At 33.8% G+C, this 45300-nt stretch carries 47 protein-coding genes and 1 pseudogene; 31 read left to right on the forward strand and 17 right to left on the reverse strand.

Annotation, left to right across the window (positions count from 1 at the left end; all coding sequences use genetic code 11):
• Positions 1-1039: 1039 nt before the first annotated feature.
• The 4 genes from AC2YJL_RS26635 to AC2YJL_RS26650 all read left to right on the forward strand — a co-directional run bounded on the left by AC2YJL_RS26635 (position 1040) and on the right by AC2YJL_RS26650 (position 3801).
• Complete coding sequence (locus tag AC2YJL_RS26635; RefSeq protein ID WP_230933850.1) at positions 1040-2380, forward strand: FAD-binding oxidoreductase; 1341 nt, start codon at positions 1040-1042, stop codon at positions 2378-2380.
• A gap of 439 nt (positions 2381-2819) precedes the next feature.
• Positions 2820-3113 (forward strand): hypothetical protein, encoded by a 294-nt coding sequence (locus tag AC2YJL_RS26640; protein WP_230933851.1) that lies wholly within the window; start codon positions 2820-2822, stop codon positions 3111-3113.
• Positions 3114-3157: 44 nt separating this feature from the next.
• A complete protein-coding gene (locus tag AC2YJL_RS26645; RefSeq protein WP_230933852.1) occupies positions 3158-3400 on the forward strand; it encodes a hypothetical protein in 243 nt (80 codons plus the stop codon).
• Positions 3401-3612: 212 nt separating this feature from the next.
• On the forward strand, positions 3613-3801 hold the full coding sequence (locus AC2YJL_RS26650) for a hypothetical protein (RefSeq protein ID WP_088568086.1): 189 nt from the start codon (positions 3613-3615) through the stop codon (positions 3799-3801).
• 293 nt (positions 3802-4094) lie between these two features.
• Here AC2YJL_RS26650 and AC2YJL_RS26655 read toward each other — a convergent pair.
• Together AC2YJL_RS26655 and AC2YJL_RS26660 are read right to left on the reverse strand one after the other, a co-directional pair.
• Positions 4095-4232, reverse strand: a pseudogene (locus tag AC2YJL_RS26655) (HepT-like ribonuclease domain-containing protein); the annotation flags it as partial.
• Positions 4174-4437, reverse strand: a complete 264-nt coding sequence (locus AC2YJL_RS26660) for a nucleotidyltransferase domain-containing protein (RefSeq protein WP_369361863.1) — start codon at positions 4435-4437, stop codon at positions 4174-4176. The pseudogene AC2YJL_RS26655 and the gene AC2YJL_RS26660, both read right to left, overlap by 59 nt.
• Positions 4438-4788: 351 nt before the next feature.
• On the opposite strand from AC2YJL_RS26660, the gene AC2YJL_RS26665 reads away from it, so the two are divergent.
• From AC2YJL_RS26665 to AC2YJL_RS26700, 8 genes are all read left to right on the forward strand, one after another.
• Positions 4789-5970: an Alp7A family actin-like protein gene (locus tag AC2YJL_RS26665; RefSeq protein WP_230933853.1), complete on the forward strand. Its 1182-nt coding sequence runs from the start codon at positions 4789-4791 to the stop codon at positions 5968-5970.
• 17 nt (positions 5971-5987) lie between these two features.
• Positions 5988-6362 carry a hypothetical protein gene (locus tag AC2YJL_RS26670; protein ID WP_230933854.1) on the forward strand — a complete coding sequence of 125 codons (375 nt, stop codon included), beginning with the start codon at positions 5988-5990 and terminating at the stop codon, positions 6360-6362.
• Between the two features lie 231 nt (positions 6363-6593).
• Positions 6594-7841 carry a S8 family peptidase gene (locus tag AC2YJL_RS26675; RefSeq protein ID WP_230933855.1) on the forward strand — a complete coding sequence of 416 codons (1248 nt, stop codon included), beginning with the start codon at positions 6594-6596 and terminating at the stop codon, positions 7839-7841.
• A gap of 208 nt (positions 7842-8049) precedes the next feature.
• Positions 8050-8730, forward strand: coding sequence for a DUF1796 family putative cysteine peptidase (locus tag AC2YJL_RS26680; RefSeq protein WP_230933856.1), 681 nt, complete (start codon positions 8050-8052; stop codon positions 8728-8730).
• A gap of 148 nt (positions 8731-8878) precedes the next feature.
• Positions 8879-9574 carry a DUF1796 family putative cysteine peptidase gene (locus AC2YJL_RS26685; RefSeq protein ID WP_060747060.1) on the forward strand — a complete coding sequence of 232 codons (696 nt, stop codon included), beginning with the start codon at positions 8879-8881 and terminating at the stop codon, positions 9572-9574.
• 403 nt (positions 9575-9977) lie between these two features.
• Positions 9978-11069 (forward strand): non-hydrolyzing UDP-N-acetylglucosamine 2-epimerase, encoded by a 1092-nt coding sequence (gene wecB / locus AC2YJL_RS26690; protein ID WP_230933857.1) that lies wholly within the window; start codon positions 9978-9980, stop codon positions 11067-11069.
• Positions 11062-12048 (forward strand): polysaccharide biosynthesis protein, encoded by a 987-nt coding sequence (locus AC2YJL_RS26695; RefSeq protein ID WP_048022242.1) that lies wholly within the window; start codon positions 11062-11064, stop codon positions 12046-12048. Before wecB ends, AC2YJL_RS26695 begins: the two co-directional genes overlap by 8 nt.
• Positions 12049-12873 (forward strand): dTDP-4-dehydrorhamnose reductase family protein, encoded by an 825-nt coding sequence (locus AC2YJL_RS26700; RefSeq protein ID WP_088568094.1) that lies wholly within the window; start codon positions 12049-12051, stop codon positions 12871-12873.
• 205 nt (positions 12874-13078) lie between these two features.
• On the opposite strand, the gene AC2YJL_RS26705 is transcribed toward AC2YJL_RS26700, so the two are convergent.
• From AC2YJL_RS26705 to AC2YJL_RS26720, 4 genes are all read right to left on the reverse strand, one after another.
• The gene (locus AC2YJL_RS26705) at positions 13079-13267 is read right to left on the reverse strand and encodes an SPOR domain-containing protein (RefSeq protein WP_230933858.1); all 189 of its coding nucleotides are present in this window, start codon (positions 13265-13267) and stop codon (positions 13079-13081) included.
• Between the two features lie 353 nt (positions 13268-13620).
• A complete protein-coding gene (locus AC2YJL_RS26710) occupies positions 13621-14244 on the reverse strand; it encodes a DUF1796 family putative cysteine peptidase (RefSeq protein WP_060747056.1) in 624 nt (207 codons plus the stop codon).
• A gap of 140 nt (positions 14245-14384) precedes the next feature.
• A complete protein-coding gene (locus tag AC2YJL_RS26715; protein ID WP_230933859.1) occupies positions 14385-15302 on the reverse strand; it encodes an NAD-dependent epimerase/dehydratase family protein in 918 nt (305 codons plus the stop codon).
• A 122-nt stretch (positions 15303-15424) separates the two neighbouring features.
• Positions 15425-16645 (reverse strand): glycosyltransferase family 4 protein, encoded by a 1221-nt coding sequence (locus AC2YJL_RS26720; RefSeq protein WP_230933860.1) that lies wholly within the window; start codon positions 16643-16645, stop codon positions 15425-15427.
• Between the two features lie 222 nt (positions 16646-16867).
• On the opposite strand from AC2YJL_RS26720, the gene AC2YJL_RS26725 reads away from it, so the two are divergent.
• The 3 genes from AC2YJL_RS26725 (at position 16868) to AC2YJL_RS26735 (ending at position 20610) form a co-directional block, all read left to right on the forward strand.
• Positions 16868-17758 (forward strand): NAD-dependent epimerase/dehydratase family protein, encoded by an 891-nt coding sequence (locus AC2YJL_RS26725; RefSeq protein ID WP_230933861.1) that lies wholly within the window; start codon positions 16868-16870, stop codon positions 17756-17758.
• Between the two features lie 277 nt (positions 17759-18035).
• The gene (locus tag AC2YJL_RS26730) at positions 18036-18761 is read left to right on the forward strand and encodes a glycosyltransferase (RefSeq protein WP_060747052.1); all 726 of its coding nucleotides are present in this window, start codon (positions 18036-18038) and stop codon (positions 18759-18761) included.
• Between the two features lie 604 nt (positions 18762-19365).
• Positions 19366-20610, forward strand: a complete 1245-nt coding sequence (locus AC2YJL_RS26735) for a glycosyltransferase family 4 protein (protein WP_230933862.1) — start codon at positions 19366-19368, stop codon at positions 20608-20610.
• Between the two features lie 34 nt (positions 20611-20644).
• Here the strand turns inward: AC2YJL_RS26735 and AC2YJL_RS26740 are convergent, their stop codons facing one another.
• Positions 20645-21727, reverse strand: a complete 1083-nt coding sequence (locus AC2YJL_RS26740; protein ID WP_230933863.1) for a glycosyltransferase family 4 protein — start codon at positions 21725-21727, stop codon at positions 20645-20647.
• Positions 21728-21882: 155 nt separating this feature from the next.
• Between AC2YJL_RS26740 and AC2YJL_RS26745 the strand changes: the two genes are divergently transcribed.
• The 3 genes from AC2YJL_RS26745 to AC2YJL_RS26755 all read left to right on the forward strand — a co-directional run bounded on the left by AC2YJL_RS26745 (position 21883) and on the right by AC2YJL_RS26755 (position 23504).
• Positions 21883-22599: a glycosyltransferase family 2 protein gene (locus AC2YJL_RS26745; RefSeq protein ID WP_230933864.1), complete on the forward strand. Its 717-nt coding sequence runs from the start codon at positions 21883-21885 to the stop codon at positions 22597-22599.
• A gap of 146 nt (positions 22600-22745) precedes the next feature.
• A complete protein-coding gene (locus tag AC2YJL_RS26750) occupies positions 22746-23270 on the forward strand; it encodes a DUF2642 domain-containing protein (protein ID WP_230933865.1) in 525 nt (174 codons plus the stop codon).
• Positions 23271-23285: 15 nt separating this feature from the next.
• The gene (locus tag AC2YJL_RS26755) at positions 23286-23504 is read left to right on the forward strand and encodes a hypothetical protein (RefSeq protein WP_014462120.1); all 219 of its coding nucleotides are present in this window, start codon (positions 23286-23288) and stop codon (positions 23502-23504) included.
• Position 23505: 1 nt separating this feature from the next.
• On the opposite strand, the gene AC2YJL_RS26760 is transcribed toward AC2YJL_RS26755, so the two are convergent.
• The gene (locus AC2YJL_RS26760; RefSeq protein WP_230933866.1) at positions 23506-24789 is read right to left on the reverse strand and encodes a glycosyltransferase family 2 protein; all 1284 of its coding nucleotides are present in this window, start codon (positions 24787-24789) and stop codon (positions 23506-23508) included.
• A gap of 276 nt (positions 24790-25065) precedes the next feature.
• Here AC2YJL_RS26760 and AC2YJL_RS26765 point away from each other — a divergent pair, with 276 nt between their 5' ends.
• The gene (locus AC2YJL_RS26765; RefSeq protein WP_230933867.1) at positions 25066-25500 is read left to right on the forward strand and encodes a hypothetical protein; all 435 of its coding nucleotides are present in this window, start codon (positions 25066-25068) and stop codon (positions 25498-25500) included.
• A gap of 206 nt (positions 25501-25706) precedes the next feature.
• On the opposite strand, the gene AC2YJL_RS26770 is transcribed toward AC2YJL_RS26765, so the two are convergent.
• From AC2YJL_RS26770 to AC2YJL_RS26780, 3 genes are all read right to left on the reverse strand, one after another.
• Positions 25707-26135, reverse strand: coding sequence for a spore coat protein (locus tag AC2YJL_RS26770; protein WP_230933868.1), 429 nt, complete (start codon positions 26133-26135; stop codon positions 25707-25709).
• A 25-nt stretch (positions 26136-26160) separates the two neighbouring features.
• Complete coding sequence (locus AC2YJL_RS26775; RefSeq protein ID WP_251569168.1) at positions 26161-26721, reverse strand: spore coat protein; 561 nt, start codon at positions 26719-26721, stop codon at positions 26161-26163.
• Positions 26722-26859: 138 nt separating this feature from the next.
• Complete coding sequence (locus AC2YJL_RS26780) at positions 26860-27075, reverse strand: spore coat protein (protein ID WP_230933870.1); 216 nt, start codon at positions 27073-27075, stop codon at positions 26860-26862.
• A gap of 294 nt (positions 27076-27369) precedes the next feature.
• Here AC2YJL_RS26780 and AC2YJL_RS26785 point away from each other — a divergent pair, with 294 nt between their 5' ends.
• Positions 27370-28191: a YncE family protein gene (locus AC2YJL_RS26785; RefSeq protein ID WP_230933871.1), complete on the forward strand. Its 822-nt coding sequence runs from the start codon at positions 27370-27372 to the stop codon at positions 28189-28191.
• Between the two features lie 143 nt (positions 28192-28334).
• On the opposite strand, the gene AC2YJL_RS26790 is transcribed toward AC2YJL_RS26785, so the two are convergent.
• Positions 28335-28880 carry a protein kinase family protein gene (locus AC2YJL_RS26790; RefSeq protein ID WP_088568291.1) on the reverse strand — a complete coding sequence of 182 codons (546 nt, stop codon included), beginning with the start codon at positions 28878-28880 and terminating at the stop codon, positions 28335-28337.
• A gap of 369 nt (positions 28881-29249) precedes the next feature.
• Between AC2YJL_RS26790 and AC2YJL_RS26795 the strand changes: the two genes are divergently transcribed.
• From AC2YJL_RS26795 to AC2YJL_RS26820, 6 genes are all read left to right on the forward strand, one after another.
• Positions 29250-29399, forward strand: a complete 150-nt coding sequence (locus AC2YJL_RS26795; protein ID WP_230933872.1) for a hypothetical protein — start codon at positions 29250-29252, stop codon at positions 29397-29399.
• Between the two features lie 242 nt (positions 29400-29641).
• Entirely contained in the window at positions 29642-30298 is a 657-nt protein-coding gene (locus AC2YJL_RS26800; protein WP_088568282.1) for a PIG-L deacetylase family protein, read from the forward strand.
• A complete protein-coding gene (locus AC2YJL_RS26805; RefSeq protein WP_230933873.1) occupies positions 30295-31599 on the forward strand; it encodes a glycosyltransferase family 4 protein in 1305 nt (434 codons plus the stop codon). The genes AC2YJL_RS26800 and AC2YJL_RS26805 overlap by 4 nt, the downstream gene beginning before the upstream one ends.
• 3 nt (positions 31600-31602) lie before the next feature.
• Positions 31603-32778: a carboxylate--amine ligase gene (locus tag AC2YJL_RS26810; RefSeq protein WP_230933874.1), complete on the forward strand. Its 1176-nt coding sequence runs from the start codon at positions 31603-31605 to the stop codon at positions 32776-32778.
• A 5-nt stretch (positions 32779-32783) separates the two neighbouring features.
• The gene (locus AC2YJL_RS26815; protein ID WP_230933875.1) at positions 32784-33839 is read left to right on the forward strand and encodes an ecdysteroid 22-kinase family protein; all 1056 of its coding nucleotides are present in this window, start codon (positions 32784-32786) and stop codon (positions 33837-33839) included.
• Positions 33840-33993: 154 nt separating this feature from the next.
• Entirely contained in the window at positions 33994-34476 is a 483-nt protein-coding gene (locus tag AC2YJL_RS26820; RefSeq protein ID WP_230933876.1) for a hypothetical protein, read from the forward strand.
• A 193-nt stretch (positions 34477-34669) separates the two neighbouring features.
• Here the strand turns inward: AC2YJL_RS26820 and AC2YJL_RS26825 are convergent, their stop codons facing one another.
• Both AC2YJL_RS26825 and AC2YJL_RS26830 read right to left on the reverse strand, forming a co-directional pair.
• The gene (locus AC2YJL_RS26825; RefSeq protein WP_217599629.1) at positions 34670-35164 is read right to left on the reverse strand and encodes an exosporium protein D; all 495 of its coding nucleotides are present in this window, start codon (positions 35162-35164) and stop codon (positions 34670-34672) included.
• Between the two features lie 364 nt (positions 35165-35528).
• Entirely contained in the window at positions 35529-36005 is a 477-nt protein-coding gene (locus tag AC2YJL_RS26830) for a hypothetical protein (protein ID WP_088568287.1), read from the reverse strand.
• Positions 36006-36777: 772 nt separating this feature from the next.
• Here AC2YJL_RS26830 and AC2YJL_RS26835 point away from each other — a divergent pair.
• Positions 36778-37140 (forward strand): hypothetical protein, encoded by a 363-nt coding sequence (locus tag AC2YJL_RS26835; protein WP_407818417.1) that lies wholly within the window; start codon positions 36778-36780, stop codon positions 37138-37140.
• A complete protein-coding gene (locus AC2YJL_RS26840; protein ID WP_251569169.1) occupies positions 37140-37418 on the forward strand; it encodes a DUF4183 domain-containing protein in 279 nt (92 codons plus the stop codon). Before AC2YJL_RS26835 ends, AC2YJL_RS26840 begins: the two co-directional genes overlap by 1 nt.
• Before the next feature lie 72 nt (positions 37419-37490).
• Here the strand turns inward: AC2YJL_RS26840 and AC2YJL_RS26845 are convergent, their stop codons facing one another.
• The gene (locus AC2YJL_RS26845; RefSeq protein ID WP_050691684.1) at positions 37491-37775 is read right to left on the reverse strand and encodes a DUF4183 domain-containing protein; all 285 of its coding nucleotides are present in this window, start codon (positions 37773-37775) and stop codon (positions 37491-37493) included.
• 314 nt (positions 37776-38089) lie between these two features.
• On the opposite strand from AC2YJL_RS26845, the gene AC2YJL_RS26850 reads away from it, so the two are divergent.
• The 3 genes from AC2YJL_RS26850 (at position 38090) to AC2YJL_RS26860 (ending at position 39994) form a co-directional block, all read left to right on the forward strand.
• Positions 38090-38494: a DUF4183 domain-containing protein gene (locus tag AC2YJL_RS26850; RefSeq protein WP_050691685.1), complete on the forward strand. Its 405-nt coding sequence runs from the start codon at positions 38090-38092 to the stop codon at positions 38492-38494.
• 202 nt (positions 38495-38696) lie between these two features.
• A complete protein-coding gene (locus AC2YJL_RS26855; protein ID WP_060747330.1) occupies positions 38697-39398 on the forward strand; it encodes a DUF1796 family putative cysteine peptidase in 702 nt (233 codons plus the stop codon).
• A 107-nt stretch (positions 39399-39505) separates the two neighbouring features.
• Positions 39506-39994: a spore coat protein gene (locus AC2YJL_RS26860; protein ID WP_060747331.1), complete on the forward strand. Its 489-nt coding sequence runs from the start codon at positions 39506-39508 to the stop codon at positions 39992-39994.
• Between the two features lie 421 nt (positions 39995-40415).
• On the opposite strand, the gene AC2YJL_RS26865 is transcribed toward AC2YJL_RS26860, so the two are convergent.
• Complete coding sequence (locus tag AC2YJL_RS26865; RefSeq protein WP_230933877.1) at positions 40416-40943, reverse strand: P-loop NTPase family protein; 528 nt, start codon at positions 40941-40943, stop codon at positions 40416-40418.
• A gap of 152 nt (positions 40944-41095) precedes the next feature.
• The coding region (locus AC2YJL_RS26870) for an Ig-like domain-containing protein (RefSeq protein ID WP_487375077.1) at positions 41096-45300 on the reverse strand (4205 nt) is incomplete at its 5' end.

Raw genomic sequence — 45300 nt, forward strand, 5'->3', positions numbered from 1 at the left:
TTTTAAAAAATAAAAATTAACGTTGACGTTTGTCGCTTTGTTCAGTTTTCAAAGTTCAACCGTCGCTTTTAAGCGACTTTGCTATCTTATCAAGTTATCAACGTAATGTCAACAACTTTTTTATCATCATCAACATCGTCTCTTTTAACGACGCTTTATTATTATAATCTCATTTAATTCAAAAATCAATAGTTTTTTGTTTTTTTCAAAAATATTCTCTAACAAACAAATCTAATTCGGTACAATACTTGTCTTAATGAAAGTTATATTTGGATTATACAGTTTAGAATATAACTTAAAATCAGCACTTTAATGGAATAGTGTTCCATCGTTTAACCGAACTAACGAAAATACCCCGCCCTATCGGCATAATATATGATAAAACAAGAAAGAAGCAAAAAGATTAATCTTTTTGCTCTGAGTGAATTACCCTATATAAAACGCAAGCAATTAGTATTTAGAAGTAAAAGGTATATTAGGTATGCAATTCGGGATTTTAGGCATACAATGCGGAACATCAGGTATACATCTTGGTATATTAGGCACACAACTTGGCACTTTAGGTATACAATGTGGAACATCAGGTATACATCTTGGTATCATTTTTGTCCCTCTTTTCAATATTCATTTACATATTATATGTATAAACCTAAGGACAAGCTTGTACGCTTGTCTAATATATAGAAATTTTTTCAACCTCAATATATTAACGCAGATAGAAATAAACTGAGTGTAATTTCCTAAATTCTATAATCTTTAGTTACCGTAATAGATTCTATATAAAATGAAAAACATTAGAATCATTCATTTGAACAATTTTTATTATGTATAAATATGTAAGGTCTCCCTTTATCTTGACCATAACCTTTCTAATTAACAAGAGTTTCTTTTCTAAAATATATTACAAACAATACCTTTATCTATCCTCATTAATAACCTTGTCATATATTTTTGAGTTACTAGATAACTCACCCAAGAGTTTGTCCGGTTTTTACATATATTAATATCGGAAATCTAATGTTCATTAGGAGTGAAGTATATGTCAACACATTTAACCGGACGAGTCATCTTCAAAGGAGACCCTGGCTATAAGGAAGCAATTAAGAATTGGAACCCTTATGTTGATGTCTGTCCCCTTGTTTTTGTTTTTGCACAAAATTCATACGATGTCAGCAATGCTATTAAATGGGCCCAAGAAAATAAAGTGCCTTTGCGTGTCAGAAGTGGGCGCCATGCTTTAGATAAGAACCTTTCAGTAGTAAATGGAGGAATTGTTATTGATGTAAGTGACATGAATAAAGTTTGCCTTGATAAAAAAAGTGAGATTGCAACAGTTCAAACGGGAATTCATGTGGGTCCACTTGTAAAGATGTTAGCTCGAGAAGGTTTTATGGCTCCTTTTGGAGATAGCCCCACCGTTGGAATTGGAGGAATTACGATGGGGGGAGGATTTGGAGTACTTTCACGATCAATCGGTCTTATAAGCGATAACCTTCTTGCACTGGAAACTGTAGATGCAAAAGGCAAGATTCTTCAAGCAAATCAATCTTCCAATGAGGACTTATTTTGGGCTTCCAGAGGTGGAGGCGGCGGAAACTTTGGATATAATACCGAATACACGTTTAAAGTTCATCGTGCCCCTAAAACTGCAACCGTCTTTAATATTATTTGGCCATGGGATCAATTAGAAACGGTATTTAAAGCTTGGCAAAAATGGGCACCGTTTGTAGACGAACGGTTAGGGTGCCTACTTGAGATTTACAGCAAAGTAAATGGTTTGTGTCATGCAGAAGGAATTTTCCTCGGTTCAAAAAAAGAGCTGATTAAATTGTTAAAGCCTTTACTAAATGCTGGAACCCCAGCACAAACAGTTATAGAAACATTATGCTATCCAGATGCTATAGACTTCTTAGACCCTGACGAGCCAATCCCTGGTAGATCCGATCAGAATGTTAAATTCTCCTCTGCTTGGGGACTTGATCTATGGTCGGAAGAGCCTATTTCAATTATGAAGAAGTTTTTAGAAGAAGCTACTGGCACAGAAGCCAACTTCTTTTTTATAAATTGGGGTGGTGCTCTAAGCAGAGTACCAAGTAATGAAACAGCCTTCTTTTGGCGCCGTCCATTGTTTTATACAGAATGGACGGCTAGTTGGGAAAATAAATCACAAGAAGCTTCCAATCTTGCATCAGTTGAAAAAGTACGTCAGCTCATGAAATCATATGTAAAAGGTTCGTATGTTAATGTCCCAGACCAAAATATTGAAAAGTTCGGAAAAGCATACTACGGCTCAAACTTCGCAAGACTTCGAGAAATAAAAGCAAAATACGATCCTGATAATTTATTCCATTTCCCACAAAGTATTCCACCCTTTTGTTGATCACTAAAAATCAATTAGATATCCATTCTTATAACTGAACGTTTTATATAACTTGGTTAGTATAGAAGAACTATTACTGCTTTTGCTGTTAATAGTTCTTCCTATATTCAAATTATATGTGATATATAAAGCTGGTTAATACTACGGCTCCTATATCGTACATAAAAACTTTTGTATCTTAAAAAGAAACCAGCTTTACTGTTCCATACCACCTCTAAACCATTTTGCTTTCACAACCGCCAGATTTTTTTAGCAGCAGTTTCTTAGATCAACAAAGCAATGTTTCCTATTAAAGCTTCTTACGCTAAAAAACTTTTTTCACCAAATATAGGCTTTTACTTGTTGCAGCTTGTCTATCTATGAATACACTATAATGATGAATTAATTCATTTACAGCTTTTAATTAATTCATCATAAAAAAGAGGTGATTAAAATAGAAATGTATACTTCTAACTATGATAAAAAATCTAGTTGCAGACCGAAAAACAAAAAGAAAAATAGAGAAAAAAACTGCACTCACATTAACATTTATGTTTATAACCATGCAGAGACTGGAGGACAAATTAGTGGCAATCATAGTCAAAATGCTAATCAGGGTGGACAGATTGCTAAACAAGGTGGACAAAATGCGAACCAAGACGGTGTAGTTGTTAAAGAATGTGGAAGAAAAAATAAACATGCTAAAGTAAAAAAACTCAGTTTTGAAGATAAAATGAACAACAAGCACTTCTAATCCTATCCCGTAAAACCCCTCTAAACTCAAGGTGTATAGAAAAGGTGATTAAAATAGAAATATATTATATGGCGTATAATTTAAAAAACGGTATGTATTATGTAGACAAGTCTTTCCCGCAAAAAAAGAAGAAAAGAAATAAAAATGTTAACTCGACAGCAGAAACAGCTAATCAGAATCCTAATTCTAAAGTAGCTACTCATGCTTATAATGTAGGCTGTGAATTTAAAAACACTGAGATAATTTCCTCAAGTATGATTGTAATAGATGGTGGTATGAGGTTTTAATGATCACGAAAACTCCATTATATATAGGGGCTTAAAAGAGATTTTTATATAACAATTCTCTCTTAAAGCCCTTATTTTCAAACAACAAAAAATATTAAGTTAAAATGATTAAATAGTACAAGCCCTTCCTTACAACTTACATATAATAAACTAAATATAGATTAATATAATCTGTATTTAAATTTATTATACAGCAAGGGGGGATACTGATAATGATTCAAGAGGTTTTAAGAATCCTTGATCCTGGTACACCAATTGCAAGTGTAATTTTAAGCGGTACTCAAATTAATAACGTTATATTTTCAAGCTTCGACGAGGCAAGAGCTTTAGCTTATTTTGCTACTTCAGCAGGAGTTATTGTTGTAGACGCTGATGAAATCCAAGGTCTACAAACTGCTTAAATTTAAAATTAGGACAAGCACTTAATAGGGAAGACTGAAATTATGCTTCCCTATGTGCTGAATATATATTAGATACAAATTCGGTGGACAAAACCATTCACTTAGAGCCAAAAACAAAAAAATTTGTAGGGGTAAGAGTTTTAATAACGAGTCAGTTATGGAATAAGCAGATTTCTATACATCTTGTATTTATCAATGCACCTCCAAAGCCTATAATAAAAATGGAACTTCGAACTATAAGGAAGTTCCATTTTTATGTTTATAATTAATTATTTGAATTTTTCCGAATCAACTCAGTAAACAAGAATCTGCTTTGTATACGTAGTAAAATCACTTAAACGTTTTTCTAAAATCTGCTGAATAATATCTTGATTAATGGCTTGATAATCGTGAACAGCAATATTTCGAAAACCTACCATAGCTTTCATTTTCTCTTTTTAACAAGGTAGCTAACTCTTGTGTAAGCATAAAAATTTCATATTTATCTATTTTTCTATCCTTCGCATAAAACCCAATATCAATATCACTTTCTTGATGGGTAGTTCCTTTTGCAAAGGATCCAAACATAAGGATAAAAGAAGGTTGTATGTGAGTATGTAAAAACTCCTTAATGGTTTGAACGATGGTACGGTCCATAGAATCCCTCCTTTTGTTGCTTCTATTGTAGCAAATTTTATTTCTTTGGATAAGAATAGGTTCCTTACGTTCTTTTTCCTTTTAAATATCATCAAAGTACTCGATGTAACAGTTATGTAATCCGCACTTACTATCTCTCATTATAAGCGAATCATCGCCTTCTTATTTTCATCACCAATCTTATTAAAATTACTTTTTCCACCTCAATATAAGTTCAACCAAACAAACCTAATTGTTGATATATGTAAGTTTTTGATGATAAATAAGTTCAACTAAAAGATTGAACAACCTCTTTTTCTCTTGTATAATTAGTCCAACAGAAGTTCAACTAAAAAATGAGGTGTATAAATTATGAAAATTTCACGTTTTAATAAAGACTGCGGGAACTCAGTCGACATGAATATTGTCGATGGTTATCTGTTCGATTTCCCAACTAACGTAGTAGAACTCCAAAAAGAAGCTGCTGATTCATTCTTTACAGATGCAGTAACAGCACCAGAGGAATTTAAAAAGCGTATCTTACTTTCCACGACTATTGGTGACGAAGAGAAAGAACGTTATTTCTTAGTTGGTGATATCGCAGCAAGCCAACAACTTGCGAATAATCACATCAATCGTTTACATAACAAAATTACAAGCTATATTCCTTATGTAACATTTTTAGCTGCTATTGCATACTACCATGCGTTGCATGCGAAAGATCAAAAGGATAATACCATCGAGATTGACTATTTCTCTACGATGTTACCAATCTGGCTACTAAAAAAAGAAAGCACATTTGGTGAAGCGCAAAAAGCCATGGCAACTCGCTTTTTAGGTGACCATGCTTTCCGTATTCATACGCCAGGGTTCGAAAAAGAAATAAAGGTATCTGTAGAAGAAAGTGCATGCTTAAAAGAAGGCGAAATTGCACGCTTTGCATTAAAGAAAGACCTAACGCTTCAAGACCGTGAAGATGCCAATGCATATGTAGAATGTGAAACCGTGATGGTCGATATTGGTGGAGGATCCATTGATGTTGTGATTTTACCTGAAGGATTAAAAGCTGCAAACAGCCGTGAATCATTCCAAAGTATCGAAGGTATTCCATACCTAGCGCACATTGATAAGTTACGCAAAGAGAAATTCCCAGAGTTGTTTACCGATTTACGGGCATTTGATCAATTTATTTTAGATAACTATAGCAAACAAAAGTTTGAATTAAAAAATGAAAACACAGGCGAATCCATTGATTTGACAGTTCAAATTACATCTTCTCTAAGAGATTATGTAGAGATTTTACTGGCGAAGTTAAATGATGTGGCTCCACCACCGGCCAATAAAATTCGTAAATATGTATATAGTGGCGGTGTTGCTCCGACACTAAAAGTAGCCATTATGAACAGCATGAATGAAAAAATCGGTGAAGAACGTACAGAAAAATATCATAAAGTGCCAGAGGATAGTCGTCACTTGAATTTATTCGGCTTAGAAATTCGAAGCATTGGATATCTTCAAAAGAAACAAGCCGAGAAGAAAGCCGTTAAATCCTAACAGCGTAGGTGATAACCATGTCAGAGCGTCAGAACGCCTTTACGATTAAAACCAACCAGTTAAGTGATGAAGTCTATGACATACTTGCAAAGTATGCGAAATCTCGAAAATTAGGGGATTATATTTCATCTTTAATTGTTCGAGATCTCCATCGTGCATCTATCAACCGAGTAGAGACAGGGCACAGAACAGAAGAACTTCTCGAGCATATCAATTCAGAACTCCAGGAGTTAAAACAGTTAGCTCAGGCTAATAGATTTGCCGGTAAACGAGAGAATATAGAAGAGAAACCCGTAGAGGATCACATCATCAAAGAAGGAAAGGTTGCAGATTTAGAACATGTGTCTGGATCTTTAGATGATGATGATCTGGAAGAATATAACGATTTTTAAAAGAAAAAGTCACTAGATATACTAGTGGCTTTCTTTTTTATAATAAACTTCACGCTTTAAAGCCGAACACAAGGCTCACTTCCCAAGAATAAATGGTCATATAGGATAGGTCTGATCTATTAGTAAGCTATTTTAAAATACATATTTATTTGCTTAAATAATAACTTTGTCCAAACCCTTTCAATAAATCGCGAATAACCTATAAAGAGTGCGATTTTCAGGAGGGAACGAATGTTTAATTTACCAGCCATTACTTTATCAGTTTCTATTATTATACTGTTATTTTATACAGTGAAATATATTATCAAGGTTTTAAAGCAACAACCGTTAGAAAAGTTAAAAATCGACCAAATAAAAAATACATCACAAATATTTAAGATTAGTGACAAAGCTAATATCAATGAATCTGCAGCTGATGCTTCCCAATATTCAAGCCAAATCATTGTAAAGTTTAAAGATAATGTGTGCTCTGAAAAACAGGCAGCCATTCATCGTAAAAATAAATGTACCCTTTTACATCGCAACAAAGATCTTGATTTTCAGGTCTTACGCTCTAAAAAAAAGATTGATAAACTGATTAAACGCTATAGCGAATTAGATGAAGTAGAATACGTAGAGCCAGACTATACACTTAGCGCCTCCTATACCCCCAATGACACCTTTTTCCCCTATCAATATGGACCTCAAAAGGTACAAGCTCCTGATGCTTGGGATGTTACTACTAGTAATGGAAATATAAAAATTGCTATCATAGACACTGGAATTCAGCTAAATCACCCTGAATTATCTATTAAACTCTGGCCTGGCTATAATTTTGTAGAAGGAAACTTAGTACCTAACGATGGTAATGGACATGGAACGCATGTGGCGGGAATTGCTGCAGCTCTTACGGAAAATGGTTTAGGTATTGCAGGAATGGCTCCATCAGCATCACTAATCCCCGTTCGTGCCCTTGACAACAGTGGAAATGGTCTATTGAGTAATATTGCAAATGCAATTACTTATTCAACAAATGCAGGAGCAAAAGTAATTAATTTAAGTTTAGGTTCATCCCAAAGTTCAATTACTTTAGAGAATGCGGTGAATTACGCTTGGAATCAAGGAGTAGTAGTTATAGCTGCGGCTGGAAATGAAGCTTCTAGTACACCAACATACCCAGCTGCTTATCAAAATGTAATCGCTGTGGCCTCTACAGATAACAACGATCAAAAATCTGACTTCTCTAATTTTGGTACTTGGGTAGATGTAGCTGCCCCAGGTTCAACGATTTTATCCACTTATATAGGCAGCTATTACGCATATCTAAGCGGTACTTCTATGGCTGCTCCCCATGTTGCAGGACTTGCAGCCTTGCTAGCAGCTCAAGGACAAACCAATCTTCAGATTAGAAATACTATTCAATCCACATGTGATGTAATACCAGGGACCGGAGTATACTGGACTTATGGAAGAATTAATGCAAACCGAGCAGTTCGCTAGCATTAACAGTTAAAGAAGTCACCTATTACAGCCGTTAACTATTTTATTTCACATGGATCTATAAATAATTAAAAGGCGCTGACTTCGCAATCGATTTTCAGTGCTTTTTATGTTGTAAGAGCAAATGAATCAATAATTATATGCACGTCATCCAAACAAATTTTTTATCTAACATATGTATAAAAACTTAAATAGTAGGAGGATTAATTTGAATTTACATGATGTTAAAGGACATTACGATGTAATTATAAGTTTAGGTAGTGCCTGTAATCCTGCACTACAACTGAATCGATTGAATTTAAGAAGTTTTACTTCAAGTCCACTTGATTGGAGCTATTCTCCGTTTCTTTCAGATGTAAATCGGCTACTTCAAAATAAGTTCCATGGGTATATGCAGCTTAAAAATATGCGTTTAGTAGACGACAGTGGCGAGTATGTATATTTTAATGATAAAATGCTTAAATTTCCCCATCAAAATCTATACAGATCAAACAAATCATATATCATACAGGATACTTATTATAATATCTTCTCAGCTCATGATTTTGCTATAGTGCCGAATAAAGACTGGACTGCTATGTATCCGAAATTTAAAAGAAACCTTGATTATAGGATAAGCAGGTTTATGAAAAAGATGCTGAGCAGTAACTCAATTTTATTTATAAGGTGGGGAGCTACTTATGAAGAAGCAATTGAATTACAAAAAACATTATTAGCTCTTACAAAAGGTCAGTTTAAAATACTTATCTTAAATCCCTTAGAGGACATACAAGTTCCCACTGAAGTAAACTGGGAAATTGATAACGTTTGTATAGTTAATGTACCAGAAGATCCAAATGATATTTTAACTTGGGACTATGTTCTAGATGGTGTATTATTACGTCGCTAAATGTATGTTATATAAGGTCCTCCACTTAAACGCTCTTTAGCCCCCATGTCTTTTTTACCAATACTTTCTTATAAATATATAGTTACTTTGTCCAATCAAATGTACAAGGTTTAGCATTTACTATAATAGAATTGCTAAATGCAAAGGGATGATTATATTGAATTTACAGGATATTAAAGGATCTTATGACTTAATGCTAGGGCTAGGTAGTTGGTGTGGTCCCTCCCTTAATTTAAGAAGGCATAATTGGAGAAGATTTTCATTTCCTTTAGACTGGATGATATCTAATTCAATTGCTGATGTCAGTAGGTTGTTACAAAATAGATTTAGTGGATTTATGGACCTTCAAAACCTGCAGCGAACTGATGGATATGCTCATTTTCTTGATGACGGAGTCGCAATTTTCCCAGAAGAAGGTGGAACAGAACCCGTTAATGCTCACTTTATTCACGATATGCATTATAATATTATTTCTGTTCATGATTTTCCCATTATTCCAAATGTAGACTGGACCGTAATGTATCCCTCTTATAAAGAGAAGCTCAATCAACGTATAACGAGATTTTTTGAAAAAATTGAGAATAGCTCATCTGTTTTGTTTATTAGGTGGGGAGCAGCTACTCCAGAAGAAGCGATAGAATTAAAAACCACTTTATCAGAATTAGTAAATGGTTCATTTAATATACTACTACTTCAACCTCTAGAAGGATTAAAAGGCGTAGTAGATATGAACTGGACAATTGATGGAATTTGTTCAGTTCAAGTCCCTCTAGATAATCCAAATGATGAAGCTGTTTGGGACTATGTGCTAAATGGATTAAGCCTAACTAATTTTTGGACTTAATTACTACAACCATCTTCATACAGTCTCATGTAGTAAGGATAAAATCGAGCATAAAAGACCTTGTTTTCCTTTTGAAAGGGGAACAAGGTCTTTTCTTATTGCAAAAATCTATATTTGCTCTTTAAATATTCATGTTTGACAGCCTGAGGCATAAGATTTAAGCCATTAGAAGAGGAATTACAGTGGAATATTTATACATAAAACCACAAAAAAGCGGCCATTCTTTTCATTAATTTAAAGAGAAGCACTTCTTATTTTAGACTTATCACTTTTTATTGGGAAGATTAATAGATTAGCCTATAGCAAGAAAAAAGGAAAAGCATATTTTAATAAATAAGGGGCCGAATGCGCATTAGGAAAGGGTAATTATGCTTATAAATAAGGTGAATAGGGTGTGTAAAAAATGAAAGTTATGACTATTTTGGGTACAAGACCCGAAATTATACGTTTAAGCCTCATCATTAAAAAGTTAGATAACTATGCTTCACAGCACATTTTAGTGCATACAGGCCAAAATTTCACTCCTTCATTAAGTGAAGTATTTTTTCAAGAGTTGAATGTACGAAAACCAGACTATATACTGGCTAACCAGCAGCTGTCATTAGGTGAACAGTTATCGAAGATGTATAAAGAGCTAGAACAGCTATTTTTAAAAGAGAAGCCGGACAAAGTTTTAATATTAGGCGACACTAATAGCGGTTTAAGCGCGATTCTAGCAGAGAGAATGGGTATACCAGTTATTCATATGGAGGCCGGAAACCGTTGTTTTGACTTAGAGGTGCCAGAAGAAAAGAATCGTCGAATTATTGATGCAATATCGAGCTTTAACCTCCCCTATACTCCTCAAAGTAAAGAAAATTTAATTAAAGAAGGTATTCCCTCAAATCGTATTATTACTTCTGGAAATCCAATTAACGAGGTTTTAAAACATTATGAATCTTCCATCGAAAACAGCAACATTCTTAATGAACTATCCTTAGAAAAAAGTGACTATTTTCTAGTTACAGCACATCGTGCGGAAAATGTAGATCATGAAGATCGACTGTTGGAAATCATGAAAGGTATTAATATGGTAGCTAAATTTTACCAAAAGAGAATAATATGCAGTATTCATCCTCGTACTAAATCCCGGATAGAAAATATTCCACTGCTAGAAGTCCATCCATTAGTAGAATTCCATGAACCTTTTGGTTTTTTTGATTTTGTAAATCTCGAAAAGAATGCTTTTTGTGTCTTAACAGACAGCGGAACAGTTCAGGAAGAATGTTGTTTGTTTCATATTCCTACGGTAACTATTCGCAAAACAACTGAAAGACCAGAAACTATTCAGTGTGGAAGTAACATGCTGTCAGGAATAGATGCTAACCAAATCGTAACCTGTGTTCATGTAATGGTTAACCAATTAAAAAATTGGTCGTACCCTGAAGGATATGGTCATGTAGATGTTTCAGACAAAGTAATTAAAGTGGTACTAGGAGGAATGAAAGGTGTTTAATAATAAGACAATTTTAGTAACAGGTGGCACAGGTTCTTGGGGGTATGAACTTGTTAAACAATTACTAACACATAACCCTAAAGAAATACGTGTTTTTTCAAGGAATGAATCAAATCAATTTACTATGAAGCAAGAATTTGATAATCATCCTAAGTTAAATTTTATTATTGGAGACATTAAGGAAAGAGAAGCACTAATTGAAGCGTGTCAAGGCGTAAATTATATCTTTCACTTAGCTGCTTTAAAACATGTTCCTGTATGTGAAGATCAACCAATCGAAGCCTTAAAAACCAACGTACATGGTACTCAAAATGTAATAGACGCAGCAATAAGCTGTGATGTAGATAGAGTGGTTTATATTTCCACTGATAAAGCGTCAAATCCAGCTAACTTTTATGGTTTATCAAAAGCAATGGGGGAAAGATTAATCATTCACGCTAACACATTAAATACTAAAACTAAATTTGTTTGTATACGTGGAGGAAACGTTCTAGGGACTAACGGAAGCGTTATTCATGTATTCAAGAAACAAATTCAAGAAAAAGGGAAAATAGGTATAACTGACCCCGGGATGACTCGCTTCTTTTTAACATTAGAGGATGCGATAAAGCTGGTTTTTAAAGCCACATTTGAAAGTCTAGGTGGAGAAATATTCGTCATGAAAATGCCCACTTGTCGAATTATTGACTTAGCAAATGTATTAATAGAAGCTTCTGGAAAAGACAAGATTGAAATTGAAATATTAGGTATACGACCTGGAGAAAAAATTCACGAGCTTCTGTTATCCGAATATGAAAGTGCAACAACCGTTACTTACGATGATGAGTATTATGTGATTTTACCTCCAATTTATATTAAAGGCTTAAAAGAATACTATTCAAACTATGCTCAAGTAAACTTAGAAAAATATGATTCAAGTAAACAAGTGATTAGTAAAGAGGAAATTAGAGAGATGTTGCTGAAAGGCGGGTTTATCTAAATGAAAGTACTAATTCTTGGTGGAAAAGGAATGGCAGGGCATGTAATTACTAAATATTTTATACAGCATACAAATCATGATGTTTTTTGTACATCAAGAGACCCGAAAGATAAAGATACTATTTACTTGGATGTAACTGACTTTAAGCATGTTGAAGAGACTATAGAATCTATTAAGCCCCATGTCCTCATTAATTGTATCGGAATTTTAAATGAACACGCTAGTCATAACCCGATGCGTGCTTTTCAGGTAAACAGCCTGCTCCCACATCAGTTGGCTAAATTTGTTGAACGTCATCAAGGAAAATTAATTCATATCAGCACAGACTGTGTTTTTTCAGGGGCAAGAGGAGATTATACAGAACATGATGTTCCGGATGGTACCTCTGTATATGCTCAATCTAAACAGCTTGGTGAAATTATTGACGAAAAACATTTAACAATCCGCACCTCTATAATAGGACCTGAGTTAAAGGAGGATGGCATTGGCTTATTTCTGTGGTTTATGAAACAGAAGGGTACCATTAAAGGTTATAAAAAGGCATTATGGAATGGAGTAACAACATTAGAATTAGCTAAATCGATTGACTTCTTCTTAGAAAACAATACTTCTGGACTCTACCATTTGCATTCACAGAAAAAAATATCAAAATTCACATTGCTAGAATTAATTAAAGATGTTTTCATGAAAGAAGATGTGCAAATTATTCCCGATGAAGATGTTGTATTAGATCGTACTATTATTAATACCCGAACAGATTTTTGTTATCTAACCCCTGATTACCAACAGATGTTAATGGAACTGAAAGAATGGATGACAAAATAAATAGCACTAACTATGAGTAAAAGAAAAACATAATAAAATGAGAAGCACTAAAAATGATTTCTCCTTTATTGTATTATGATAAACAGGTAATAAAATTCGTTTTATACTTCTACAAGTCTAAAATAGACAGCTAGACTATTTCTATTAAAATAGCTTAGCTGTCTATTTTTATCCCAATTTATAGAAAAACAAAAATAAAGTTACATTAAAAACCAGAACCAGATTTTTCAACATGCTCAGGTATAACATATGCGGTAAGACCATAACGTTCTTTTATTTCTTTTGCAACTTGTTCTGCTATAACCTTATCAACAAATGCCCCTGTTATAATCCGATAGCGTTGTCTCGAAGTCGTATTGTGTATATCCTTTGACTCCATTTGCTGTTGACTCACACCCTTCCCCTCCTTAACTAGATAATAAATTATTTTCTCTATACATTTCTTCTTTTTAGAGGCACCTCGAAAAGCACCCTAATATCTTCAAGAGAAAGGTGTTTTGTTAGACTGCAACAATTTCAAGTAATGTAACTTGTCCATTATTATTCTGTAACGGCTATATGTATGGTTAGTATTGGATTTTCAGGCAGGTTTCAAAAGGCAGGTGAGTATGCGTGGTAAGCAATAATGGCACGTTATGATAGAGAGACCCATAAAGAAGTATTCCTCTTACTCAAATTGCTTAATGTGAAGCTATAAACACAAAAATGTAGCCTTTTATAAGCACATTAAAAAGATATCTAACGTACCTATAAAAGGGAAACACCATCAAGTATCCTTTTCCAATAATGATTATTTGCATTCCATTTATCTTGATTTGGTAATTCAATAACACAAACTTTATTTAGCGACCACTCTTTTTCAACTAACTCATTTACATCCGTATGATTAATAATTAGAATGCTAAAGTCATTTTTAATCATAGTAGATAAAATACGCTCAAGCTCTGCAGCTTCTTCACGGCTAGCTTCGGTTCTAATAAACAGAATACGCTGTCCAGTAGATAATTTCTCTAAAAATCGTTGAATTCTCCTATCGTACTTTTCTTTAACCTCTTCGTATCCTCCTAAGTGAGAAAGTGTATTTTTATCAGTCTTAAAATCGTGGTTAAACCCTATATTATAAACCTCATCCCACACCAATAAATCCCATTCGGATACATATTGGATTATCTTTAAATTGTTTGGATTTAAAAAGTCAGCAAACTGATTTTTCAAAAGAAGGTTGACCTTTTTTAAATCGTGTGAGGATACCCAATCCAAAATCCCCGCAAAGTTTCTTAGGTTGTTTTCTCTTAGTTGAATAGACGTCAAACATAAGTCGCCTAAACTAAAAATGGCACTATATGGTCCTTTTATTCCTTCTAATTTCATATTGGTTGCCCCTTAAAGAATCGTATTGTACAAGTCTATATATAACATTAAATGCAGACCTCTTCTAAAATGTTAGGGCTAATGAGCATATAATTAATAAAATAGACAGCTACTTTAAGGAACGCGGAATTTTTTTGGAATTAACCTTTTTCACTAGAAAAAATATACGTTTCCTTTAATCCTTCTAAAACAGATACTTTTGAAGACCATTTTAATAGTTTTCTTGCTTTTTTACTATCAAGACAACTATGTTTAATATCGCCGGGCCTTCCTTCCGTATAAACAACATCGATATTGGAACCATGAATATACTCAAGGTTTTTCAATAAATCATTTACAGAAGTTTTTTTTGTAGTACTAGCATGAACAATCTCTTGATGGCCTTTCTCAATAGCTGCAATATTAGCTTGAACAATATCTTTTACATATATGAAATCACGTGTTTGTTCACCATCACCATGAATGTTAAAAGAAAGACCCTTTTTCAACCTTTCTAAAAATACTGCTACTACTCCCCCTTCTCCTTTTGGTGTCTGCCTTGGCCCGTATACGTTTCCATATCGGAGAATTGTATACTGTAAACCATATAAATAGTGGAACAACCGTATATATGATTCAGCAGTCAATTTGGACAATCCATAATAAGAGACAGGAAGAGTTAAATCCTGCTCGGTAATTAATTCTTTTTGTAAATTTCCATATACAGCTGAAGTAGACGCAAAGATAAACTTATTCACTGAAGCATCCCTACAAGCTTCCAGCAGGTTTATAGTCCCTTGCACATTCACATCTGCGTCGTATTGAGGATCTTGAATAGATCGTGAAACATCTGCCTGAGCAGCTAAGTGAAATACTACATCGGGCTTTTCATCTACAATAATTTGTTTCGCTTTATCACTGCATATATCTTCGATATGCAAAGTAGCAAGAGGGTGTATGTTGTCATACTTTCCGGAAATCAAGTTATCAATTATGTGCACATTAAAATCTTGTCTAATGAGCTCTTCTACAAGGTGGGAACCAATAAATCCTGCTCCGCCAGTCACTACAGCCTTCATATACTATTCTCTCCTCTTTCAAGTTTTAATAGTATATGTCACCTATAAGGCTCCTGTATAAGTTACCCACCCAATCTATTTCAAAAAAGCATTTGGATTCCTTTTTTGACTTACTTACAGGTTTAACGGTCTTTATACGAAAGAACATTTTCATAAACCTCTAAGATCTTTTGAACCGCATCTTTTTGAGACCAATGCTTTAAAGCCCATTCTTGAGCATTTGCTCCTAACTTATCTCTATATGTCGCATTTATTAGTAAATCATAAAGGTTTTTACATAATAATGTGGTATTCCCCGCAGGAGAAATTAATCCTGTAGAGCCGTGCTGAACCATTTCAGGCAATCCCCCCGCATCACTTACTATTACAGGTTTTTTTGCAATTTGAGCTTCAATGACTGATAAAGGTTGATTTTCTATAAGACTTGGTAAAACAAAAATGTTAGCAAGGGAGAGTAAAGCAGGAACGTCATTTCTATTACCTAAAAATAGAACTCTTTTTCCTAAACCTAGTGCTCTACTCTGAGCTTTTAACTCAGCTTTTTGATCTCCATCTCCGACTATCCAGCATACCCACCCTTTTTTTATTTTTTTTAATTCACTAAGGGCTGTTAGTAAATGATGAATGCCTTTAATTTCAGCTAATCTTCCCGTATAAATAATTACTTGTTGACCCACTGGCGGATGAATCTTAGATGGAGTCTGCATTCGTTTAAAAAAAGAAGCAATATCATACCCGTAATGGAATACTTTAAGTTGAGCCTCTTCAACGCCAAATTCTTGAATTAAAATTTCTTTTAACCAATTATTCGCTACTATGGTACAATCAGCAGCCATGGCACCTGTATGTTCAAGTTCATTAAAATATTTAGTAGCTATATCAGCCGTAGGGGCCTTCAAAATATCTTTGACGTATCGATTTAATTCATGAGCAACACAACCATGTATAGTGGCTACCATAGGCGTAGTAATAGTCTTTAAGGAACGAATACATGCAGTTGCTACAACATCTTGTGTGTGAATTAAATCATATTGGTTGATATCTAAACGAGCAACTCCCCTTGTATAACCAATACGTTCTTTTTCATAGAATTTTACTACTGGATCTTTATATAAAATAGGATTATTTTTTTCATGTTGTTCCAATTCTTCTAATAACGATAGCTCATCTTTAACTATTTCAAGGTTTCTATTAACAATATGAACTGATTTATTTCCAATTCCATGTCCAAGTAAATCTACTTCATGACCTAACCCTTCAAGCTCCTGCTTTAATTGCTGCATATAATTCCAAACTCCACCTACATGGGGAACTTCCCAAAATGTAGCAAGCAGTATTTTCATTATAACCTCTCCTCTTTTCATAACATTCACGTTCTAAAAGTCTCTCTATATAGGTATTCATGGAATTTGTTAATGTTATAGACCTCTGCCCGTATTTTCACCCTATGTTTTGTGATAGTGACCTATCGGGCAGCGGATGAAATATTTAGCTTTTTTAGCATACATCTAATAATAAGTTTTATTTATTAAATTCTTCTTATTATTTAAGGTGAGGTGTCATTAATGGATAAGAAACCTACATTACTAATTACCGGTGCTAGTGGATTTACTGGATATCATGCATGTAATTTTTTTTCGAAATTAGAGTTTGATGTCATAGCTATCACAAACGCAAATTCTTTTTCTCATAAGAAAATTAAGTGCAGAACTTGTGATCTATCTAATAATGAGTCAGTAAAGAAGTTGATTTCAACAACCAAACCCGACTACCTCCTTCATTTAGCAGGTCAAAATACTGTAGGGTCATCCTGGGATAATCCCATTCAATCTTTAGAAGTAAATGCAATGGCTACAGCATACTTACTTGATGCTCTTAGAAAAGAAATGCCTTCCTGTAAAGCTGTTATTGTAGGTTCAGCTCTTCAGTTTGATCCAACATCTCCAGCAACTTTTAATCATCCATATGGCTTGAGTAAGACCATTCAAACCCTCATTTCTCAATTTTGGTCCAATCTATATAATATGAATATTGTTGTCGCTAAACCATCAAATCTTATAGGTCCAGGTTTCTCTAAAGGAGTTTGTTCAATTTTTGCTAAAAAGATTGCAGATATGGAGAAAGAAGAAGAGGAAAAGTATCTGAATGTGAGTAATTTAAATAATCGTTTTGACTTCTTAGACGTACGAGATGCTGTTAGAGCTTATGAGCTTCTGCTTAGAAAAGGAGAAACTGGCTGTTTATACAATGTCTCCTCTGGAAAAAGCTATTCTTTAGAAGATATTATAAATATATTTAAAAAGATAACTCCCGTTCAATTCCAAGTAAAAGTAGATAATAAAAGTCCGTTAAATAATTTCACCACTTTAAATCCTACAGCATTAACCAAGTTGGGTTGGCAACCAACCATTACCATAGAATCTACTATCAGGGACATTGTTGACTATTATCGTTAGAGAGTCTTTCTCTCATTATAATTATCTACTCGGCTTTACGAAAATTCAGATTTATATGACGTAGACAATACTGATTCTCCCATAAAACCAGGACTTTTATATTAATGAAGTTTCTAAGAAAGCATGTCACTTAAGAAGGTTTATGCATATTCTAATCAAGAGTGTGATTCCATTAATGAACTTAACTTTATAATCTCTAGCTTTTATGTATCTGTAACACTAATGGTTCAGACTATGTTTCACTTGTGTTATAATACAATTTTTTGGAGGGGAAACAATGGATCCAAAAGTATCAATAATTATTCCTTTTTATAACTGTGCCTTTGTCGATCAAGCAATCAAAAGTGCCTTAAATCAAACGTATGAAAATATCGAAGTAATTGTAGTAGACGATGGTTCTACGACTTACACTGAGAAGGTTAATTCCTTTAAAGATAAAATTGTTTATATAAGAAAAGAAAATGGAGGGACGGCAACTGCAATAAATACTGGTTTATTTGCTGCTACAGGAGAGTATATAGCCTGGTTAAGTTCAGATGATTACTATGTTCCTGAAAAGATTTCTAAACAATTGAACTTTATGAAGCAAAAGAACATAGATGCCAGCTTTACTAACTTTGACTATATTAATAAAGATAATCAAATTTTAATACCATGGTGTTGTAAGCGTTTCTCAAATTTAGAAGAAGTATATAATGCATACTTAACTTACAATGCTATCAACGGATGTACTATTCTTATAAAAAAGAATATTTTTGAAAAAATTGGGATTTTCTCTCCGGATTTTCGTTATACTCATGATTATGAGATGTGGTTTCGTATGCTGGTCAATGGTTATGAAATCCATTATTATGATGAAGCACTTACAAAATTTCGTTCGCATGAAAACTCAGGCACTAGCAGATATCAGAATGAGATGAGAGAAGAAATGAAAACTATTGAGTTCCACTATCGTCCCCTACTAGAAAAATATATGCGTAAATTCCAATCGGATCCGTCATAAGATTAGGGCGCAGTTATTTCTCTGTAATTGCTCACTATATCCTCCCACTTCCTTACCATAAATAACTCTATAAACATTCACGTTGGTGGCTTAGATTTTAAAAATGGAGTATATAGTAAGAAAATATAATTATTACTTATTCTAAATGACTTTACATTGAGATGTGTAAAGTTTATTACATACAAATCTGTATTGATACTTAAATTAATACACTTTGTAAGAGGAAATTTTGCCCAGTAATTTTGATAGTGTATTTACCTAACAATAGTATGCACTCGTCCGTGCCAATTAAAAATTTTGGACATATTATAGTAAATAGAAAGTTGTAAGTTTATAACACTTTAAGTAAATATTGTTTTCTACAATTTCTATGTAAAGAAGGGACATAAATGAAGGATGGTAACAATTCGTTATTTGATGAAAAATTAATTAAGTTTTTAAATGAGGTAAAAACTAAATTACCCATAGATTATAAGATACCTGATCCTGAAGTTGTGAATATAATTCTTACTCATACCCAATGAGCTGTTTTACAAGCCAAAAATTCTTATCCCTCCCTCTTGCCTATTGAATAGAGAGAAAATAATTAAAGGATGATTATAAAATGAAGATTTTATTAGTTTCCTATTACCCACTTCCTTATACCGGAGGTGTTTGGACATTTGTATCCTCCCTCCAAAATTCACTTAATAATTTAGGTCATACCGTGCATATCCTTAGTCAGACGCCTGATTTAAATAAATATCGCATCATTGGCCAAAAACCAGAAATAGAAATTGATGAGCTTTCCCCCTATATTGAAGAAAAATTAGCCACTGAGCTTCCTTCACTTCCAATGAAGAGCTGGATATACAACACTGAATTATTCCGTTATAGCTTAGAACTCTCCGCAGCATATTACAATCTTAAACAATATGATCTTATACACGCACTAGATGTCACAGCAGCAAACGCTATAAATAGAGTTAAACCTTCTCATATTCCACTTGTTACTAGTGCCCTTGGAAATCTCTCACGTGATATTTTTTTCACACTTAAAACCATGCACCCTCACAAAACAGACGAACAAATAGAGGCTACATTTGAATATCAATATCATCAAATAATTGAGAAGCTAGGATATCAAGCGAGTGACTTTATTCATAGTCCAACTAGATGGATGTCTCATAACATAGTGGATAATTTTTCTATTTCTTCAAACAAAATTGTTACCTTTCCATATGGAATTAATAATCAAAACTTCCTTGTAGATTCCAATGAGAAACCTCTTATAGGACCTAAACAGAGTAAAAAAATTATTTTGTACATGGGAAGGCTCGTTTATTTAAAAGGAGTTCAACACCTACTGGATGCTCTCGCCCTCTTGAAAGAGGACAGACAAGATTGGGAATGCTGGATACTGGGAGAAGGTGAAATTAAAGGAGAATTAGAAAAACAATGCACAAACTTAGGACTAAAAGATAAGGTTAGATTTTTAGGTGTTTCAAATAACGTTCTCCATTTCCTCAGAGAAGCTGATATTTTTGTTCATCCTAGCATTCACGATACTCAGCCTTATTCTGTTATGGAAGCTCAGCTTACGGGTCTTCCAGTTCTTATTAGCAATACGGCTGGCTTGCCTGAAATGGTTGAAGTCGGAAGAAGTGGTTTAGTCTCTTCTGTAGGCAATATTTATGAACTGTGCGAACAATTAAGATATTTGCTTGCAAACGATTTTCTTCGCAAACAGCTAGCTTCTTGTACAAAAGAATGGGCTAAAGATAAATGGGATCTTAACAAAATGGTTAATAATTTTCTGTCACTGTATGAACAAGCAAAAAGGCTTCACACAGAAGATGAAGAAAAATAAAATACCAGATCCTAAAACAGATCTGGTATTTTATCTAACTACTATGATTTAGTCCTAATGATTGAACCATTGAAACAAAATTTACACAGTATAAATCTGGACTGAAGTTTATCTTTACATGTTCAAAAGCATTTATGCGGATTTGTTCTCTTAACTGGGAATCTGTCATTAACTCCTTTGCCTCTTTAATAGCTTCATTAATGTCACCTAATGTATAATATTTCCCTGTCTTATTATGGATAATTGAACTTCTTACACCATCGGAGTCAGTTGTCAAAACAGGACATTTACAGCTCATCGCCTCAAGAAGAGAGTATGGAGCTCCTTCTACCTTTGAAGTGGAGCATAAAAATCCCCCTGATTCTCCTATCATAGAAAAATAAACTGCCATTTGATCATTCGGAACATTTGCGTGAAGAAAAAGTTGTTTTTCTAAATTTAACTGTTTAATTAATTTTTCAAATTGAGCTCTTTCTTTAGCTTCGCTTAAAGTAGGATCTTCAAACATATGTAATCTTATGTCTGAATTATAGTTTTGGATTAATTCGCTACCTATTTTTAGAAACTCTCTCCAGTTCTTATTATCTTCAATTCTCCCAATCCACGCAATGTTAGGCTGATGACTGGTAGGCACAGCTTTATAGGAAAACTGATTAGTATCAAAACAATTGTTAAAACTAAATTTTGGAAACGAGGGGTAAAGTTCATCTAATAATTGCATAATATGGGGAGTCTTAGGATTAAGGAAGCCCGCAGCATAGTTAGTGACAAGAGGTATAGCATCTGTAAGAACAGATTTTGCTGTACTTTTTGGCCCATATCCCTGTATTTCTATAATCATTTTCCCTTGATACCCAAGCGATCTAAAACGAGGTAAAGCTTGAAAATCTGAGACAATGACGATAAGACTGTAATTGCCTTCATCTAATATTTTTTTTATTTCACTATCTTCATTCGTTACAAACGTTTGAGTACCATGGTCATTTATGCTTTTCTTTCTATTTTCATAATAAAGGCAATGAGCATTAATGTTGTACTTTTTAAGGGCTTTACACCTCTGACGATTTAATGTCTCTACTCCTCCACTAGGAACATAAAACACAAATAATATATTCATTTTCCCTCTCCACCTTTACATTTAGAATTAATAAACTTCTATTTCATATGTAAAACGTGTTACATATGTTAATAAATGCGATTTTAATTTGTTAATTTATAAACCAAAAGTTAAAATTAAACATTTGTTATTACTTCTTGAAAGGAGAAGTGAATATGTCAAAAGTATCTATTATAGTACCTTTCTTTAATTGTCCTTATATTAATCATGCATTGGATAGCTTAATTAAACAGACATACACCAATATTGAGATTATAGTAGTAAATGATGGAGCTACTCAGCATACAGATAAAATCCCTCCTTATTTAGATAAAATTTCATATATAACTAAGGAAAATGGTGGGACAGCAAGTGCTTTAAATAGAGGAATTCAACAAGCAACGGGTGATTATATATGCTGGCTAAGTTCTGATGATATTTATGATTATCAAAAAATCGCTATACAATTAGAGTCCATGCAAACTAACAATGTCCTTTTTAGTCACACCAATTACTATGCTATTAACTATAGAGGACGAATTATTAGTCCACCTTTAGGCATTCAAACATTGAATAAATTAGATCTCATCACTCGAATAAGTAAAGGAAATATTATCAATGGCTGTTCAATTATGATTCATAAAAGTGTATTTGACCATGTCGATCTTTTCGATGAGACGCTTCTTTATACTCATGACTATGACTTATGGCTGCGAATCATTCAAATATTCGATTTGCAATACATTCCTCACCCTCTTTTGTTATCAAGGATACATGAAAGTATGGGAAGTAAAAAATATGCTTCTTTAATAAAAGAAGAAAATAAAGTTGTAATCAATCGTCATAAACACGTAATGGAACTACTAGCGCTAAAATATAAAGAGCACTCTTAATAGCAATTTAGTTTTTGTTTCTTCTATAAGAAATGCGGATTTTTAGCTAAATTAGGTAAAGCGCCGAGCACCATGAAATCGGATAAGCATATTATAAAACATAGATAATAATGCAAAAATTTTGCTTTAAGAAAGGATGAATTCTATTGGCACTATCAAGTGAAGCAAGAGCAGCGTTGTTAAGAAACCTGCTTACATTACCCCAAACAGTCAACACAACTACTACTTCTGCCACAGATCTTTTAAATGCTGTCAACCCTGCTACTACTGTAACCAACGCTTTAAATACTATTAATCCTACTACTGTTGTAACAGATCTTTTAAATACTGTTAATACAACTACAACTGGTCTTTTAAACACCGTTAATACAACTACAACTGATATCTTAAACACTACTACAGGTCTTGTAAGCACTACTACTACTTCTGCTAGTGATCTTTTGAGAAATCTTCTCTCCATATTAGCAGGGCTACCAATTTCATCTGGTTCAGCCCCGATTAGAAACGACTTAAAAAATCGTGTTAATCAAACAGTTCAAATATCTACACCGAATGAAACCATTACAGGTGTTTTACTTGCTGTTTTATCGGACTACGTGGCAGTTGCCGAAAGTGACGGATCGTTAAACTATATCCCACTTTCTAAAGTTGAAACAGTATCATCACTTTAAGGAAGGAGTCATACTATGTTTGAAAGTACTTTAGTAGCTGAATTAACAAAGCGTATTGGTACACCAGTCGAAATTGCACTAGCAGATGGCTTTGTTGAAGGAATTATCACTGCTGTAACAAATGGCCTTATTACAATCCTTCAAACTGTGGGATATGGATATGGCGGAACTACTCTTCCTTTAACTATTGCTCTTCCATCAATTACTTCAATTAAAATTTCACCGGTTGCGTAAACTAGTCAAGATATTTTAAGAAATCACTCCAATTGGAGTGATTTTTTTTCGTAATACTTAACGGATGTTCCCTTACGTTATAAACTGTCATATCTCTATATAACAAGCGATGTGTTTTTATTAAATCATTCAACACGCTTACATCCTCATACATTCGTCCGTCTTCGAAATCAGTTAAAGGAAACCCGTTATTGTCCTTTAGAGTTAATGTACGATAGATGCGAGGCCCTAAAGGAAATACATAAGAAAGAAGGTCATTTCTATTAAAAACTGAACGTCCTTTCCTTACTCCTTTATACCTTATATTTTCTTCTCCGTTCTGCTTCCATGCTCTTAGATTCCCGTAGAGAACAGCTACATCTTCATTTAAATTCTCTAAATCTCTTTTTACAGTGTAACAAGCATCTGGGTCTAGCCAGTCATCGGCATCTAACTCCATTACAAATTCTGTTTCTACGTATGGAAGAACTGCATTGAGAGCCCTTGCCTTTCCAGCGTTATTTTTACTAAAAAATCTAAAACCTGGAGCATTTTTGAACTCTTTTATAATCTCCAGAGAATGATCGTTTGATCCATCATCAACTACTATTATTTGTTCTGGAGGGCTACTTTGCAGAATACACGAGTTAATAGCTATTCCTACATAATTAGCCATATTGTAATTAGCTATAATAACAGCAATTGAAGGAGCTAAGTTCTGTTTCTCTAACCTTTGCTGATACTTCTCTATAAAATTTAACTTTTGAAGATTACTACTGGTTTTATCTATGAATGTTTGATTAACTAATTTAGTTGGTGAAGAAGCGATAGATAGCTCATCTACTGTTGAAAGCCAAGATGGAAGAACAGATTCTTTAAATGGAACGTGGCATCTTGAAAAGAAGGGATTTTGTTGGAGAAAAGAAGCCTTCGACAAAAACGGTCGCTGTATAACTTTATTATTAATTGTGATATCGTAAGTCATCACAACTTTCTCATCACCTAATGTTAATTGATGCTTCGTAATACTATTATCTAAGTAATCATAACTATACAAGAACATGACATATTCACAAGACAGTGATTGAATGTGATGGTTTAATGTTAACCCTAAATCATTATCAAGTAAGTTCATACATTTTGTCTTTGCATCTTCAAAAGTCAATCCTAATTGGTTTAAAGTCTCCGGTATGTCCAAGATAATAATTTCATCTATACGATTATTAATAAGATGCAACGAATCTATAGCTTTCTTTATTGAACTTGAATTTACATATCCAATTAAAAATACATGAATATCCTTCATATATACTCCTCCGCCTTTGAGAATTCTAACCATCATGAGACCTCATTAAGCTGTTTTCCTGACACCTAATTATTGCTTTACATATGATCATTCTATGTGTATCTCTCAGTATGTATGGTTTAAATTTAAACACTTTCTCATTAAAAGAATCCTTAATCAGATGTTAATCTAATTAATAACAGTTTAAATAACCCTATAAGGTAATTAGTTTGTCCAATCACTACAGGTCACCATTTCATATAGTAGTAGTACATAGAAAGGAGGTTAAAAAATACCATGACGATATTATTAGATTCTAGAACATCTCAAAATGCTAGTATAGCTAACTCTATTTCTATCCCTATTACGCTTCTCTCCAATCCGGGTCTATTCGGTCAAATTGGCCTCAACGTTACAAGTGCTACAGGTCCTATTCGTACTCAATTAAGTGGTACTGTAGCTTGCCAGTTACCCCTTCTCCCCGTCGCAACTACTGTTACAATCACTATCGTAAGAGGTACTGCCTTCAGCGATCCTATTGTCTACTCTTCATCTGAGTCCCTAAACATCAACCTTTTAGGACCACAACTTTTCACATTTACTGCTTCAGATTTTAATGTACCAAAGCCAGCTTCTAATCTTTTAATTTACACAGCTTTCATCACTTCTAACATCCTAGGAACTGTGAGGGTTGGACCAGAAAGTTTCAATGGAGTTGCTTATTCGGATTAAGAATATTGTTCAATTTTATGTAATAAAAAAGTCTTCGCATTTACAAACGCGAAGGCTTTTTTACTTTCTTTTATTTACTAAAACATGCACGAATAAATTTAGCTAAATGCATTCACAGAATAAAAACTCCTCTTTATTCTGTTTTCCTATATAGGATTACAATAATTTCCCTTCCTTGTTTTTACGCTCGGAAGGTTAGTTACATATTAAAGGATGTCAAGTGTAACTAAAATAGCAATTAGTACTTGTAGTAGTACTTGAAGATTTACAGCGATATCTGTGTCAGTAGCTGTAACATTTACATTTGTAGAGTTTTCAATAATTGTTTTTTGAGAATTTTTTTGTTTAATACTAGCAAATTGTTTCAGTTCTTCAACAACGCTGTCTCCTTGTGTGTTATCACCGATTGTAATACGGACCACTACTGCAATAGCTATCTGTAAAGCTACTTGAATGGTCGCTGCAATTTGAGTATCTGTCGTTTGTACTCTAACACCTTCTGAATCTTTAACAATAATTTTCTCAAAAGATTTTTGTTCAGTAGCAGCTATTTGATCAGCTTCTTGCCATACGTCTCTACCACTGAACCGTTTATTTTCACAATGGTCTAGTGCTCTCCATTTTCTTTCACCCATTTTTCTCACCTCTTTTAATTTTTAATTAAAGAACATCGACAAGTACAATAATAGCTACTAGTACTTGTAACAATACTTGAACGTTAAGAGCCACATCTGTATCTGTCGTTGTAATTTCTACGTCTTTAGAATTCTCAATATAAATCTTTTGTTTATTGGTTTGCTCTATTTCAGATAGCTGTAATAAGTCTTGAAGCACACCATCTTTTTGAGCAGTATCGCCGATGGCAATACGGATTACAATAGCGATTGCTACTTGGATAGCCACTTGAATACCGATAGCTGCTTGAGTATCTGTTGTAGTGACATTAATATCGCAAGAATCCTTAATCCAAATTAATTCATCTGATTCTTGATCAATTAAAGAAAGTTGATCTGCATCTTGAACTACTTCTGCATTAAAATTTTCGAAGCTCTCGTTGCTTTCGAAACTCTCACGACTATTATAGTAATCATATTCTGTAGATTCACTTTCATAGTGATCTACTTTACAGCCATCTTTACAATGCTTCTTAGAATCATCTTTTTTATGTCTGCTTTTGCATTTTTTCTTTACATCGTAAGAATAATACTTTTTAGATGACATAACTAACACTCCTTTTTCATGGTATGTATTAATATATGAACATACCAATCAATAGGATTGGGCCAATTGATCATTGAGTGCAACCATTTTAAAAAACAACAAAAACGCCTATTTGACGGCGTTTATGAATAGTATAATTTATTTCTTTTTGTTGGCAGCATTTGTTTGTTTTACAAACTCATCCACTCGTTGTGATAAATCTTCAACCATCTCTTTAAGCATTTGTTTCTTCTCTTCAGATAGTTTTCCTTTGATTTGTTCTTTATCTATGCCATGTTTAGAAAAAACATCATTTACTAATAAGTCCATTAACTTATTTGGAACAATCTCCGGTCTTTTGGGTGAATCACTCATATTAATCGCTCCTTTTGTATAAGGTCGTATTCATAACAACATATGCAAGAATGGCCTAAAAGGCAACAATTCCCCAGTATTTTCATGTGTTATTGAAGCGATTTTTTATTCACCTATATTTTCATTTAAATAAAACAGCAATATTTCTACCTTAGGTTAACTCTAATAGTCATATCGTTCTTCTGAAAATTTAAGATAATAAAATAAATTTAACATCATATATTTGTACATAAGGTAAGTGCCTTATGTTTTCAACAATTTTCTTAACAGTATTTATGAAAAGAGTTGAGTTAAATGGGAAAAAAAGCAAAGGTTGTGCATGTTGCAGGTGATTTTTTATCTCCAAGAGGAAAATCATCTAATAATCAAATTTATATAATAAATGAGGATAACAATACGGTTTCTGTTATGGATGGATTAACAGATGAGTTAATTGCGACTATAAATGTAGGGAGACATCCAGTAAATGTAAACGGGAATCCCTCTACTAATCGAATTTATGTGACCAATAAAGGTGATGATACTGTTTCGGTCATCGATGCGGAAACAAATACGGTCATCGGGATTATTCCAGTTGGAGATCAACCATCAGGTGTAGGAATCAATCCCTATACGGATAGAGTTTATGTAACAAATACAGGTAATGATACCGTTTCAGTCATTGATGGCTCAACAAATATTGTTATTGCGACAATACCTGTAGAAACCCATCCAATTAATCTAGATGTACACCCCTATATTAACCGTATTTATGTAGCTAATAAGTTTAAAAACACAGTCTCTGTCATTGATGGATTAACTAATACAGTAATGGCTACAGTTCCAGTCGGTGACCAACCTACTGATCTAGGGGCTAACTTATCTAACAATCGTATTTATGTAGCTAATAAGAATAGTAATACTGTTTCAGTGATTGATGCAGGAACAAACGCCGTGATTGGGATAGTGCCCGTCATAGATCAACCATTTATAATTGATGTTAATGCAGCTAATAATCAAATTCACGTAACGAATGAAGAAAATAGTGTAGTCTCCGTCATTGATGGGGCAACTAATATTGTCATTGCTACCCTTCCAGTCGGTGATCAGTCAATTTATACGATAACTGATACCTAATATAAGAACATAAACGTGGACACTTATGTTCTATAAGAGGTGGCATAACAATGATTTTATCCTATAACATGTAGCAACAATAAACGTATTACCACACAATTATTGTTGCTACAATTAATGACGTTAAATACTTATCGATAAATTTATTCTTGATCGAAACTTCTCCATTTTTGATAAAGAGATGGGCGGACATCTTTAACATAGAATAAAAATTCTTTTGATAATTTCAATTCCTTTAATTCAGTTAGTAACTTAATGGGAATAGGTCGGTTAGAAGTAAAAGCTCTTTTAAGGTCAATTACTTTCAAATTTCCCTGTTCATTTATTAGAACATGTCGTAATTCTGTATCTCGTCTACTAAAGTTTAACTTTTTCAATTCATCAAAAAGATTTATAAGTTGTATAACTATAGACTTTGTTATGTGTCTATTTTTCTTTAGATATTTTGCCAAGGAAATACCTTTTATATACTCCATGACTATGTAATTTGGTCCATAATCGTAGAGACGAGGAATAATAGAAGACGACTGCCCTACTTGTATCGCTTCCAACTCCTTTTTATATACTTCTTCCTTAAAAAATACTTTTATACATTGATTAGGAGTCAATTGATAAATAACTCCATCTTTCCCTTTTCCAACTACTTCATACTTTTTAAAATCTATAAGTACGTTCTCTTTTTCCCCTATTAATTTCTGAGAAGAATGCCCGAATGTTTTATCACTTAACAAATCGATTTTTTTAATGCTATTAAATAAAACAATCTGAGCATTATTATTACCACTCAGCAACTGATATTTTTTCTTGTCGTACCTTTTAAAGAAAGCTGCTTTAGGTAATCTATAATCTCCGTTATAGTCACTATGATAATGAAAATAAGGTTTTCCCATGCTGTTCCTCCTTCCCCATTTATTATTCTATTCCTTTACGAATAAATTGCTTGTATACTTATCCATTTACATATAAGTTCATGAAAAATTTTTGTTAAAATCCAAGACAAGCACCCTCTCCAGTTACTAATGGTTACATATTATAGTAAGGAAAGAGGTGATATTGGTATGGAGTATAAAGAAGATTGGACTTACGAAGAAAAGGCTCATAAAAACCCTTGTAAAAAATGTGAGAAACATAAAAAGCAAGATTCTTGTAAAGATACTTGTAAAGAAATGAGAGTTATAAATTTATGGAAGTTAAATTCTAAGTATTAATTTTAACTTTTAAAAAGAAATAAGACCTCTTGACATTTAACAACAGGTCTTATTTTTTTTTATGATTTTCCCTTTTTCACTAGGAATTCATAACAAAGGAAGCAACAAATACGTCTTCTATAGTTACTAATATATCTCTCCTAATTTTTAATTCTCCGCCAATGACGGTTTCTAATATCTGGATATACTCATATATTGTTTATAGTACAAGTATCGAAGAAAAAGCTACAGGAGGAACAGATATGAGCGATTGTATATTAGTAATCGGGGCTCATCCTGACGATGAACTATTGGGAACTGCAGGAACCTTAAAAAAATTTATAGCTGAAGGGTATAAAGTAATTTCAGTAATTACTGCTTTAGGCCGAAAGGAAGAAGCTCATCATATTCAGAAATTTGGCCGACTTGCTAATAAAGAAATTGGTATCGAAGAAGTAGTGTTTCTTGAGCATATCAATCTGGAGTTAGAGATGATTCCTCTTCACAAATTAACAAAAGAGATTGAGCAGCTTATCAAAAAATACAAACCGGTTAAAGTTTTTACGCATCACTATGGAGATTTAAATAGAGATCACCAGATTACTTTTCAAGCTGTTTTAACTGCAACTAGACCACTCCCTTATACACCCCCTATAGAATTGATTACCTTTGAAACCGTTTCATCTAGTGAATGGGGTGCTTTCACTTGTGAAAAGACATTTAAACCTAATTATTTTGTAGACGTTACAGCTACCATGGAAAGTAAACTTAGAGCACTTAAACATTATGATCTCGAAATGAGAGAGTTTCCTCACCCTCGTTCTTACGAAGGTATTGAGTATTTAGGAAGAATAAGAGGCATGAGCGTTGGCGTACCCTATGCTGAAGCTTTTGAAATTATAAGGAGGGTTTGGAAATGAACAATGAGATTGCTTTTCCCTATCCTTATGTAATCGAAACGCTAGATCAATATTATGGGCTTAAATCACATTCCTCTAAAAAAAGAGTTTCAAAGGAACAATCTAAAAAAAGAGTTGTTTCGAAAAAGGCTACGAAAAAGAAATTCTCTATTTTAATTGCTACTTTTTGGAGCTTTCCTCATGTAGGTGGACTTTCTAATTATATTGCTACTTTAAGTAAAGGTTTAAAAAATCAAGGACATAAAGTAGACATTATTTCTCCTAATCAATTTTCAACTTCAAAAGTAAAGCAATTTCGAGAAATTGTTACCCCAAACTTAAAACATTTTTTTACAAAGCGCTATGGAAGTTACAATGACAGAATTTTAAATCATAAAAGACTTATATATGTATACGAAAAAATGCTTGAAACGATAGACTTAGAAAAATACGATATTCTTCACGCACAAGATTTATTTACAGCAAATATCTTAGGAAGATTTAATGAATTCTATAATAAACCCTTATTTTACACGCCCCATGGCATGTTCACATCTAATAGACTAAGATTTAACATTATAAAAAAAGGTTCTGTAGAAGAAGCGTATTTTACAGAGCTTGAAAGTAAAGCAATACAATATGCAAGTCACATTATTGTTTTAAGTGATTCGTTTCGTGAACCATTAATAAAGCTAGGAGCAAAAAATAAAAATATCACTACAGTCATTACAGGAATTGATTATCCAGTCAACCGAGGGCAGGAAAAAGAAACTAACTCCCAAAAGCTTGTCATTACATGTGTAGCTAGGCTTGGTCCACGAAAGGGACATAATCATCTATTTGAAGCACTGACACACCTAAAGAAGCACACCTCAAATGTTGAGGTATTAATTGTTGGTGATGGGCAGATGAGGGAAAAATTAGAAAAGCAGAAAAAAGCTTTAAATTTATCCATGGTCAAATTTTTGGGATCTAGAGACGACGTACCTTCAATCTTAAACAAAACAGACATTTTTGTGCTCCCAACAGTCAATGATAGCTTACCCCTTTCAATAATTGAAGCCATGCACAGTGGCATAGCTGTAATTTCCACAAATTGCGGAGGTATTCCTGAACTGATAAAGCATAATAAAACAGGAATTATTGTCGAACCTGGAAGTCCAGAGCAGCTAGCTAATGCATTGAAATTTCTCATTAACCATAAGGAAGAAAGAGATAAAATGGGGACGAATGCAAAAGTTTATGCTAAAAACCACTTAACGATAGACAGCATGATAGGAAAAATAAAACATCTATATACCAATTTTTGGGAGATGAATTAAAGTATGAATCATGAACATTCCGCAGTTATCCTTGACCTCAGTGCTAACGGGGTTGGTATTATTAGAAGTTTAGCAAGAAAAGGCATAAAAGTTTACGCTTTTGACACAAAAAAACCGTATAAAATAGGGAAATCACGCCTTGCTACTTGTGGTATATGCCCTAGTCCTTTAACAGACGAAAAAAAACTATTAGATTTTTTAATTAAATTATCTAACAAGATTGGTTCAAAACCCGTTTTATATACAGGAGCAGATGATTATGTACAGTTCATTTCGAAAAATCGAGATGAACTACTAAAATACTTCTTATTTTTATTTCCTGATAATTATTTAATTGAACAAGTTCTTGATAAAAACAAAACTTATGAGCTTGCCGTCAAGCATAATATTCCATGTCCAAAAACTTATGTAATAGATGATAAAGAAGAACTTGAAGATGCTATTTTAACTCTTGATTTCCCCTGTATTTTAAAACCTGTTCTCGGCCATGAATTCAGAAAAAGGATTAATAAAAAAGCTATTGTATTCGAAACTCCTGAACAGTTAAGGAGTGAATACCCCTTTTATAGGGAATGTGGACAATTAATCATTCAAGAACTAATTCCTGGAGATAACCAGTGCTTTTATAAAGTTGCCACTTTCTATGATGACAATATGGAGTTACTTGCATTATTTTCCTTACAAAAAAATCATCAATTTCCTGCAGAATTTGGAACAGGTGCTCATATTGTCAGTAAAAAGTTGCCTGAACTTATCGATATATGTATCCCATTTTTTGAAGAGATAAAGCTTAAAGGTATTGGCATGGCTGAATTCAAGAAAGACCCGAGAGATGGAACTTATAAATTTATTGAAATAAACCCTCGCTTTTGGCTAACCCATAGCCTTACAGGTCCCTCAGGCGTTGACTTTGTCTACATGTATTATTTATACCTAACTAATCAAAATCCAGAACCCAGATTGAATCAAATAGATGGTATTAAATGGATTTATCTTGTAAGATACTATCTCACTTTCCTTCAAAAGAAAAAAAGATCAGAAATGACTTTTAAAGATTTTTATCAAGGGTTGCAAGGTCAAAAAGAGTTTGCTTTATTTGCATGGGATGATCCAATGCCGTTTTTTAGAAGTGCATGGTCTCATTTAATTAATGCGTGGAAACGTAAGCGAAAGGAATGAATACTGTGTATGATCTTAAAGCACTCTATTATCAGTTTAAAGATTTAAAAATAGCTGAAAAGCTTTCTTATTCAATGGGTGAGAAAGTGTCCATTGTTCCTTCAGAAATTAAGTGTTTAAAATCAACAAAACGAAGTGGTATATATAAATTACTGCTTCAAAAAAAGAATGGTTATTATCCAATCATCTTTAAGGTTTATAATTCAACAGCCTACAAAAATGAAGTGGAAATTAATATCTATAAAAAAGCTTATCCAACTTTAAAAGAGTTTTTGCCTCGCATTTACCTCATAGAAACGGTAAAGAACGAAACATGGGTATTCATGGAATTTGTTAATCAAATACGCGGACAATTGATCTTCTCTCCATCTCACTTTCAATATATTATTCCCAGTATAGCTAAACTTCATAGTCAAACTTTTGAAAGTAGATTCAAAAAGAACAAAAACATTTGGAAAGACTGGCTTCCTGTTTATACCTCTACGAAACAAACTAGAGTCAAATATATGAATCAAACAATTAACCTATTACATGCTGCAATGAAAGATAACCGGGTTAGCCACATCATAAAACCTTACTTCCCATCATTAATCAAATTATATAATAAAGGACCCGATTTCTTCCCTGAATTAATTGAAAATGGATCATCTATCACGCATGGTGATCTTCATATGCAAAACATATGTAGTAAAAATGTCACTCAACATACACCATGGCCTATTCAATTCATTGATTGGGAGTCAGCTAAATACTCCCCAGTATGGTTTGATATGGTTATATTAGTGGAACTATTGTTGGGCTTTAGAAAAGATTGGCAACCAAATGCAGAGAAAATAAGAACTCAATGTGTACGTCTATATGTAGATGAAATGAAGAAATACGGCATTACCTTTAAGACCAATCCAATGACTCTTTATAAAATGGCCTATCTTCAGCGGACTTTAGAAAGAGGCCTCCATACTCAACTAAGAAGGATTGTTGATAACCGTGAAGGTGAGCTCTTAAGTTACCATCTTGAAAAAATTTCAACGTGGGGTAAAGAGTTAGGGATATACCAATAAATACTCTTTTTAAACACTGCTTTTAAACATGGCTTTTAAACTATTAACTTAAAAATAGTCTAAAAGCCATTTTTACCTCAATGTACAAGCAATTTGTCTGTTTGAAAATAGAATATATAGAAACACCAATTTTAACTAAAGGTAGGGAATTCATTTGACTAAATTTTATTATGATCACAATGATGAAAGTAAACACTGCTTGAAAGCGATGTATGACCTTCGTAAAAATAACGATGAAAAAGACTATGGCAAAGATAAATGCAAAGACAAGCATGGAAAAGACTATGGCAAAGATAAGTGCAAAGACAAACATGAAAAAGATTATGGCAAAGATAAGTGCAAAGACAAACATGAAAAAGACTATGGCAAAGATAAGTGCAAAGACAAACATGAAAAAGATTATGGCAAAGATAAGTGCAAAGACAAACATGAAAAAGATTATGGCAAAGATAAGTGCAAAGACAAACATGAAAAAGATTATGGCAAAGATAAATGCAAAGACAAACATGAAAAAGATTATGGCAAAGATAAATGCAAAGACAAACATGAAAAAGATTATGGCAAAGATAAAGTTGTCTTTTATGAGAAAGACTATGATAAAAACAAATGCAAATGCAGTAAAAGTTATTACAATTAAGCTGTCTAATTCTAACTGTATTTACTTGTAAATAAATAATCAGGAAAGACTATTAGCTCTCGAGTTAATAGTCTTTTTTCTTGCTCAGCTAATTCTTAAGAATCTAGAGTAATTACACTACTCTGGATTTTCTAATAATAAAAAACCACACTGCACAAATGTTATTTGTGCAGTGTGGTTTTTTATTACTATCTTAGAAGCAGCAGCCTTTATTTTGTTTTTTATTTTGACCATTACAACCAATACAAAATGTTTTTTGGATAAAGACATTTAAAGTTCCTGCCGTAGTAGGAGAAGGGTTCGAAACAGTTAACCTTTCGAAATTTTCAACTTGAAAAGCTCTTGTAGAACCTGCAGGTATAGTTGCGGAAATAGGTAGTCTAGAGCCTCTAACAAAAATTGACACTGTAAGACCAGTAGTTACAGCTGATAACTGAAGAAGCGTTTTGTTATGATTTTTAGTGAAATCTTCAAAAACATTTACATCTGTCGCATTAGCAGGAACTGCGATAGTTAATGGGATATTTCCTGTTAAATTGGTTCCAGAACCTTCGATTGTATGATTTTCAACAAAAAATTTTTCATTATCTTTTTTCTTACTATATGAACCTCTATATGGGTATGATGCTTCTACATAATATACTTCATCGTTTTTATTGTAATGACGATAGCTTTTTATATTAATCACTCCTTTTTTATTTATATACTATTTTATTCATTTATTTATAGATTGTTTGTGTGCTTGTCCAATAATAGTAAATTTCATAAAAAAAGTGATTATTCGATTACGTAATTTCAATTTAGAGAAATGGTAGAGAAGGTACTTTTGTGTAAAAGATAATAAATTTGTGATAGAAAACTTGCAGGGGCCAGCTGTTCAATAGATGAATAAAAGGAGTAATAATGGAAGCTTCACCTGTTTTTCAATTGTTGAAGGGAAACCTGGTTCATTTAAAACTACATTGCTTTAGTAATTAGAAAATTCACCTCTTATTCTACTTCACATGTTTTTCAAGAAACAAAAGGTGAATTTTTGTATTTATATAAATTATTTACGTATTTAGTTTACGTTCATTAATCATTTCATAAACTATATCTGCATTGCTTTCTAAGAGTTCTTTAGTCGTTGTACTATGGTTTTTTGCATGGCGAGAAAAATTTGCTTTGCTATACCATTGGTGACATAAGGGACAAGGTAATTCGTTTTCGATTTCGTAATCAATTGACGTCCACCTTGTAGAAAAAGAAGGAGATCTAGCTGTATTTTCCTTTGTATACAGAGTTTTTTCGTAATGTATAGGATTTTGTATTCGCTGTGTAGTTGCAGCAATTTCATCTGTATTTGCATTGTATAGACTATCTTCTAATTCTTCCTTAATGAGCAAGTATCCAGCTTCAGACATAGACAATCCTAACCCTTCGCAACATTGTCGAAATCGCTCATATACACTTTCAGGTAACCGAATAGGCAGAACTTTACTTGGTTCTTTTAATTTTGATTGTCGAGCGTACTTATCTAACTTTCCCAACCTTATCACCTCATTTATACAATCTGTATATACATTCAACACAAACTTATGTCGTTCCTGCTAACTATTCAACTACATACTGTATACACTTTGTAGTTAATGAGTTTTATGATAAAACTTATTTACTTAATAAACTTAAAGAATGAAGTGATAAAAATTGTATTAATAGTATTGCTGAAAGATGAGTCCGAATGATTATAATTGTAAGAAAGCTTCAATCTATCCAGTTTATACCTTAACTCTTAGGTTTAAGATTACATAACACTTATACTATCATTAGGCGCTCATTTATGAAATAAATGAATAACATAAATATTGGAAGTTACATTTGAAGAAATGCCTGAAAAACTTAAATTTATTCCAATATTCGTTAATAAAATGCAGAGTAATTTCAGGTAAAGAAGGTACCTCTAAATGCACATGTCAGGTAAAAGTCTCTAAAACGACATTAAATTTACCGACTACTGATTACTTACCTTTTCCTTATAGCAACTAAAAGAAGCTAATTTATAATCAACTACTCCGATGTATGAAGAACTTTGGGGTTGCCTTTCTTCTTCACTCTTTTTGTATGTTTATTCTCCCCTCACTAATTTAAGTAGATTACATCGTAATAAAAGGAGGTGTTAACAATTGACAAGTAGATGTGTTCAATTTAAAAAAATTTCTCATAAAAAAAAGAAGCGAAAAACTCATTGTCACAGATCACCCTACTCTGTATATGTTTCCACTTCACAATCCATATTAGTGTTTTGTTCTATTCATAACCTATGTGATCAGAAATATAAGGGTCCTCGGGGGCTACAGGGACCTCAAGGACCCCAAGGACCCCAAGGACCTCAAGGACCTCAGGGATCTCAAGGACCTCAGGGACCCCAGGGATCTCAAGGACCTCAAGGACCTCAGGGATCTCAAGGACCTCAGGGATCTCAAGGACCTCAGGGACCCCAGGGACCCCAGGGATCTCAAGGACCTCAAGGACCTCAGGGATCTCAAGGACCTCAGGGACCCCAGGGATCTCAAGGACCTCAAGGACCTCAGGGATTTCAAGGACCTCAGGGACCCCAGGGATCTCAAGGACCTCAGGGACCCCAGGGACCCCAGGGACCCCAGGGACCCCCATTCTCAGGTCTAATTCCCTCCACTAATTTATTATATTTTACTTTTTCAGATGGTCAAAAGCGCCTGTATACCAATAATGATGGGATAGCTCAATATGGAGTTACTGAAATATTAGCACCTGATGAAGTTTCTTATATCAATTTATTTATTAATGGTATTCTCCAGCCTCATATTAATTATCAAATTCAAAAAGGCAGCTTAGCTTTACTCACAGAAGAAGTACCTTTAAAAGGTGTCCCCATTATCATTCAGTTTGTTTTAATCAATAAGGAAGTATACAAAAGTTTATGAATTCTAAGATAGGCATACAAAAAGAACTGACTTTCCAAGTTGATAAATAAGTCTAAAAATGGAATGAATTAATTAATTTACAACAAACTCAACTACAATAGGGGTAGCAGATGCAAGGGTGTCTCCATCGGGAATAATAATAGAGGTAGTAGTAACTGTTGAAGTATCACCTGTTTGGATTTGACCGTTAATATAAAGATTATAATAAGCAGGAGCAGTTGGAAAAACTGTAGCAGCTGTTCCTCCATCAGTAGTAAAAGCTGTGGCAAGAATGCTGTAGGTAGCACCAGTACCTGTTCCTGCCCCTGCTGTGCTACTAAACCTTAAAGAATTCATAAAGGGCTTAACGATGGGCATTTATAGTCCCCCTTTCCTAGTTATTAAACGATTTATTGCTCTTTTTTAAACAATTTCAAAGTGAGGCTTTACAAATGTACTTTGAAATGATTAGAGAAAACATAAAACAATGTCAATTCTCTATTTATTATTCTTCTGCTTTGATTTAGAAACGGCAAAAGACCTAAATTGTAAAAAGATTCTTGACCACTTAAAAATTTGGACTAACTCTATAGACTATTGACCGTAGCAAATAATAGAAATCTGACTATTAATAGATAGAGGGAATATTAGCATTCTTTCTACACCCATGCTTCGAAAGGAGAATAAAACATATGCCTATTATTAAACCTGTGTTTACAGCCACTAGTACAATTGCTGGAGATATTACAGTAGCAACAGCAACGAGTGTGGCTCCTACCCCAGCAAGATTTACAACATTTGTAACGGCCCCAATGGTTGCAGGAGGAGTCACATCGATACCTGCTGGAAGCTTTATTGATGATGTAGGAGCAACAATCACAGTTTTGCCTGATGTAACAGCTAATTCTTACGCTAACATATACATCAATGGAGTCATGCAACCTACTAATGTCTATACCTTATCTACAACAGCCTTAAATATTGATGATACTGTAACTGTTGGAGCACCTGTAATTGTAGAATTTGTCACTCATTCTGCAACTTCAACTTCAACCCCAACTAGTACATTATCTGTCACTACCGTAATTAATACGTAATCCTATATAAAGTAAAAAAACATGACAAATCTTTAATTTTGTCATGTTTTTTATTTTATATTAGAATGTCACATTTGAATTTCCAATATAAATAACTGCTCTTTATATAGAATCGTAAAAAAGATTCTTTTTAAATATGCCTTTCATTGTCCAATCAACTGAAAACCCTATTCTATATACTATAGTGTAAGAAAATAAAGGAGTGATTAATATAAACTTACAAGATATAAAAGGCTCTTATAATTTGGTGGCTGGCTTAGGAAGTTGGTGTGGCCCAGCGCTTTATTCCGAACGTCACAGCTTGAGAAGGCATTCGTTTCCTCTTGATTGGATGCAATCTCCTTTTCTCCCTGACGTAAATACATTATTAAGAAACAAATTTCAAGGTTTTATGGAAGTAGAAAACATAATTGAAAAAGACATACTAGCTAATTATGTAGATGATAACGGATATCCTATTTTTAAATCCGGCACTTCCGAATCAATAAGATCCCATTATGTTACAGATATTAAATATAACATTGACTCTGTCCACGACTTTCCCATGGTTCCTAACCAACACTGGTCTGTCCAATATCCACCTTATAAAATAAGATTAGATCATCGTATTCAAACATTTCTTAATCAAATTGCACAAAGTAAACGTACGTTATTTATAAGATATGAATGGATGCCCACAAGCTATGAGGATGTAATTAACTTAAAATCAATTTTAACAGACATGACTAATGGGAACTTTAACCTTCTGCTAGTTGAGACTGTCGACGAAGAATTACATGGAGTAAAAGAAATGAATTTTGGAACACCTGAAGACAAAATTTGTTGGGTTCAAGTTTCTCGAGATAATTGTACCAATGCTGCTGTTTGGAATGATTTATTAAACGGAATAACACTATTGAATTAAACATTACTCTTTTTCCTATAATATATAAAAGAAAAGGGACAAGTATACAAGCAAACCCTCTTAATTTTCATATTAATATAATAGAAACATATAAAGGAGGTTACACTTTGAGTTGTTCTAAAAAAAGAAAGTGCTACTGTAGTTGTCTAAATTCCAAACCTTCAAGAAAAAAAGAGGAAAATTGTAAAAAAACAAGATGTGCAGAGAAAAATTTTTTTTGTTCTAATAGATATAACAATGCACTCATTGAAACTGATACAAGACAAGAGATCTTCAATGACCAAGTTTCTGATTCAATCATTCTTGTGAAAAATTCCTGTGATGTTACTATTACTGCAACAGATACACAGACAACCATATTTCTTCAAAGCTTCATACAAATATTAACCATTTTCTTACTTTCAATAGGTCTCGATGCCAATTCAATAAGGCTGTTTTTACAAGAAGTTTCTCAGATCGCAAGGTCAATTCAATTGAATAGACAAAGAGTTATCGTAAAAAACAGTGAAGGTGTCAATGTAACAACATCAAATAACGATACAGCTATTTTTATACAAAACTTTTTACAAGCGTTGACCTTATTATTAATCCCTTAGAAAACCCTTGATCCTTTAATGACCTATTAATAAAGTTGTTAAAAATAATATACTACCAAATTCATCACAGGTAGTATATTCAACATACCCTTATAAACCAGCTAATAGTGTACAAGCTATAAAAAAATCCTTTGCTGCTACAGCCTGTACACTATTTTATTACAGAGAAAGTTATCTAAAGCCATTACACTTATAGAATTCCTATATTACACCAAAAAGTAAACCACTTTTTATAACCTCTATGTAAACGATTTCCCATAACTATAAAAGAGTTTTTCATTCATCATAAATACATATGAAATACTCATAAAAAAGAAGCGTGTTAGCACACATTTCATATCTGGGGATAAATAAGTAACGCTTGAAGAAAGAAATGGATTAATTTAGTAACTTATAAATTACCTATGAGCAAACGTTTTTTCTATCCGTATTTCCCATTTCTTAATGTAGCAAGTAATTGTTCTAAATTATATTTTCTCGCAATAGGAAATAAGCTTTTCCCTGATTGTCCTTCATACTTCTGAAAAAGATCCAATATAATAGGTCGGTTTTCTTCATGAAATTTATCTATTTTGTAAAAGCTTTGTTTAATCAATTTTTCAGTTATTTTTGTATGCATTTGTTTATTCTGTTCTCGTATTAAAAATCGTTCTTTAGATTCTTGGGGGACAACATCTAAAAAAATAATAATATCGGCTTTACTAAAACGTACATCATACGTATCTACATATCCCCATCCCTCAACAATCCAACTCGCTGTATTTAACACCCTTTCCAACTTTTTTTTAAAATATCTCTTTCGTTGCCTAATTTGCGATATTTTTCTCATTTTAGGTTCTCTGAACCACAGATCTAAATGATGGATAGGTATATTTAATTTTTCACCTAACTGTGTAGCTAATGTAGTTTTACCAGAACAACAATTACCAAATATCACAATTTTATACATTAATATCACCTCAATTCATATATAAAATTAAATCAAGCTATTTATTACCAATTGTAGACATTCAATTATGCTCGCTACGTACAAAACATCATGAACCTTATTTCAAAAAGCTATCCAACAAATAACTTGTTGGATAGCTTTTTAATTGTTAATTATTTTCTTATAACAAATTTAATAGTAACTTGAACCGATACCCCTTCTATACTGATTACCTGCACAACAGCTGAATCCTCTCCTGCAAAGTTTACGTTAGGGAGGTAAATAAACTCACCTGTCTCCGTATTAAGTTTAAATTTACCGTTCTTCGTCCCCTTGAAGATTTGATATTTAAGAGGTAGGTTTTTGACTGTACAAGCATCAATTTCACCACATATTTTCTTGTTAATAATTCCCTTTATACATTGATCAGATACCTTTATAGGACATTTACTTTTTGATTTATTTTTACGCGGATCTCGCAACGATTTCTTTTTAGTATTAGATTTACCTGGAACTGGTGTCGGTGCTGGTGATACTCTTCTTTCCACAATAAAAGTAAGTGCTGCGTCACTTGAAGCTCCATCCGAATTAGTGACCCTTATAATCACTGTATCAGTCCCCACAAAATTAACATTAGGGATGTAAATAAATTGGCCTGTATTCTGATTAATCCTAAACTGTCCGTTTTGAGCACCTGTTATAACTTGATAAGTTAGTGGTAAAGAATTTGGATCAATAGCAATTAACTGACCAGTAGTAAGAGTATTAACAAATAATTTAATTACTTGCCCTACCACATTAGGAGGCTGAGGGTTTCTGCCTACTACAACTGTTACCACTACAAGTAATTCTGTTCCTAAATCATCTCGTACCAATACAGTAAAAGTATCTGTTCCTACAAAATTAGGTGCAGGCTGGTAAATAAATCTTCCATTAGAATCAACTGTCACGCTACCACTTAAAGGAACTGTTGCTAGTGTGTAATTTAATGGACGTTCCAGTAAATTAGTTACCTGAATATTACCAACTACTTGAACACCCTGCAAAGTAGCAAAGGTATTATTTCCTGGAGTAATTATATTATTGCTTGCGGTAGAATTAACAGTAACAATTGAAAACGCTTGTTGCCCTTCACTGTTTCTTACAGATACCACAAACTGATCCTGACCAATAAACCCTAAATTTGGTGTATAACTAAACGTTCCATCTGCTCGTAGTACAAGTACTCCATTTGTTGGTGGGGTAGCCACAGCAAAGGTAAGAGGTCTTCCTAGTGCGTCCGTTGCAATGATTTGACTTTCAATAATTTGGCCAGTTGGTGTGGTTAAAAGCTGATTTTCCACTGTAATTGGATCATTAACTCCCTGAATCAAAACAGTAACACTAGTTGTTGCTGACTGACCAAGATTATTTTGAACAATTACTGTGAAAGAATCTATTCCAGTAAATCCTGGATTCGGCGTATAGCTAAATGAACCGTCCCGATTAAAATTCACTGTTCCGTTTGCTGGTAGACTCTGAACTTGATAGGTTAATGGGTTCCCCAATACATCCACTGCCGTAACTTGACCGGTAACAGGTTGATTTGTTACTCCTTGAACAGTAAGAGGGGTCACAACAATGCTATCTTGGTTTTCTTGAACAACTATCCGTACAATGCCAATTGCAGAGTCACCTCTGTCATTTTGAATCAACACAGTAAAAATATCTTCTCCAAAAAATGCTGGATTTGGTGTATAGCTAAACGTTCCATCTGCATTTACCACAGCTGTTCCATTAGATGGAGATGCATCTAAAGAAAATCTAATTGGTCTCCCTAGAGTATCCGTTGCCAATATCGTCCCTGAGACACTTACACCTTGCTGAGTTTGTACTGTAACGTCTTGCGGTGTAATGACACTTTGAGCTGGATCAATAATAATTAGAACTGGAGCAATCGCTTGATCTCCTTGATCATTTTGAACAAGAACTTCAAATTGATCTGTTCCATTCACACCAGGGGTCGGTGTATAAACAAACGTTCCATCTGGATTTAAAATAACCGTTCCATAAGCAGGAATAGTGTTAAGGCTGTAGGTTAATGGCCTATTTAGCTGATCTCGAACTGAAAGTTCACCATTTACACTCTGCCCTTCTACTGTGCGAACAGTAGTAGTATTACTTACTACAATTTGATTAGCCAATTTTGTAACAGTTATTTGAACCGTAGTAGCTGCATTTAAACCCGTTTCGTTTTGAACAGACACTGTAAAAGAATCCGTTCCTACGAATCCTGGGTTTGGCGTATACGTAAAAGTACCATCTGGATTTAATATTAAAATTCCATTCACTGGTCCGCCGAGTAAGGTATAAGTTAATACTTCTCCTTGTGGATCAATAGCTCCAATACTTCCTGTTACAGGCTGCTGTTCGGTTGTTGATAGTGCTTGATTGGCTACAATTGGCGCCTGTTCTATCGGTCCCTGAGTAATAACAGAAATAGTTGCAACAGCTGTATTGCCAAGAACATCGCTTACAAGCACTTGAAATTGATCCGTTCCAAAGAATCCGGTATTTGGCGTATAACTAAATGTCCCATCTGGGTTAACTATGACAGATCCACTATTTGGATTAGACGTAAGCGTATAAAACAATTGGTTTCCACTCAAATTTGTAGCACTTACTTGCCCAGAAACTGGTGTATTAAATAAAGTCGTTATTTCACTATTTACCACCGAAATTCTATCTCCTACTACTACTGTCACAACAGCATTCGCAATACTTTGATTTCCAGCTGAATCTATAACAACGATATCAAAGATATCTTCTCCTGTGAATCCAGGATTTGGCGTATAAACTAAAGTTCCATCTTGATTTAATATAACGGTTCCATTTAATGGCGGTATGGCTACAGCATAACTTAATGGAGAGCCTGCTGGATTCACAGTAGCGATAGATCCACTTACAGGTTGATTTGCTAAAGTAGTTAAAGTTAGCCCTTCAGCGCTAATCGGTAAATCCTGAGACTGAACTTCTACAGTAATAGTTCCAAACCCCTGGTTTCCAAGAGGATCCCTGGCAAAAACAGAGAATGAATCTGTTCCTACAAAACTTGGGTTCGGCGTATACGTAAATGTTCCATCTGAATTAATAATGGCGGTACCGTTAAGTGGCGCTAAATTTAGACCATATACTAGTAAATCTCCTTCAGGATCAAAGGCAGGAATTTGCCCTGTTACAAACTGACCCTGTACAGTTGAAAGTGATAAATCTACGACAATCGGTGGTTGGTTCACTCGAATTACACTGATAGTTACAAGAGATTGTGCACTAGCTCCGCGATTATCCCTTACCTCTACTGTGAAAGAATCCAAACCAATAAAATTAGGATTTGGATTATATAAAAAGGTACCATCTGGATTTACCACAGCCGTTCCATTAAAAGGGGTACCCGATAAACTAAAAGTGAGTAGATTATCGTCTGGATCTGTAGCAAAAACTTGCCCATTAATTGCTACATTTTCTATAGTCTGAAGGATAACATCACTCGTAATTGGCGAATTGTTCACGTCAATAACTGTAACATTTACAATAGACACTGCTGTAAGGCCTGTTGAATCTTCTACGATAACCGTGAATAAATCTGGACCTACATAATTAGAATTAGGTGAATATATAAAACTGCCATCTATATTTACTATGGTGCTTCCATTAACTGGAGAAGTTCCTAAGCGATAAGTGAGCAGATCTCCATTCGGATCACTTCCTACTACCTGGCCAGTTACAGATTGATTTTCAGGAGTAGTAATCGAATAGTTAGGTACAATGGGTGGCTGTTCAACTGGTATAACAATAACAAATACATTTGTAATAATAAACTGTCCAGTTGGATCGGCTATACGTACAGTAAACGTATCATTTCCAGCAAAATTCTCGTTTGGTACATAAGTGAATAACCCTTCTTGATTGATTACTGCTGTTCCATTAGTCGGTAAATCTTGTAAGGTGTACGTCAGGGGATCTCCTTCAGGATCAGTTGCAACGATTTGGCCTGTAACAGGGCTTTCTTCAAATGTAGTAACCGTAATAACATTTGGACCTACTGGTGGATCATTTACTGGCAAGATCGTAATTGTAATCGTTGAAACGGCCGTTCCTCCTTGGCCGTCGCTTACTACGACGCTAAAGCTATCTACCCCGTTGTAATTTTCGTTTGGTGTATACGTGTAGGTTCCGTCTGGATTGACTACCACTGTTCCATTTACTGGACCTGTCAGTAACCCGTACGTTAGTGGATTGCTGTCCACATCCGTTGCCACCACTTGGCTACTTAAACTCGTGTCTTCATTGATCACAAACTCATAGTTCGGCACCACTGGTACATCGTTCACTGGCGTGA

Source organism: Priestia sp. SRI_019, assembly GCF_057586255.1.

What these genes read in the sequence shown, in the direction of transcription:
- wecB (WP_230933857.1), top strand. Translation starts at nt 9,978, where the DNA reads ATGAAAGTTATGACTATTTTGGGTACAAGACCCGAAATTATACGTTTA.
- AC2YJL_RS26810 (WP_230933874.1), top strand. Translation starts at nt 31,603, where the DNA reads ATGAATCATGAACATTCCGCAGTTATCCTTGACCTCAGTGCTAACGGG.
- AC2YJL_RS26720 (WP_230933860.1), bottom strand. Translation starts at nt 16,645, where the DNA reads ATGAAAATACTGCTTGCTACATTTTGGGAAGTTCCCCATGTAGGTGGA.
- AC2YJL_RS26730 (WP_060747052.1), top strand. Translation starts at nt 18,036, where the DNA reads ATGGATCCAAAAGTATCAATAATTATTCCTTTTTATAACTGTGCCTTT.
- AC2YJL_RS26850 (WP_050691685.1), top strand. Translation starts at nt 38,090, where the DNA reads ATGCCTATTATTAAACCTGTGTTTACAGCCACTAGTACAATTGCTGGA.
- AC2YJL_RS26725 (WP_230933861.1), top strand. Translation starts at nt 16,868, where the DNA reads ATGGATAAGAAACCTACATTACTAATTACCGGTGCTAGTGGATTTACT.
- AC2YJL_RS26785 (WP_230933871.1), top strand. Translation starts at nt 27,370, where the DNA reads ATGGGAAAAAAAGCAAAGGTTGTGCATGTTGCAGGTGATTTTTTATCT.
- AC2YJL_RS26845 (WP_050691684.1), bottom strand. Translation starts at nt 37,775, where the DNA reads ATGCCCATCGTTAAGCCCTTTATGAATTCTTTAAGGTTTAGTAGCACA.
- AC2YJL_RS26640 (WP_230933851.1), top strand. Translation starts at nt 2,820, where the DNA reads ATGTATACTTCTAACTATGATAAAAAATCTAGTTGCAGACCGAAAAAC.
- AC2YJL_RS26700 (WP_088568094.1), top strand. Translation starts at nt 12,049, where the DNA reads ATGAAAGTACTAATTCTTGGTGGAAAAGGAATGGCAGGGCATGTAATT.
- AC2YJL_RS26670 (WP_230933854.1), top strand. Translation starts at nt 5,988, where the DNA reads ATGTCAGAGCGTCAGAACGCCTTTACGATTAAAACCAACCAGTTAAGT.
- AC2YJL_RS26710 (WP_060747056.1), bottom strand. Translation starts at nt 14,244, where the DNA reads ATGAAATTAGAAGGAATAAAAGGACCATATAGTGCCATTTTTAGTTTA.
- AC2YJL_RS26775 (WP_251569168.1), bottom strand. Translation starts at nt 26,721, where the DNA reads ATGTCATCTAAAAAGTATTATTCTTACGATGTAAAGAAAAAATGCAAA.
- AC2YJL_RS26650 (WP_088568086.1), top strand. Translation starts at nt 3,613, where the DNA reads ATGATTCAAGAGGTTTTAAGAATCCTTGATCCTGGTACACCAATTGCA.
- AC2YJL_RS26675 (WP_230933855.1), top strand. Translation starts at nt 6,594, where the DNA reads ATGTTTAATTTACCAGCCATTACTTTATCAGTTTCTATTATTATACTG.
- AC2YJL_RS26660 (WP_369361863.1), bottom strand. Translation starts at nt 4,437, where the DNA reads ATGGACCGTACCATCGTTCAAACCATTAAGGAGTTTTTACATACTCAC.
- AC2YJL_RS26865 (WP_230933877.1), bottom strand. Translation starts at nt 40,943, where the DNA reads ATGTATAAAATTGTGATATTTGGTAATTGTTGTTCTGGTAAAACTACA.
- AC2YJL_RS26715 (WP_230933859.1), bottom strand. Translation starts at nt 15,302, where the DNA reads ATGAAGGCTGTAGTGACTGGCGGAGCAGGATTTATTGGTTCCCACCTT.
- AC2YJL_RS26635 (WP_230933850.1), top strand. Translation starts at nt 1,040, where the DNA reads ATGTCAACACATTTAACCGGACGAGTCATCTTCAAAGGAGACCCTGGC.
- AC2YJL_RS26765 (WP_230933867.1), top strand. Translation starts at nt 25,066, where the DNA reads ATGACGATATTATTAGATTCTAGAACATCTCAAAATGCTAGTATAGCT.
- AC2YJL_RS26685 (WP_060747060.1), top strand. Translation starts at nt 8,879, where the DNA reads ATGATTATATTGAATTTACAGGATATTAAAGGATCTTATGACTTAATG.
- AC2YJL_RS26760 (WP_230933866.1), bottom strand. Translation starts at nt 24,789, where the DNA reads ATGAAGGATATTCATGTATTTTTAATTGGATATGTAAATTCAAGTTCA.
- AC2YJL_RS26780 (WP_230933870.1), bottom strand. Translation starts at nt 27,075, where the DNA reads ATGAGTGATTCACCCAAAAGACCGGAGATTGTTCCAAATAAGTTAATG.
- AC2YJL_RS26805 (WP_230933873.1), top strand. Translation starts at nt 30,295, where the DNA reads ATGAACAATGAGATTGCTTTTCCCTATCCTTATGTAATCGAAACGCTA.
- AC2YJL_RS26740 (WP_230933863.1), bottom strand. Translation starts at nt 21,727, where the DNA reads ATGAATATATTATTTGTGTTTTATGTTCCTAGTGGAGGAGTAGAGACA.
- AC2YJL_RS26795 (WP_230933872.1), top strand. Translation starts at nt 29,250, where the DNA reads ATGGAGTATAAAGAAGATTGGACTTACGAAGAAAAGGCTCATAAAAAC.
- AC2YJL_RS26665 (WP_230933853.1), top strand. Translation starts at nt 4,789, where the DNA reads ATGAAAATTTCACGTTTTAATAAAGACTGCGGGAACTCAGTCGACATG.
- AC2YJL_RS26755 (WP_014462120.1), top strand. Translation starts at nt 23,286, where the DNA reads ATGTTTGAAAGTACTTTAGTAGCTGAATTAACAAAGCGTATTGGTACA.
- AC2YJL_RS26735 (WP_230933862.1), top strand. Translation starts at nt 19,366, where the DNA reads ATGAAGATTTTATTAGTTTCCTATTACCCACTTCCTTATACCGGAGGT.
- AC2YJL_RS26770 (WP_230933868.1), bottom strand. Translation starts at nt 26,135, where the DNA reads ATGGGTGAAAGAAAATGGAGAGCACTAGACCATTGTGAAAATAAACGG.
- AC2YJL_RS26745 (WP_230933864.1), top strand. Translation starts at nt 21,883, where the DNA reads ATGTCAAAAGTATCTATTATAGTACCTTTCTTTAATTGTCCTTATATT.
- AC2YJL_RS26800 (WP_088568282.1), top strand. Translation starts at nt 29,642, where the DNA reads ATGAGCGATTGTATATTAGTAATCGGGGCTCATCCTGACGATGAACTA.